The sequence below is a fragment of the Oricola indica genome (assembly GCF_019966595.1).
GTDB classification, from domain to species: Bacteria; Pseudomonadota; Alphaproteobacteria; order Rhizobiales; family Rhizobiaceae; genus Oricola; species Oricola indica.
The window spans coordinates 224,775-280,237 of record NZ_JAINFJ010000004.1; the positions used below are offsets into that span (position 1 = coordinate 224,775).

The window sequence follows — 55,463 nt, forward strand, 5'->3', positions numbered from 1 at the left end:
GGTGGCAGCCGGTTCACGGCGCTAGGCTTTGTCACCGAAGGACCGGTTCGGTTGAGGTATTGGAAACCTCTAGCCCCCCAGCCCCCCGATGCCACACCGCACCGGTCCGTACCTTGCTTTCGCGATCTGCCGATATTCGCTCAAAAAGCGTCAGGATGATTGGCGGGGAAGGATGGCTGCGCCTATGATCGCACCGGGACGGCCGCCTTTCGTGGTTTTCTGGAGCAGGACGGCGCAGCCATCGGCATTCTTGGCGGCAAGTTCCGACCGCGGAATATCCACCGTCATTGCCTCGCCCTCCCACATTCCAATGGTCTGGTAGTCGGTGACGGCATTGACGTAGGAAATCGTCTTGCCGGCATTCTCGCCGCGATCGATCGCGACATCGGCCTGCCGGACGAAATAGACCAGAACGAGATGGATCTTGTCGCCGCCGGTCGGCGCGCCCTCGGCGCTCACCCGCATGCGGTCGCCCATATCCTCGAATTTCAGTCCGACGGTCAGGCCGAGCCCGCGGTCCTTGTCGCGGGCCATCATCTCGGAAATTTCCCGGTAATGCCCGCCATTGGTATGCGACCGGCCATTGATGACCGCCTGCGGCGTGTAGACGCCACGACGGTTCAGCCCTTCGGCATATTCGTATTGTCGCCGTGTATTGGCGTCCGAACCCAGCGTGTCCTGCCAGCCGAGATAATCCCAATAGTCGACATGGTAGCCCAGGGCGACCACATCATCGCGCGCCGCGAACTTGGCGAGCGCCAAATCGGCGGGCGGACAGGAATTGCAGCCCTGGCTGGTGAAGAGCTCGACGACGCCGAGCGGCTTCTGCACGCTTTCATCCGCCTGCGGCGCGGCCGCCGGAGACAGTGCCAGAAGACTTGCGGCAATTGCCGTTATCGCGAAAGTCCGTTTCACCGAATGCCACCCATTCCCTTCATGACCCCGAGAATAGGCGCTCACCGGTTCAACAGAAAGTCACGTTAGGGTGACAAATGCCCGCCGAACGGTGTCCGGCGGGCTGAAATGCGGCTTTGCGCTATTCGGCGGCGACCAGAACCGGACGGAAGAACGGCGCGCGGCCTTCGCTCGGAAGGTCGTTTCCGATGACGTCCGCCACCGCCTCGGCGGTCGCGGCCGACAAGGTCCATCCGAGATGGCCGTGACCGGTGTTGTAGAACACGCGCGGCGCACGGCCACGTCCGAAACGCGGCATCATGTTCGGCATCATCGGCCGCAAGCCGGCCCACGGCACGACATTTTCCGTGCTCACGCCGGGAAACATCGTTTCGCACCACTGCGTCAGCGGGCGAATCCGGTCAGCGCGAATGTCGCGGTTCTCGCCCGTGAATTCGGCGGTTCCGGCGATGCGAAGGCGGTTGGCGCCGAGCCGGCTGGTGACGATCTTGGCGTCGTCGTCGAGCAGGCTGATCCACGGCGCGGCGGCGCGGCTCTCGGCCTCGTCGAGATTGACGGTGATCGAGTATCCCTTGACCGGATAGATGTTGACGCGGTCGCCCAGTTGCGCGGCGAATGCCCGGCTGGCGATGCCGGCGGCGATCACGATGCCGTCGAAGCGTTCCTCATGACGTTCACCGCCCTGTTCGAACCACACGGTCACGCCGTCGGGATCGCGCTGGAGACGCGTCACCGACGCCCCACCGACGAAACGCCCGCCGGACCGTCCGACCGCGTCCGAGAGACCCGTCGCGAATTTGTGGATATCGCCGGTCGAATCGGTCTCGGTGTAGAAGCCGCCATGGAAATCGCCGGTCAGCGCCGGTTCCATCCGCCGCATCTCGTTCGGCGAAACGGGAAGCCGATCGAGACCCGCCTGCGCGTAGAGCTGCGAGACCTTGGCCGCGTGATCGAAACCCTTGCGATCGCGATAGACATGCAGGATGCCGCGCTTTTCGCGGTCGAACTCGATGCCGGCCTCCTGCGCCATCCGCTCCATATGGCCACGCGCGGCCAGGGCGAGACGCACCGTTTCCATCGTGTTGCGCTCATAGTGCGGAATGCTGGCGATGAATTCGGCGACCCACGACAGTTTGTGCCAGCCGGGCTTCGGGTCGAACAGAAGCGGCGCATCCTTGCGCATCATCCACTTCAGACCCTTGAGCACCGTCGACCAGTGGGTCCACACTTCGGCATTGGACGCCGAAAGCTGGCCGCCATTGGCGAAGCTTGTTTCCATCGCCGCGTAACGCTGGCGGTCGAACAGGGTAACGTCGTAGCCGCGGCGGATCAGCGACCATGCGGAAGTCGTTCCGGCAATGCCGGCGCCAATGACTGCTATTCGGGTCATGTCGGTTCCTCTCAGATGACCATGGCGAACCGGCGCTTCGCGCGCTTTTTCGGTTCACACCCCATCTGTCAGGAACCTGAGAGCTTTGCCCGGGGCTCCGCCATATTTGGCTGGATGCCGCTGGCCGGACCGTCCGGCTCGGGCTTTCTCCTTCGGTGGGCGGCAAGCCGCCACTCTCCAGATTGTTGCCGATCGCACGGTCCTTCTGCCTGAGAGTTTCCGGGGCGGTTGCTCCTTCGGCGCCGGCTCCTGTGTGGACCCGGTCTCTCCCGTGCGATACTTGGTCGCCGCATATCCCAAAACACGCGCCTTCGCAACGAAATCCTGTTAAAGGCGGAGAAATGTGACAGCCGCTTTTCATTTCTGTCACAAAACGCTTTTATCAGGCATCAACGACGTCAGGAATCAGGAAGATACCCATGAAAATCGCAGTTCTCGGCGGCGACGGCTTCGTCGGCTGGCCGACCGCGCTCCATCTCAGCGACCAGGGCCATGAAGTCCATATCGTCGATAACCTGTCGCGTCGCTGGATCGATACCGAACTGGGCGTTCAGTCCCTGACGCCGATGGACTCCATCCAGGAGCGCACGCGCATCTGGCATGAAGAAACCGGCCGCAAGATCCATTTCCACCTGATCGACCTCGCCCGCGACTACGAGGTGTTCAAGCAGTGGCTCGTCGAACACAAGCCCGACGCGATCATCCATTTCGCCGAACAGCGCGCCGCGCCCTATTCGATGAAATCCGACCGCCACAAGAACTACACGGTCAACAACAACGTCAACGCGACGCACAACGTGCTGAACGCGCTGGTCGAGACCGGCGTTGACGCGCATCTCGTCCATCTCGGCACGATGGGCGTCTATGGCTACTCGACCATCGGGGCCGCGATTCCGGAAGGCTACCTGCCGGTCGGCATCGAGACGCTGGAAGGCGACACGGTCTCCCAGGAGATCCTCTACCCGTCCAATCCGGGTTCGATCTACCACATGACGAAGTGCCTCGATCAATTGCTGTTCCAGTTCTACGCCAAGAATGACGGGCTGCGCATCACCGACCTGCACCAGGGCATCGTCTGGGGCACCCATACCGAGCAGACCCGCAAGCACCCGCAGCTCATTAACCGCTTCGACTATGACGGCGACTACGGCACGGTGCTCAACCGCTTCCTCATCCAGGCCGCCATCGACTATCCGCTGACGGTGCACGGGACCGGCGGCCAGACCCGCGCCTTCATCCACATCCAGGATTCGGTGCGTTGCATCGAGATCGCGCTGAACAATCCGCCGAAGGCCGGCGAAAAGGTGGAAATCTTCAACCAGATGACAGAGACCCACCGGGTCCGCGACCTGGCCGAGATGATCTCCAAGATGACCGGTGCGAAAGTCGCCTACCTGCCCAACCCGCGCAAGGAGGCCGCCGAGAACGACCTGATCGTGAAGAACGACAAGTTCCTCGGTCTCGGCCTCGACCCGATCACGCTGGAGGAAGGGCTGCTCGACGAAGTCGTCGACGTCGCCAAAAAATTCGCCTACCGCGTCGACCGCAGCCGCGTACCCGCCGTGTCCGCATGGACCAAGGATATCGCCAAGACGGTCGAGAAGGATCCCGAAGGCAAGCGCCTCAAGTCGGTTTCCTGATTGCGGCCCAGTTCCTCGCGATATCCCTGATATGCGGACCTCCGGGCCATAGGCCCGGAGGTCTTTTTCGTGTTAGCCTTCCGTAGCGTGACCAGTCGCGCACCGGGAGGGGACAGACATGAAAACGGTTTCAATCGCGCTCTTCGCGCTGGCAACGCTGGGAACTTTCGCCTTCGCGCTGAAGCTCCTGTTGGCGAAAACCTATTTTCCCTATCATCAGCAAGTTACCGGCAAGGCCTGGCAGGATCTCGACCCGGGCGTGCGCACTGTCATCGGTGCTTTCATGCGCCTGTTCGGCGGCGCGCTGATGGCGGCAGCCGGCACGACCGCATGGATGCTCTGGCTATATGCCACGGGTGTCGCCATTCCGGCCCCGCTCGTCGCGCTCCCGGGCCTCGTGATCGGGCTTGTAACACTCGGCGTGACGACCACGCTGTTCGCCAGTGGCGGCACGAAGGCGCCGCGCGGTCAGGTTGCGATTCTGGTCGGGATCACGATTGTTGCAGTCATCGCCGGATTGCTGGCGAACTGACCCGGATCAGAACACCTCAGGACGGCGCAACCGCAACGCCTGCAGCAGGAAAACGGTCTTCATGTCGCAGATTTCACCGCTGGCCGCCTGCCGGACGGCTTCGGCAGCCGGCATCTCGACGACCTCGATTTCCTCATGCTCGTCTTCCGCGCCGCCGCCCGCGGCCACCCTGTCGGCTGCGCCATATGGGGCGAGATAGAGATGCATCTTCTCTGTCGCGCAGCCCGGCATCGTCCACAGCGCGCCCGCCGGCTCAAGATCGGAGAGCCTGAGCCCCGTTTCCTCCATCGCCTCGCGCCGCGCGGCATCGGCGGGGTCCTCGCCATCGGTGACACCCGCTGGCGCTTCCAGCAGCAGCGCGTCCGCGCCGACGAAGAGCGGCCCGGCGCGGGGCTGGCGCACCAGCGTGACGACCCGGCGCTCCGGATCGTAGGGCAGCACGCAGGTCGCGTCGCCATGATCCTCGACCTGTCGGGGATGCTCGGATCCGTCCGGACTTTTCATCGTCACCAGATGAAACCGGCCCCAGCCGTCGTGAATGGTCTTGATATTGTCGATCACATGCACTGAAACGTCTCCCGGTAGCGGCCTTCATTGAACACATTCACCGCCACCCGCCAACAGGGACCGCCAGCAGGATCGTCATGACCGCCAACGCCGAACGAAACGCCTATGTCACGCTCGTCACCAATCGCGACTACGCCGATGCCGCGATCGCGCTGGTCCGCTCCATCGCGCTGACCGGCACAAAGGCGGATATCGTCGTGCTGCATACCGGCGCGGTCGATGCGAAGGGTCTCGAACCCCTGAAGGCGCTCGGCGCGCGCTGCATCGAGGCGGAACTGCTCGACACCTCGCCTGAGTTCAACGCCCGCCACCAGCGCGACCGGCTGCATGCGGACGCGCCCTTCACCAAGGGCAACAAGCCGGCCTTCCACACCCCGCTCGACAATTTCGCCAAGCTGCGGCTCTGGGAACTCGAACAATACGACAATTGCGTCTTCATCGACGCCGACGCCATCGTGGTCCGCAATATCGACCGGCTGTTCGCCTATCCGGAATTTTCCGCGGCGCCGAATGTCTACGAGGGGCTTGGCGACTTCCACCGGCTGAATTCCGGTGTTTTCACCGCAAAACCCTCGAAGGCAACCTTTGCCGCGATGATGCAGCGGCTCGACCGGCCGGACATCTTCTGGCGACGCACCGACCAGACCTTCCTGCAGGATTTCTTTCCGCAATGGCACGGCCTGCCGGTCTTCGACAACATGCTGCAATATGTCTGGTTCAACATGCCGGAATTGTGGGACTGGAAATCCGTCCATGTCGTCCACTACCAGTATGAAAAGCCCTGGCAGGCCGATCATCCGAAACGCGCGCAATTGCGGCCCCTGATCGATCTCTGGCAGGCATATCGCACCGGCGAGAACATCCCGGATATCGACACGCTCGCCAATCCGGCCTCGCCCGAATGAACGTCCTCGTCACCGGCGGAACCGGCTATGCCGGCCGTTTCATCGTCGAAGCCTTGCTGGCGGGTGGGCACACCGTCACCGTGATGGGCAGGACAAGACCCGACGATGGGTTCTTTTCGGCCCCTGTGGATTTCATCGCGGGCGATCTCGACCCTGAAAACGCCTCGCCCGGACTGTTCGAGGGCGCCGACGGTTTCGTCCACGCCGCTTTTCATCATGTGCCGGGGAAATTCCGTGGCGGCGAGGGAGACGATCCGGAGACCTTTCGTCGGCTCAATGTCGAGGGATCGCTGGCGCTTTTCGAGGCCGCGAGGCAGGCGGGGGTCGGCCGCGCCGTCTTCCTATCGAGCCGGGCGATCTACGGGACGCAGCCGCCCGGCGCGGGATTGACCGAGGAGACCGAACCGCATCCGGACACGCTCTACGGAGCGGTGAAACTGGATGTCGAGAACGCGCTGCGACAAATGGCGGATGATGATTTCCTGCCCGCCTCGCTGCGCGTCACCGGGATTTACGGCCCCGCCGGACCGGGCCGGGCACACAAATGGGCGGGGTTGTTTGCCGACTACGAAGCCGGCATCGACATCGCGCCGCGCGTCGGCACCGAGGTCCATGGCGATGACATGGCAAGAGCCGTACGGCTGATGCTGGAGGAGGACGGAAACGCGATCCGCGCCGCCTCGCCGAGCCTCGTCTTCAACGTCTCGGACCTCCTTCTGGACCGCAGAGAGTTGCTCGCCAGCTACTCGCAAGCTGCGGGCATCGACCGTCCGCTCCCTCGCCCCTCCGACGCCTCCGCCTACAACGCGATGGACTGCTCGCGGCTGAAAGCGCTCGGCTGGACGCCAAGACAGACGCTCGATCTCGGCGAATTGGTCTGAAGAGCGCCGGCTGCTCTTCCCGCACGCAGGCGAGAGAACTCACGCGTAGCTCACCACCTCGAACTCGATACCGTCCTCATCGTCGAAATAGAAGCGGCGGCCGGGCTCGTAGTCGGCATGGTTGTATGGCGCGTATCCCATCGCCTTGACCTTTGCCTCCACCGCGTCGAGATCGTCCACGGTAACGCCGATATGGTTGAGGCCGCCGCGTGTGAAATAGCTTTCCGCGGCCGGGTCTCCCGGCGTGCCCTTGGCGTAAACGGCGAGATAGCTGTCCTCCGCGCCGACATGCACGGTGAAGCCTTCATACTTGGCGCTCCCCTTCCAGCGGATTTTCCAGTCGAACAGCTCGCACAGGCGCTGCGCGGTTTTCTCCGGGTCGGAAACGGTAATGTTGACATGCTCGAGAGCCGCCTGGGCCATGATTTTCTCCATATCGGGATTTCGGATTTGCACTGTTTACGATCTCAAGTTAACTTGAGGTCAAGCTATTTTTCAGAGGAGTTATCATGACCCTGAAAGCGACCGACCGCCTGCCGATCGGCGAGCTGGCGCGACGCACCGGCATCGCGGTCTCCGCTATCCGTTACTACGAGGATCAGGGCCTTGTCGTATCGGAGCGCAATACCGGCGGACAGCGGCGCTTCCTGCGCTCCGACATCCGTCGCCTCTCCTTCATCCTGATCGCCCAGCAATTCGGTTTCACCTTGCCGCAGATCAGGGAGGTGCTGGACAGGCTGCCGAACGGCCGGACCCCCAACAAGGCGGATTGGACCCGGATCGGCGAGACATTCCGCGCTGAACTCGACCGCAAGATCGAGACGTTGACCGAGCTGCGCAAACGGCTCGACAAATGCGTCGGATGCGGTTGCCTCTCGCTGACCGACTGCACGCTCTACAATCCGCAGGACCGCGCCGCGAACAAAGGCGCCGGCCCGAGATACCTGATAGGAGACAAGCCCGAGGATCTGTGAAGCGGCGGGCCGGGTGGGACAAGGGTGGGAGCCGTTCCCTGGGCCCGGCGGGAAACCGGGAAAACCTGACCGGTGCCCTGTACCACCACGCCCGGTTGACGCGGCCCGCCGCTCTCTTTCGAAAACGCGGACGGGCATGCATCGTTCCGCGCATGCCTTGTCCGCTTGAAACCCATGCATCACAATCGCGGTTGCGCGCTTGGCTGAGGGAAAATCCAACCGGCGACATCACGGGGAAACCATGGCCGAAAAGGACTATCATCCGATTCGCGAGACACCGATTCCGGTGCTGCCGCTCTCTGTCGGGCTCGTGTTCTTCGCGGCTGCCCTGACCCCTTCCCTCATTCCCCGCGAATGGCTCCTCGAAGGTGTGCTTGCGGGCCTGGTCGCGGGCATCGGCTATATGGTCGGGCGCCTGTCGCTGACGGTGTGGCGTCTGATGGAACTGCCGCTGCCCCGAGGCCGGTTGGCCACGGCCGGCGATGCGATCGTTCTTCTCCCCGCTGCGAGCCTTGCGCTCTGGAATCTGCTCCGCGCCGCCGACTGGCAAAATTCGGTGCGCGTCCGCGTCGGCATGGAAGCAACCGATGAGGCTCATACGCTGCGCCTGTTCCTTCTCGCGACGGCGGTTTTCCTTCTCTGCCTGTTGATCGGGTTTCTTGTGCGCCGTCTCTACGACCTGGTCCGCAACCGGCTGGACAGGGTGATGCGCAGGCGCACGGCCAATGTTCTTGGCCTCGTCGCAGTCGCCCTGATCCTGATCGTGGTGACCCGCGACGGCATCACCCCCGCGCTGATGAATTTCGCCGACGATTCCTACGAGGCCGCGCAGGACCTCTTCGACCCGCAGCGCCCGCCGCCCTCCGATCCGCGCATCGCCGGCAGTGTCGCCTCGCTCGTCGATTGGGGCGCGATGGGCAAGCCGGGCCGCGACTTCGTGTTGAACGGTCCCGACGCCGGCGACATCGGCGCCTTCACCGGCGAGGCGGCGAAAATGCCGATCCGCGTCTATGTCGGACGCGCCCAGGCGGACACGCCGGAGGAACGGGCCCGCATCGCGCTTGACGAGATGAAACGCGTCGGCGCGTTCGAACGCGAAATCCTGGTGGTTTCCAGCCCGACCGGCACGGGCTGGCTCGACCCGGGCGCGCATGACACGATCGAATATATGCATGGCGGCGATGTCGCGACGGTCGCCGTGCAGTATTCCTACCTGCAATCGCCACTCGCCCTGGTCTTCGACACCGCCTCCGGCCTCGATCAGGCCACTGCGACGATGGACGCGATCTACCGCTACTGGACAACGCTCCCTGCCGAAACCCGGCCGAAATTCTACATCCACGGCATCAGCCTCGGTGCATGGAGCTCCATGTACGCCTTCGACATCTTCCAGATGGTCAACGACCCGATCGACGGCGCGCTGTGGTCCGGCCCGCCCTTCACCTCGGACCTGTGGCGGCGCGCGGTCGCGCGGCGCGATCCCGGTTCGCCCTTCGTCCTTCCTCGGGTCGGGAACGGCGAACTGTTCCGCTTCGCCTCGCAATATGCGCAACCCGGCGAGAACGGCGACCAATGGGGGCGCATGCGCATCGTCTTCCTGCAATACGCCTCCGACCCGATCGTTTTCTTCGACCGGAACGCCTTGTTGAACCGGCCCGTCTGGATGCGTGAACCGCCGGCACCGGATGTTTCTCCGGAGCTGAGCTTCATGCCCGTCGTGACGCAGTTCCAGTTGGCCTTCGACATGGCCGTCTCGAAACATCTGCCGCTGGGCTATGGGCACAACTACGTGGTGGACGACTATATCGACAGTTGGGCCGAGGTTGCGCCGCCGGATGGCTGGTCGCCGGCGCAGTCGGCGCGGCTGAAGGCGTGGTGCGGCCCGCCTTCGAAATTTGGCTGCCGCGCCGCCGAAAAGGCGCTGCCCGCCGGGAGCTAGGCCATTTCCAGCGCCGCCAGTTCTTCTTGCGTAAAGACCCGCGCACGGGCGAGGAAACGCTTCTCGCGCCCATTGTCGAGCGAGAACATGCCGCCGCGTCCTGGCACCACGTCGAGGATCAGCTGCGTGTGTTTCCAGGCAGCGAATTGCGGACCGGATATATAGACCGCGACGCCGTCGATCTCGCCAAGCTTCACGTCGCTCGCGCCGACACGAAAATCGGCCGCCGGGTAACACATTGGCGAGGAACCGTCGCAGCATCCGCCGGACTGGTGGAAAATGATCTCCGGGTGTTCCTGCCGGATGTCCGCAATCAGCTGCCGAGCCGCGTCCGTCGCCTCGACCCGGTTGGGGTGTTTCGTCATGTCCGCCGCCTCCTGCTGACGAAAAGGGGCCCCCGCAGGGGCCCCGGGCTTCTTTGGGAGGAGAAGGTCAGAAGAAGCCGAGCTTGTTCGGATTGTAGCTGACCAGCATGTTCTTGGTCTGCTGATAGTGGTCGAGCATCATCTTGTGGGTCTCGCGGCCGATACCCGACTGCTTGTAACCGCCGAAGGCCGCATGCGCCGGGTAGGAATGATAGTTGTTGACCCAGACCCGGCCCGCCTGGATGTGGCGGCCGAAGCGGTAGCAGGTGTTCTGGTCGCGCGACCAGACGCCAGCCCCGAGGCCGTAAAGCGTGTCATTGGCGATTTCGAGCGCCTCGTTCTCGTCCTTGAAGGTCGTGACCGAAACCACCGGCCCGAAGATCTCCTCCTGGAAGACGCGCATCTTGTTGTGGCCGCGCAGGATCGTCGGCTTGATGTAATAGCCACCCGACAGGTCGCCGCCGAGATCCGCCGCCTCGCCGCCGATCAGGACTTCGGCGCCTTCCTGACGACCGATGTCGAAATAGGAGAGAATCTTTTCCTTCTGCTCGGAGCTCGCCTGCGCGCCGATCATCGTCTCGGCAATGCGCGGATCGCCCTGGATGATCGCCGCGGTGCGGGCGATGGCGCGCTCCATGAAGGCGTCGTAGATATCCTCGTGAATGAGCGCGCGCGACGGGCAGGTGCAGACCTCGCCCTGATTGAGCGCAAAGAGGACGAAACCCTCGATCGCCTTGTCGAAAAAGGCGTCATCCTCCGCCATCACGTCCTTGAAGAAGATGTTCGGTGACTTGCCGCCCAGTTCCAGCGTGACCGGGATGATGTTCTCGGTGGCGTATTGCATGATCAGCCGGCCCGTCGAGGTCTCGCCGGTAAAGGCGATCTTGGCGATGCGCGGCGACGACGCCAGCGGCTTGCCCGCCTCGAGGCCGAAGCCGTTGACGATATTGAGCACGCCCGCCGGCAGGATATCCGCGATCAGCTCGGCCAGGACCATGATGGTGGCCGGCGTCTGCTCGGCCGGCTTCATGACGACGCAATTGCCGGCAGCGATCGCCGGCGCCAGCTTCCAGGCGGCCATCAGAACCGGGAAGTTCCACGGAATGATCTGCCCGACCACACCGAGCGGTTCGTGAAAATGATAGGCGACCGTATCATTGTCGATCTCGCCCATCGTGCCTTCCTGCACGCGCACGGCGGAAGCGAAATAGCGAAAATGATCGATCGCCAGCGGGATGTCGGCGGCCATGGTCTCGCGGATCGGCTTGCCATTGTCCCAGGTCTCGCAGGTGGCGAGCAGTTCGGCGTTCTCTTCCATCACGTCGGCAATCTTGAGAAGCGCCTGGGCACGGTTGGCGGGCGAAGTGCGACCCCAAGCATCCTTGGCGGCATGCGCCGCGTCGAGCGCCAAATCGATATCGGCGGCGTCGGAGCGCGCGATCTCGCAGATCACCTGACCGGTGACCGGCGTGGTGTTTTCGAAATACCGGCCGTTGACCGGGGCGACAAACCTGCCGCCGATGAAATTGTCGTAGCGCTGCTTGAAGGGCGAGACGTGCTGGCCCGCTTCGGGTTTGGTCATGACATTCATGGATTTTCTCCTCCTGGGCCGGACCGTTCCGGCATGCGGAACCGTTAGAACGGAAAAGGCCGGGCGGTCAGCCCGGCCGGAGACGGAGAAGAAGGAGACTGTCTCACCGTTGAGACAGTTCGCGCAGGTCAGTCGAGATCGAGGCGGTTCAGGCGGCGATAGAGGGTGGCCCGGCTGATGCCGAGCGCCTTGGCTGCCTGCGAGTGATTGCCGCCGGCACGCGCCAGCGCACGTTTCAAAGCCGCGCGCTCCGCCCGCTCGAAACCGGTAGCCTCGCCGGTCCGGCCGAGAAGATCGGATGCGGGCTGCTGCCGGATCGTCTCCTCGGACCCGAGCCCGAAGGCGCGCCGTGCCGCATGGGTCGCGCCAATGACGATGTCGTCCTCATCGACCGCCAGAAGCAGCGCATCGCTCGCATTCGCCTCGGAGGTCACGATGATGCGGGCGCCGGGAAAGGCGGCCCGGAAATTGTCCTGCTCGATCTGGCGCGCGGTCTGGGCGACCTGCGCCGCGATCAGCCGCGAGAAAGCCTCGGTCTGGTCGGCGCGGCAGGACGACACGTCGAGCGCACCGATCAGCCGTCCATCGGCGCCATAGATCGGCGCATCCATGCAGCTCATCGCGGTGTTGCGCGCGAAGAAATGATCGGAACGGTGGATCACAACCTGCCGGCGCTCCGTGAGGCAGGTGCCGATGCCGTTCGTGCCCTCGGCCGCCTCGCTCCACACCGCACCGGCGCAAAGACCCCAGTCGTCGAAGGTCTCCGCATCGCCGGAACCGGCGCGCTGGTCGAGCACGACCCCATCGACATCGGTGAGCAGGACGCAGCAGCCGGAATTGCCGACGAGACCGAACAGCTGGTCGAGCCGGGGCGCGGCGATGGTCATCAGCCGGTCCACCGCGGACCGGCGCATATTGAGCGCTGATTCATCGACCCGGTCCGGCGCGCGTTGATTGGATGGATCGAGCCCGTGATTGACGAGCGATCGCCGCCATGACGCGGCCAGCGGCGAGACGGCCGCTGCGGATGAAGACCGCGCTGCCTCGATGACCATGTCAATATGATTTGCCTGCGCCACTGGGGCTCCTCCCGAACCAATAGCCCGAAAAGAGTAGCACCGGGCGCCACCGCGTCAAACCAGCCAATGGTCGGAGAAGACGGCGATACGCCGCGACCGGCGAAACTGTCTCACCCATGAGACAGTTTCCGGGAAAATTCCTCCAGCGGCCCGATCGAACGAAACGTCGATGCGACCAAGATGCGATCTCGGCTTCCCCTAAGCGCGAAAGCCGAAGTCGGGCACGACATCGAGGACGCCAAGCGCTTTCGTGGCGTCCTTGTCCAGTTTCCCCGCGAGGAGAAGCTGCGCGAAGCCGTGAACGAGGCTCCACGACATGATCTGCGCGCGCAATTCGGCGTCGGGCGCGCCAGCCTTGTCCCAGTCGAGATTCATTGACGCCTCGCGCAGGATCTCGAAACATGCGCCGACCCCGGCCTTGAGCGCCGGATCATCACGGGTCGTCCGGCCGCTCGAATACATCAGTTCGAAAAGGGCCGGCTGCGCCCTGGCGAAATCGACATAGCCTTCAAAGGCGGCGTTGCGCACCTCATGCCGGGTCGGGTTCTCCGGAAGCCCCCGCCGCATATGCTCGGCGAGCTGTTCGTAACCGCGCGCGGCAATGGCGGTCAGAAGCCCGTTCATGTTGCCGAAATGGTTTTTCGGCGCGGTATGGCTGACGCCCACGCGCGCCGCGCATGTGCGAAGCGACAGATCGGAGAGCCCGGACTCCGACAGGATTTCCAGCCCCGCCTCGATCAGCGCCTCTTTCAGATTGCCATGATGGTATTTTTTATCGCGCAATATCAGTGCCTTAAATGTTGATTGTTTCCGCTGTAAATATAGCCTTGACTCACGGCCACGTCCACGGCAGATAATATATACACTGGAAACATTTGATCGGACCGGACGATGCCCGCGCATGAAACGCCTCCCACGCGATACTACCACGATCTCGTCCGCGGCTTCCCGCCGATGACCGGCAAGACGGTATTCATCACCGGCTGCACATCGGGCACCGGGCTGGTTTTGGCGAAGACCTGCGGCAAACTGGGCGCGCGCGTCGTCATGCTGAACCGCCCGTCCGAACGCGCCGACAGGGCGTTGAATCAGCTCGTCGACGCCGGCGCGGACGCCGTCCTCGTCCCCTGTGACCTGACCAGTTTCGACAGCGTGCGTGCCGCCGGCGCGATGTTGCGCGAGCGCTTCGCGGACAGCGGCTGCGACGTGCTGTGCAACAATGCCGGCGTGATGGGCCTGCCGGATCAGGCGACCGGCGACGGGTTCGACGTGCAGATGCAGGCCAACCATCTGTCGCATTTCCTGCTGACGCACGAGGTCTGGCCGCTTCTGGAGAAAGCCGCCGAATTGCACGGTGAGGCGCGAGTCGTCAATCACAGTTCCGGCGCGCGCGGCAAACCGGGCCAGGAGCTGTTCGCGAAGTATCTGCAAAAGAACGGCGGCAGTCTCGGCGGTGACGGCTTTCCGGGCCTGGCGAAATGGGCGCGCTACCGACAGACCAAGCTCGCCAATCTTCTGTTCACCTATGCGCTGCACGAGCGCGCCAATGCGCGCTCCGGCAACCGGGTAAAGAGCCTCTGCGCCCATCCCGGCCCCACCGACAGCGGCTTGCAGGCCAAGACCACCAAGGCGGGCGGCACGGGACTGTTCGACCGCTACATTCTCGCCCGAACGCTGAAGGCGGCGCATTCCGTCGAGGACGGCGCGGCGGGCATCACCCGCTGCTGCTGCGAACAAGGCGTCGAAAGCGGCGCCTTCTACGGCCCCGAAGGCCGCGGCCAAGGCGGCCCGGCGAAGCTGTTGCCGCCGGAGCGGAACCCGGAGAGCGAGGCGCTGCTTTGGAAGGAGAGCCTTGCGGCAACGGGGATCGTCGATTTTTTCGGGTAAGGCCACTCGATACGCTTCGCGCTAGCTTCGTCTTCCTGAGCGCGTTCGAAAGACGTGCGTGATCGTCTCCGCGCTTCGCTTCCAAAGCGGGATCGGGGCAGTCTGGCCGTGCCCCCGGTCTCATGAGGAATTCGGCGCCTTGAGCGCGCTGAGCGCCAGCGAATGACACTCGCGCAGCACGTCATCGATCTCTTGATTCGCCCGCTTGCAATAACCGGGCGGTCGGCCGGCGCGGAGTATTTTCCGGTGGTACAGCCCTGAAGCCAAGCGCGCCTGCCGGCGGGCAAGGCGCAGGGCCTGTCCGTCGAGATCGTCGAGCGCATGTTTCAGCGCCACGAGGCGGCGGCAAAGCGGGCGGGCATCCACTTCCTCGTCTGCGTCCGCAAGCTCGAACCCGTCCTGCGGGAAGGGACGCAGGCCCTCCCAGCGCAGCTTGTCGAAGCGGCGCGGCGGATCGGCAAGGGGAAATGCGGGAGGTTGCGGTTTGGCGACTTTCGGGGCGGCGGCTGTCGGCTTTCGTCCGGCGCGGGGTTTCGGGAGATCGACGGCGATGCCCCGCGCGGCGATGACGATCAGCCGCCGGACGGCGGCTTCGGCCGGGCGCAACAGACGCACGATCCGCCGCCAGACCCGGCGCGGCACCGCATCCGCACCGCCCTCGTCCAGCCCCGCCATGAAGAACAGCGCCACGACGATGCGCAGGAGGGCATCGCGGTTGCGGATGATTGCAAGAGTCCAGTCGAAGGTGTTTCCTTGCGCGGTCATCATTCGGCAAGGGTAGAAGAGACGGCGTCGCGGTGGATAAGTATGGTGGCAGAAGAATTGCGCATCTCTGCGATGATACTCCGCACGGCATCTCACCCTCCGTCATCCTCGGGCTTGACCCGAGGACCCATTCCGTGAAGCTCGAACCATGGGCGGCTACGTCTATATTCTCGCGAGCAAGAAGGGCGGCACGATCGATATCAGTGTGACCGCCGACCTGTCGCAACGCGTCTTCGATCACAAGGACCGCATCAACAAAAAGAGCTTCACCTCGACCTACGGCGCGGTGCGTCTCGCCTGGTACGAGCTTTATCGCGGAATGGGGTGGTGATCGTTCTTCGATGCCATGCGCGATGGCGGCATCACGGAATGGGTCCTCGGATCAAGTCCGAGGATGACGTTCTATGATTTGACATCGCGGCTAATCGCCGAGACCGAGCGAAATGCCGCCAGTAGCACTCTAATTCATCGCCTCACGTGAGACACGTGCGGCGTATAAGACACTGAATACAAAGCTAAAATATTGATTCTCCCAGTAATGCAAACCCGCCGGACCTCTCGGCCCGGCGGGTTCGTCATGTCCAGCAATGCGCCTTACGGCTTACGCCGCCAGATCGCGCAGCACCGTCTGCAGGATGCCGCCATTGTTGAGGTAGCCGATCTCGTCCGCCGTATCGACGCGGCAGATCAGCGGGACGTCCTTGGTCTCGCCGTCGGCATAGGTGATCTTGGCGATCACTTTCTGGCGCGGCTTGACGGTTTCGAGGCCCTCGATGGTGACCGTCTCGTCGCCCTTGAGGCCGAGCGACTGCCACGACGTGCCTTCCTCGAGGACGAAGGGAACGACGCCCATGCCGACGAGGTTGGAGCGGTGGATGCGCTCGTAGGACTGCGCGATGACCGCCTTGACGCCGAGCAGGTTGGTGCCCTTTGCCGCCCAGTCGCGCGACGAGCCGTTGCCGTATTCGCCGCCGGCGAAGATGACCAGCGGACGGCCTTCTTCCTTGTACTTCATGGCGGCGTCGTAGATCGGCATTTCCTCCTTGGAGGGATAATGGATCGTGTAGCCGCCCTCGCGCCCGTTTTCGCCCAGCATGTGGTTGCGGATACGGATATTGGCGAAGGTGCCGCGCATCATCACCTCATGGTTGCCGCGCCGCGTGCCGTACTGGTTGAAGTCGGCGACGCCGACGCCGTGATCCATCAGATAGGCGCCCGCCGGGGACTGCGCCTTGATCGACCCGGCCGGAGAGATGTGGTCGGTGGTGATCTTGTCGCCGAAGAGACCGAGGATGCGGGCATCCTTGATGTCCGAGATCTCGCCGGCGGACTTGCCCATGCCGACGAAGTAGGGCGGGTTCTGCACATAGGTCGAATCGTCGTCCCAGGTGTAGGTCTGGCCGGTCGGCGCCTGCACCGCCTGCCAGTTCTCGTCGCCCTTGAACACGTCGGCGTATTTCTTCTCGAAGATTTCGCGCGTGACGTATTTGGCGATGAACTCCTGGATCTCGACATTGGAGGGCCAGATGTCCTTCAGGAAGACGTCGTTGCCGTCTTTGTCCTGGCCGATCGGCTCCTTGGAGAGGTCGATATTGACCGTGCCGGCCAGCGCATAGGCGACGACCAGCGGCGGCGAGGCGAGGTAGTTCGCCTGCACGTCGGGCGAAATGCGGCCCTCGAAGTTGCGGTTGCCGGAAAGAACGCCGGCGGCAATCAGGCCCTTGTCGTTGATGGTCTTGGAGATCGGCGCGTTGAGCGGGCCGGAATTGCCGATGCAGGTCGTGCAGCCGAAGCCGACGAGGTTGAAGCCGATCTGGTCGAGCTCCTTCTGCAGGCCGGAATTCTCCAGATACTCCGCGACGACCTGCGAGCCGGGCGCCAGCGAGGTCTTGACCCACGGCTTCTGCTTGAGGCCGAGCTCATTGGCCTTCTTGGCGAGAAGCCCGGCGCCGATCAGCACCGACGGGTTCGACGTGTTGGTGCAGGACGTGATGGCCGCGATGGCGACATCGCCATTGCCCAGATCGTAGTCCTCGCCCTCGACGGCGTAACGCTTGTCGAGTTCGGCCGGGTTCTTCTTGTATTCGGCCTCGAAGGCTTCGCGGAATTTCGCGCCAACGGTTTCCAGCGCCTGGCGGCCTTCCGGACGCTTCGGACCGGCCATCGACGGCACGACGTCGCCGAGATCGAGTTCCAGCGTGTCGGTGAAGACCGGATGCTCGGAACCGGTTTCGCGGAACATGCCCTGCTCTTTCGCGTAAGCCTCGACCAGCTCGATGCGGTCAGCCTTGCGGCCGGTCATGTTCAGGTAGTTCAGCGTTTCCGAATCGATCGGGAAGAAGCCGCAGGTCGCGCCATATTCCGGACCCATATTGCCGATGGTCGCGGCGTCGGCCAGCGTCAGGTGATCGAGACCGTCGCCGAAGAACTCGACGAACTTGCCGACCACGCCCTTCTGGCGCAGCATCTGCACGACAGTCAGCACGAGGTCGGTGGCGGTGACACCTTCCTTCATCTTGCCGGTCAGCTTGAAGCCGATGACTTCCGGCAACAGCATGGAGATCGGCTGGCCGAGCATCGCGGCCTCGGCCTCGATGCCGCCCACACCCCAGCCGAGAACGCCGAGGCCGTTGATCATCGTGGTGTGCGAATCGGTGCCGACGCAGGTGTCCGGATAGGCGACCGTCTCGCCGCCGTCTTCCTTGGTCCAGACGGTCTGGCCGAGATATTCGAGGTTCACCTGGTGGCAGATGCCGGTGCCGGGCGGCACGACGCGGAAGTTCTCGAAGGCCTGCTGGCCCCATTTGAGGAAGCGGTAGCGTTCCCCGTTGCGCTCATATTCCTTCTCCACATTGTGGGCGAAGGCGAGCGGCGTGCCGAATTCGTCGACGATCACCGAGTGGTCGATGACGAGATCGACGGGCACCAGCGGGTTGATCTTCTTCGGGTCGCCGCCGAGCGACACCATCGCGTCGCGCATCGCGGCCAGATCGACGACGGCGGGAACGCCGGTGAAGTCCTGCATCAGCACGCGCGCCGGGCGATAGGCGATTTCGTAGCCGGCAGAGCCCTTGTCGTTCAGCCAGTTGGCGACGGCCTGGATATCGGCCTTCTTGACCGAATTGCCGTCCTCGTTGCGCAGCAGGTTCTCAAGCAGAACCTTCATCGAATAGGGCAAACGGGAAATGCCTTCGAGGCCGTTCTTCTCGGCTTCGGCGAGGCTGTAATAAACGTATTCCTTGCCGCCGACATTCAGGGTCTTGCGGCATTTGAAGCTGTCGATATTGGACACGGGAATTCACCTTTCGAGTTCGGGTTGCCTTGCAAGGGACGAACTCTTCCGCATGCGCATGATAACGCCACCCGAGAAGATGCGGGTGCGGCCATTTCCGCTGTCCGTCCCTGCCAGACCACACGAAGAGGCCCGACAATCAGGTCGGCTCAATAAGTTTCAACACCGGCCGCTGGTGCACTGCGAAATCGATATAGATCAGTTTTTTGAACGATTCCAGAGCGGCGGGGGGCAAAAAAGCGCGGGTTATTGCCTGTGTGGCGCAAACCATGCGACATGCCCGGCGAAACAGGGGAAACCATGAAGCTCGTCGTCACCGATCTTGCCGCGGATCGCGGTTCCGGACCGATCTTCGAAGCGATAACCTTCGCGTTGCAGGACGGCGAGGGGCTGCTGGTGACCGGGCCGAACGGCGCGGGCAAATCGACGCTGATCCGCGCCATTGCCGGCCTGTTGCGTCCCTCCGCGGGAACGGCCGAGATCGAGGGCGCTACGGAGGACTGGCCGGACGTGCCGTCGGCCTCGCATTATCTCGGACCGATCAACGCGATGAAGCCGGCGCTCACCGTCTTCGAGAATCTCTCCTTCTGGCAAACCTTCTGCGGCCGGCCGGCGCTCGGTGTCGACGAGGCGCTGGAGCGAATCGGGCTGGAGCACACGCGTGACCTGCCGTTTTCCTATCTCTCGACCGGCCAGCGTCGCCGGGTCTCCATCGCCAAGCTGCTGATCAGCCACAGGCCCGTCTGGCTGCTCGACGAACCAACCTCCGGCCTCGACGCGGCATCCGAACTGCATTTCGCCGAACTGGTGCGCGAGCACATGGAAACGGGCGGCATCGTTGCGGCGGCCACGCATCTGCCGATCCGGGTCGAGGGCATGAAGGAACTGAAATTCGGCGGGGTGGCGGCATGACCGCTCTCATCCTGCGCGATATCCGGCTCGGCTTGCGTGCCGGCGGCGGAATGCTGATCGGCATCCTGTTCTTTCTCGCGGTCATCGCCGTGGTGCCGTTCGGCGTCGGGCCGGACCTGAACCTGCTCGGACGCATCGGCCCGGCGATCCTGTGGATCGGGGCGCTGCTTGCCTCGCTGCTCGGTCTCGACCGGCTGTTTCAGGCCGACCGCGAGGACGGATCGCTCGACATTCTGATCCTGCAAGGCCACGAACACCCGCTGGCGCTGACCGTCTTCGCCAAATGCGTCGCCCACTGGCTGACGACAGGACTGCCGCTCGTGATCGTCTCGCCCGCGCTCGGCCTGCTGATGAACATGCAGCCGGCAGCGATCCTGGCGACCTCCGCGACGCTGCTCGCCGGCACGCCGGCCATCACCTTCATCGGCGCGACCGGCGCTGCGCTGGCCGTCGCCCTGCCGCGCGGTGGATTGCTCGTCTCGGTGATGGTCCTGCCCTTCGTCATCCCCGTCCTTATTTTCGGCGTGATGGCCGCCTACGGAGCGGTGGAAAACCCGGCGCCCTTCACGCAGCCCTTCCTGCTGATGTGCGCCCTGACCCTGTTCTTTTCGGTTCTGGGGCCCTTCGCGGCCGGCGCCGCGCTGAAGGCAAGCTCGGATTGATCGGGTCAATTGCACAGCAGGCCCGTTCACATTAAGTAACGCGCATGAATGACACGACCGCACAGGCCCGCTTCAGTTTCACCGCCCTCGCCAATCCGACGCGGTATCTTTCCTATTCCGGGAAGATCCTGCCGTGGCTCGGCGGGTTGAGCGCGTTGTTGCTCATTGTCGGCCTCTACATGGCCTTCACCGCGCCCGAGGATTACCAGCAGGGCATTACGGTGCGCATCATGTATGTGCATGTGCCCGCCGCATGGCTGGCGATGATGGGCTATATGGTGATGGCCGTTTCGGCGCTCGGAACGCTGATCTGGCGTCATCCGCTGGCCGATGTCTCGATCAAGGCCGCCGCGCCGATCGGCGCTGCCTTCACCTTCCTGGCGCTTGCCACCGGCTCGCTCTGGGGCAAACCGATGTGGGGCACATGGTGGGTCTGGGATGCGCGGCTGACGTCGATGTTCGTGCTGTTCCTGATGTATCTCGGCGTCATCGCGCTGCAGCGCGCCATGGACGATCCGGTCAAGGCGGCGCGTCCGGTGGCGATCCTCGTCCTGATCGGCACGGTCAACATTCCGATCATCAAGTTCTCGGTCGACTGGTGGAACACGCTGCACCAGCCCGCCGCCGTCTTCCGCATGGATGGCCCGACGATCGACCCGAGCCTGCTGTGGCCGCTGCTGATCATGGCGGTCGGCTTCACGGCCTTGTTCTTCTTCCTGCACATGGTGGCGATGCGCACGGAGATCTGGCGCCGCCGTATAGCCTCGATGCGCCGCGCCAGCGCGCGCGAACAACGGTCGACAGCCCGGCCTGTGCTGGCGGAGTAGTCCATGACTCACGAGCAATATGTTTTCGTCTCCTATGCCCTGACCGCCGTCGTTCTCGGCGGCATCGGACTGTGGCTCTGGATGGACCGCCGCGGCCGCCTCGCCGAACTCAAGCGGCTGGAAGAGGCCGGCGTGCGCCGCCGCTCCGAAGGCTGACAGCCGGGCCGCCAAGCGCCCCGCCGGCACAGGAACCGACATGACGATCACGCAAGAAGACGAACTCATCGGCCTGAAGGAAATCGGCCGCATCGTTGCCAATGCCGTCGAGGCGATGAGCACCGCGCTCGAGCCGGGCATGACGACCGCCGAACTCGACGCGATCGGCCGCAAGGTCATGGAAGACGAAGGCGCGCAGCCCGCGCCGGAACTCTGCTACGGATTTCCCGGCGCCACCTGCATCAGCGTGAACGAGGAAATCGCCCACGGCATTCCCGGGGACCGGACGATCCGCAAGGGCGACCTCGTCAATTTCGACGTCTCGGCGGAAAAGGACGGCTTCTTCGCCGATACCGGCGCGTCATTCGCGGTCCCGCCCGTGTCGAAGGCGGTTCTGAAACTGTGCCGGGACGGAAAGCGCGCCATGTGGGCGGGCATCCGGACGGTGGCGACCGACAGGCCGCTCGCCGATATCGGCAATGCGGTCGGCGATTTCGCGCGCAAGAATCGCTATACCCTCGTGAAGAATCTCGCGAGCCATGGCGTTGGCCGATCCCTGCACGAGGAACCGGGTGAAATCGCCACATGGCCCGACCGGTCCGAACGCCGGCGGATGACCGAGGGGCTGGTCTTCACGATCGAGCCCTTCCTGTCCATGGGCGCGGAATGGGCGGACGATACCGATGACGACCCGTGGACGCTGTTCAGCGCACCGCGCGCGCCGACCGTGCAATATGAACACACCATCGTCACCACCAGGAACGGACCGATCGTCGTGACGCTTCCGGGCTGACGCGACAACGGCCGAACCCTATATGAGGCGCGGACGACAATTTCGGAAAAAGCCATGAGCGAGACGACAAGCGACACCAAGGCAAGGAAAAAGACCAATCTTGCCGTCTTCATTCCCTTCGCCGCCTTCGCGGCGCTGGCCGTGGTCTTCGCTGTTTTGATGTTCCGGCCCGGCCGCGACATCACGGAAGTGCCGTCCATGCTGATCGGCAAGACCGCGCCCGAAATCGCCCTGCCCGCAATCGAAGGACTGACCGGGCCCGACGGCGCGCCAACGCCCGCATTCGATCCGGCGCAGTTCGGCGGAAAGCCGGTGCTGGTCAATGTGTGGGCCTCGTGGTGCGTGCCTTGCCGGCAGGAGCATCCGCTGCTGATGGCGCTGGCCGAGCAGGCAGGCGTCACCGTCGCCGGGCTGAACTACAAGGACAAGACCGAGAACGCGCTCGGTTTCCTGGGCAGGCTCGGCAATCCATACGCGTTTGCCGGCGCCGACAATTCCGGACGCGCTGCAATCGAATGGGGCGTCTACGGCGTACCGGAAAGCTTTGTCGTCGGCACGGACGGCACCATCCTCTACAAGCACACGGGCCCGCTCACGCCAGAGGCGATCGAGACCGAAATCCTGCCGCGCATGACCGGCGAATGACTCGCTCAACGGCGCTCGCGAATGCCGTCCCCATGCGAATTCCTGCCGTCTGAAACGCAACGTTAGTGGATAACCGGATCAGGGTGTGAATAGACGGTAACATTCGCCGTTTGCGACTTGCCGCCCAGAATCCGTTAACGCATTCTTGCGCGGCCATGTCCCAATTAACCGTTGAAATCCGGCCCGCCTCGGAACGTGACGCCGCCCAGATCGCCGATGTCCATGCGATCGCGTGGCGTGGCGCCTATGCCGGCCTCATACCGCACAAATCGTTGCAGACGATGATCGCGCGGCGCCATGCCGGCTGGTGGAAACGGGCGATCGGTCGCGGCACATCGGTCATGGTGGTCGATTTCGGCGGAGCCATCGCCGGCTACTGCACTTTCGGGCTGAACCGTGCCCGCGCCCTGCCGCAGGATGGCGAGGTCTACGAACTCTACATACTGCCCGAATACCAAGGGATCGGCATCGGCACCCGGCTGTTTTCCGCCGCCCGCGCCAGCCTCCGGGATCTGGGATGCGACGGCCTCGTCGTCTGGGCGCTGGAAGACAACGCCATGGCGGTGAACTTCTATCTCGGCCATGACGGCAAGGATGTCGCCCAGGGTTACGAGACCTTCGAGGGCAAGGCGCTGCGCAAGCTTGCCTTCGTCTGGAAGTAAGTCACTTCTTTCCAAAAAGCCGAAATTTCTTCCCTGACGTCAAGTACTTTGACGCCTGTCAATGTCGGGAATCTTTTACTTCCTAGGCTTTCCCTACCCAAGGGTCACCGACGCTAGAGGACCGCGCGCGAGAACCACGGGGCATGGCGGTCCGGGAGGAATTATCGATGTCCGTCAAAGCCGTTTTGAGTTTCGTAAAGGCGAGGCGCACGCTTTTCGTGGCGTCGCTGGCCACCGCACTTTTCACACCATCGGCGAATGCCGAGGTCAGCGCCGGGATGAGCCGCGATCTAGATGCCTACAGGGCGCCGTATGACTCTTCGGCACCGCAGGGCTATTCGCTGTGCGACATAGTCGGTATCGGCATCGCCGGATCAAATGACCATGTCTATGTCTGGTACCGAAACGGGATGGTAAGTTCCGGATCGACTGGCGATCTTGCCCGTTACCGGTCGCCGCAACCTTACAGCATGCCGCAGGGCCGGTCGCCCGCCGACATCGTGGCGATGGCCGTCGCGGGATCGAACGATTGGGTCTACACGTGGTACCGGGACGGATCGATGAGCGCCGGATCGAGCACGGACCTTGCCAGCTATCGCCCGCCACGACCATACAGCCTGCCACCTGGCAAGACACCTCAATCGGTGGTCGGAATCGGCATCGCCGGATCAAACGATCGCGTCTTCGTCTGGTATGACAACGGGACGGTCAGTTCGGGAACATCGACCGATCTGGACGCCGCGACACCGCCGCAGGCGGTCGACAATGCGCAAGGATTCACGACCCCGCAGATCATCGATATCGCAATCGCCGGGTCCAACGATCACGTCTACACATGGTACGGCAACTGCGCTCTGCCGGGCGGCGTGGTCGCCAAGACGCTACCGCAGGTCGGTCAACCCTCGCCCGAAGAGACCTCCAAACCGCATTTCGACGTGATTCCGGATGCGGTCATCGTTCCGCAAGCCGGACAATCAGGACCCGCAAAGCCCGATCTGACGCTGATTCCGAAGGCGCTCGAGGCATTGAGGAAGCCACAATTCCAGATCATTCCCGACGCCGTGATCGCGCCGGAGGCGCAGCAGGCGGAAAAGAAACCGAAATTCGAGATCATTCCTGATGCCGCGATAACCAAACCGAGCGCGCCCCAGATCGATGTATCGCAGTGGAAGAACCGACTGGCGGACGTTACGCAAAGCGGATTGTCCGTGCTCAACGACAGCATGGATCAACTCGATGCGCTGACCGGACAAAGCGCGACACTGCGCATCAAGGAAGCGCCAGGCGGATTGCGTCCTCCGATTCTGGATGGACCAGACCTGATCGACAATCTGCAAAAGAACAAGGCGCTTGCGATCAGCGAGGATTTCCTGGCCTCGGCCGCCCCCGGCCTCGGTCAGGCCAAGCCCGACATGAACGCGGTCAGCGCCAAGCCGCAGGTCACCGACCTTCTCGTTTTTCCGGAAGCCGAGGCGCTGCAACCCGGCGGTTATGTCGTGATAAAGGGAACCGGCTTCGGGGATGAAGCGGGCCGGGTCTTTATGCGCTACGAGTCGGGCTCGGGAGAACTGACAGAGTCGCGCCTGTCTCACGATGTCGAACTCGAACCGGTCAACGACTCCTGGGCCGCAGCCTGGCACGATACGGTGATTGTGGTTCGCGTGCCGGACGATCTGCCAGGCCAGATGCTCGGCGGCGCTCGCAATGCGGAACTGGCGCTCGTAAAGCCAAACGGCGCACAGGTTAAACTGTCCGTCCTGCTGCATGCCAGCAGCGCCCCGGTCATCGCGTCCGTGACAAGCAGCGGCGGAGAAATCGGCTGCTGCTGCCCGATCGGCACGGAAACGTGGTCGCGACTTCCAGAAAGTCACAACTATGTCTACTGGCCGGCCCCCGGCCGCCTCGACACGCCGCATTGCGGCCTCGACAAGAAACCCTGGCTGCAGCCGGGCAGTAAAATCGTGATCGCGGGCAAGCGGTTCGGGGAGATACTGAACGGCAAGCTGCCAGGTACGCTGGCGCTTGAATTCCCCGACGAGTCGCGTCCGGCCGGCATCAGCGTGAAACTCGATGTGACGAAATGGTCATCCACTTCCATAGAGGCACGAGTCGTCAGTTCCTCGATCAAGGGGTATTTCGCGACCCATCCGGCCTGGATCAACCTGCATGTCGGAGACGACTATGCCAATGCCGAACCCGTCGCATTCGGTCCCGAGATGTCCTACAAATGGGTCTCCGGCTACGAATGGCTCAAACTCGATTGGGACAGTCTGGGCGAGAAGATCGAGACGCCGAACGGCAAGGCCATGCTGGTGACGCATGTGCCCGATTGTGGAACATTCGATGATGACGGCGAGAAGGGCTACGACCAGTTCTTCGACGATGCGGCGCATGCCTATCCCGACGACGCACAGGTGACATGGTTCCGCTTCGAGCAGATCGACCCGACCCACCCCGTCGATGAATGGGACGTGTTCGGGATCGGCGTCGACGACCTCGCCTCGGTCATTCTCGACCCGTCGAGTCTGATAAGATTGGGCGCGGAACTGCTTATCAAGGCGTTTACCCTTGCGGGAGAAGGCGGATATCACGCCTACCCGTTCTTCTTCGGCAACCAAGGCATGCTGATGGGTCCGGAGAACTCCTTCTCGATCCGCTGGGAAACATCCTGCGAGATCGGCGATGGCAAGCCGATCGTCTATACGACCTCCTTCCTTTTGGAAGGTCCTCCCGCTGCGCTCGCCAAATACTAGGTGGAAAGGAGACCGGTCCATGAAGCTCAACCCGTCCATCCGGTTCGCGTTCCTGGCCACGCTGGCATTCTCGATACCGGGCGCTGCGGCGCAGGCGCAAGACGATACCGTCTCGGTTGCGGACCGCGGGTGCCACGCCGATAACGCCACGGCTTCAGGCGCGCGCGACCTGGATGGCGGCTTCACGGAAGACACCGCCATGACCGTCACCATGTGTCTCGAATACTGCTTTGCGGAGGGGTATCGCTTCGCCGGCCTGCAGGCCGGGACCGAGTGTCACTGCGGGACCGACTACGGGCGTTTCGACGGGAACGCCGTATGCGACACGCCATGCGCGGGAGACGCCTCGCAGCAATGCGGCGGTTCGGCCGCGAACCATGTCTACGAGTTCCTGACAGGCAACGCACCTGACGCGGCCTCGCAGTCTCCAGCGGTGCCCAAGACGCCAACGGGCGCACCCGACCGCATAGAGCGGACAGCGGCAGTTATTGCGGTCGGCAAGTGGCCGGAGGGCCTTGCGCATGATGGCGAAAGCCTGTGGGTGGCCGAAAGCGGCGCGCGCCGGGTCGCCCGTCTCGACACCGAGACACGGACGGTCGCAGAGCGTATCCGGGTCGGCCGCTTGCCCGTCGGCATGGCCGCCTCGCCAGATGGAGAGATCTTCGCCGCGGTCGCGACCGACAAGACCATCTGGCGCTCCGGCAATGGTGGCGGTACGCTCGCGCAGCTGCAGGACTATCCGCAGGCAATTGCCGCCAGCCCGAACGCAATCCACGTCCTCACCTGGATCGGCGGGTCATCGAGCAAAACTGCGGTCGTGCGCATCGATCGTACAACAGGTGAAAAGACGCGCTCCCCGGTGTTGCCGAAGAACGGTTTCGATATCGCCGCCACGGACGCGACGATCTGGACACTGCATCGGCTGGACGGGGAAAACCGGTCGCAGCTTGTCGGCCTGGACGCCGACACGCTCATCGTCACGCATCAGACCACGTTCGACGGCTACGCCTACATGCTGTCCACGAGCGAAGACGGCCTGTTCGCCGCAGGCGGGGAGTACGGCGTATCGGGACTGATCGTGGCGTTCGATCCCGCAACTGGCGTGGAACGACGCCGAAACAGCGACATCGGTTTCCTCGCCGCCCTGACGGCGGATTCCGGCCATGTCGTCGCCATCGATCGCGCCGGCGAAATAGCTGTCTTTTCCGCGGATCTCGGCCTGCTGCGGACGATCTCCACATCCTTCGGCGGTTTTGAGCCGCGGAGCGTTCTCCTTGTCGAGAACGACATCTATGTCTCGACGCATCGCGGTGCGGGAGAAAACGGTTCCGTCCTCGCGATCGATGACTGGACGCCGTGACAGAAACCCGTCAGGGGTTGTCGAGTATTCCGAAATAACGGCTCGGAAAACCCGTAAAAGGGCCGGGATCGCCGTGATACTGCGGCTCGTCCGTGCGGCAGGTAAAGCTCTCCACGAGCGTATCGGCGATGCGGCGTGCCATCTCGTTGGCATCGGCATTCTGCAAGGCATCGACATAGCCGACGATGCAGGCATCTCCGACGCGCGGCTGGCCTACCTTCGAAACCACCAGCACCTGTCCCTGATGGCGAACATCCGGCGCGCCGGTCTCGGGATTGGGATTATCGACGAACCATCGCAGGATCGTGGCGAAGGGAATACCGTCGCGCAACCGCCATTCGACCGTGTCGTTGACGTGGTTGAAGCTCGTGAAGCTCTCCCAGGCACCGGACGCGTACCAGTCGCCGACATAGCCGAAGAACAGCGACTGGCGCAGATCGCCTTCCGAATAGAGAATGCCGTAGCCGCCATGGCCGGCGCAGGACAGCCACGCTTCCGCCTCCTCGACCGGCAGTTCGACGCATCGATTGTCGAAGTCGAGCGCCGTGTAGATGCTAACGATCTCACCGTCCGCGCGCACCGCCTGTGGCATTGAAGTGCAGAGGCAGATCGCAAGGGCAAGGGCGGAAATCCGGTGTCGCATTGCCTAAAGTCTCCATTGCGGCGCAGAATGCCATCGGCGAAGGAAACGGGCAATGTGGCGCAGGCGATCCGGCGCCGGTGATGTTGCACCGCACACAAAAAGCCGGTATCAGCCGCGGAAATCGAAGGAGTAGAATCGGATGCGTATCGAAGCCATCGCCATCGGCAGCAATCCGCCCGAGGATGTCAATGTCATCATCGAGGTTCCGGTCGGCGGCCAGCCGATCAAGTACGAAATGGACAAGGATGCCGGTGTGCTGGTCGTCGACCGCTTTCTCTACACGCCGATGACCTATCCGGGAAATTACGGTTTCGTGCCGCACACCCTGTCCGACGACGGCGATCCGATCGACGTGCTCGTCTGCAACACGCGGCCGCTGATTCCCGGCTGCGTCATCAATGTGCGCCCCATCGGCGTCATGCTGATGGAGGACAATTCCGGTCAGGACGAGAAGATCATCGCCGTGCCGACGCATGCACTGACCAAGCGCTACGACAGCGTGAAGGACTATGACGACATGCCGGATATCACGCTCAAGCAGATCGAACACTTCTTCGAGCACTACAAGGATCTGGAACCCGGCAAGTGGGTGAAGATCGGCGGCTGGCAGAATGCCGAGGTCGCAAAGCGCCTGATCATGGAAGCCGTCGACCGCGCGAAGTCGGCGAAAGCCTGAACAGGCGTCAGCTTTCGGGCGCCGGCACGAATTCGGCCAGCGCCTGCTCCATATCCCGGGCTTCGACACGGATCGTCTTGTCGCGTGCCGTTTCGCCGGCGATGACGGTGAATGCCGATTTCGGTTGACCGAGCGCCTTCGCGAGCAGAGCCGTCACCGCCTTGTTCGCCTTGCCTTTCTCGGGTTGCGCCGCGACGCGCACGCGCAAGCGCGCCTGCCCGTCATCGCGCATTTCGATGCCCTCGACAGCGTTGCGCGAGGCATTCGGCGTCACCCGCAGGAAGAGATCGTAATGGCTCTCGCCCCGGCGAACGAACCCCGGAAGCGCCATCAGATGATGGCGGGGGCAAGCACGTTGATGATGATGCGTTCGATGAAGAAGATCGCCACGAACAGCACGATCGGCGAAATATCGATACCGCCGAGATCCGGGATGATGTTGCGGATCGGCCTCAGCAAGGGCTCCGTCGCCTTGTAGAGGAACTCGCCAATCATCGCGACGAACCGGTTGGAGTTGTTCACGACGTTGAACGCGTACAGCCACGAAAAGATGACCATGGCGATCACGATCCATTTGTATATGCCGATCGCGAAGAGAAGCGTTTGAATGATCGTCAGGCCCACGCGCGGTCTCCCTTGTCTAGCCGAAGGTTCACTTAGGCGTTCGCACACGCCGCTGCAAGGCAAAGCGGATGCGGCCAATGTCCCGAAGGGGTACATTTTCTCCTTTGCCAAAGCGCGGCAAAGCCAATAACGGTGGCTGGCCATGTCCGCAGACTCCCCCGAAACGATCAGTCACCGCAGATTCGCCGCTTTCGCGCATCCGGCATTCGTGCGCTACTGGTCGGCGCGTTTCCTCACCACCTTTGCGGTGCAGATCGTCGCCGTATCGGTTGGCTGGCAGGTCTACGACCTGACCCGCGATCCGATGGATCTCGGCATTATCGGTCTCGTCCAGTTCCTGCCGCTGCTGCTTCTCGTGCTCGTGACCGGCACTGTCGCCGATCGTTACGGCCGCCGGCTCGTGATGGGCGCGGCGACAGGCCTCGAGCTTTTATGTGCCGGCGCGATTCTGTTCTTTTCGATTCGCGGCCTGACAAACCCGCTGCCGGTCTTCATCGCCCTGGTGGGCATGGGTACGGCGCGCGCATTTTACGGGCCGGCTTCGCAGTCGCTGGTCGTCAATCTCGTGCCGAAGGTGGATTTCGCAAACGCCGTGGCCTGGAACGCCTCTTCATGGCAGGTGGCGAGCATCGTCGGCCCGGTGGCGGGCGGCCTGCTTTACGGCGTCGGCGCCAATGTCGCCTATTCGGTGGCCGTCTGCCTGTTCGCCGCGTCGGCGATTCTTGTCGCGCTGATCCCGAAGCCTCCGGCGCGCGACGAGGTGAAGAAAGTCACGTTCTCGTCGCTGTTCGACGGGCTGCGTTTCATCCGCAAGGAAAAGGTCGTGCTCGGCGCGATCTCGCTCGATCTGTTCGCCGTTCTTCTCGGCGGCGCGGTGGCGTTGTTGCCGGCCTATGCACGCGACATCCTGCATCTCGGGCCGTGGGGACTTGGCCTGCTGCGCGCCGCGCCGGGGATCGGCGCGATCGCCATGGCCGCCTATCTGGCCGCGTCGCCGATCAACAATCATGCCGGCCGCATTCTGCTCGTCTTCGTCGCCCTGTTCGGCCTTTTTACCGCGATCTTCGGCATGTCGACCATCGCCTGGCTGTCCATTGTCGCGCTGATACTGGTCGGCGCGACCGACATGGTGAGCGTCTACATCCGCGAGACCCTGCTGCAGCTTTGGACGCCGGACGACGTGCGCGGCCGCGTCAACGCGGTCAACATGGTGTTTCTCGGCGCTTCGAACGAGTTGGGGGAATTCCGCGCCGGCTTCATGGCCGCATGGATCGGCATCGTGCCGGCAGTGGTTCTGGGTGGTTTCGGCGCCATCGCGATTGCCGGCACCTGGGCGATCCTGTTCCCGAAATTGCGCGACGCGCGCTACCTGCACCGACAGGGCTAGAGCATTTCAGATTGCAATGGAATCACAATGCGCGGCCTCTCGCCTCTGGCGCGAACGGGCACTCCGATGCTGATGTTTCAATCCAAACCCGAATTGCACTAAGCGGAGCGCTTGCGTATCGCGCCGGCCCCTTCTCCCCCCTGCACGAAGACAAGATCGAGAAAAGACTGCAGCCATGCGAGGACCGGTCGGTCATAGAGAAGCCGCCCCTGCAAATGGTCTCGCCCGACCTGCGATCCCGGCAGCGTGAAACGATGCGCGCCGCGCGTCACCCAGCGCTGCATCATCACCTGCGTCAGTTCGGCGTGAAACTGCACGCCCCAGGCATTCTCGCCATATCGGAACGCCTGGTTCTCGTAGGTATCGCCCTCGGCGAGGCGGACCGCGCCCGACGGCAGTGAAAAGCCCTCGCGGTGAAACTGGTAGATCATGTCCGGCCAGTCCATCAGCGCCGCGCCCGCCTCGGTCGGGCGCAAGGGATACCAGCCGATCTCGACCAGGCCGTCCTGTCGGCCTTCGACGCGGCCGCCCAGATGATTGACCAGCATCTGCGCGCCGAGACAGATGCCGAGAAGCGGCTTGTTCTCTGCAAGCGGCACGGCCATCCAGTCCGTCTCGACGCGGACATGGTCGGCCTCGTCATTCGCGCTCATCGGGCCGCCGAACACCACCGCGCCGGAATGCGCTTCCATCGTGTCCGGCAACGGATCGCCGAGCGGCGGCCTGCGGATATCGAGCGGGAAACCCATGCGTTCAAGTTGCTGGCCGACGCGTCCCGGAGACGACGTCTCCTGGTGCAGGACGATCAGGATCGGCTTCGGGCCCGGAGCGGAGATCATGCCTGCGCGTCGCCCTCCCCGGTGGCGCGTGCCTGTACAGCCTGACGCAAAAGAACGCGGTCGCGCCCGTCGACGCCAAGCAGTTCCGAGACCCGCCAGACCAGATTGTCCTCCAGCTCGTGGTTCTCGCCGTCCGAATAGACGATTTCCCACAACAGCTCGATGAACCCGACCCGCTCCTCGGCGGACAGGCTGCGCATCAGGACGCTGGTAAACTGGTAGAGATCGACCGCCTCGCTGTCGGCGGCACGCGCTGCCGCGACCAGCTTCGAAAGCGTTTCTTCGTCCAGCGAATAGGTTTCGCTGAGCACTTCGCCCAGCCGGTCCATCTCCGCTTCCGTGTAAACCCCGTCGGCGCCGATCACGTGATACATAAGCGCTGCGGCGGCAAGCCTCGGATCGTCTTGGGAAAAGGCGTCACCGCCCTCATCGTCCGGCTGCAGGTTCAGCGTCTTCAGGAAAGTCGCGATCTTTTCAAACATGTCCATCCACCTTGTCCGGGGAAAGTGTCAGTTTGCCCCGTGCGGTGCAACATTCAAAAAAGTCGAAAACGCCGTGAAGGTTCCTCCGATTGGGCATCGGGATCGATTCCCGGATCGTCCGGGATCGGCGGACGGGTCTCTTCCGTGTCGGATTCAGGCTCCACGTTACCGGCCGGTTCCGGCTTCTCGGATACGGACGCTTCTTCCTTTTCGGGCTCTTCCTGGTCCACCGGCTCGGTCTCTTTCGTCTCGGCGGGCTCCTCGTCCGGTGTTTCCGTTTCGGGTTCTTCCTTTGTCACCGGCGCTTCGACGGCTTCGGCCTCGATAACGGGCCCCGGTTCCTCGGCGACCGCCGCCTCGTCGACCAAGTCCCCCTCACCCGCGGTCTCGGCGATTTCGGCGTCCTCCGCTTGATCGGGTGCTTCCGTCGGCGGCGCGACGGGGATGCCGCGCACCATCGGGTCGAGGTCGTTCTCGACAACGGGGCCGAGGCGTTCCACCGGCACCTTCCATTCGAAGGCGTCGAGCCGGCCACTGATCGGGGAAACGGGGGCCCATTCCTCCGAAACATAGCCGTCTGCCGTCCATGCCGGGTCGCGCGGGGCGCGAACCGCCCGCGCAAGCCATTCGCGCACCTTGCCCTGGTCGCCGGTGTCGGCGTCCTCGATATCGGCCATCAGCATGAAGGCGCCCTCGCGCGGTTCGTTGCGCAGCACGAGAGCGATGGCCTTGCGGGCGTCTTCATATTCGCCGGCTTCCAGCGCCATCTGCGCCAGGATCAGGCTGGAATCGGTATTGTTCGGTTTCAACTTCTGCAGCCGCTGAGCCCGCTTGTAGCGGTCGAGCGACGAATCGCCCGGGCGCGCATTGACATGGGCGAGTGCGATTTCGGGATGCGGCGCCTTGCGCCACGTTGCCTCGAGGATATGGACGCCCCGGCGCAGCTCGTTGAGCCGGAAGCAGGCCTGCGCGGCGGCAACTGCGGCCGGAGCGAATTCCGGCGCGAGGCGATGCGCCTCCATCGCGGCCGTCTTGGCCTTCGCGGAGTCCTTCTCGATATTGTCGCGGGCAAGCGCGGTCAGCAGGACGGCGCGCTTGCGCTTGGCCTCATCCGTCTCGACCTGTTTGGCCTTCTTCTGGCTTTCCAGCAGCGCGATCGCGCCATCCCAGTCGCCGGCGGCGGTCTTGAGTTCGAGGGCCGCCGTCCCAGCCCATCGAAGATGCGGCGCGAGTTCGGCGGCTTTCTCGGCGTAATGCTTCGCCGCTGCGCGGTCACCGAGGCGCTTGGCCTCCATGTAGAGGCCGCGCAGGCCGAGAATGCGAACCTCGGGATCCTCCAGCATCGCCTCGAACTTGCCGCGCGCCTCGTCGTGATGCCCTTCGGCGATACTGGCCTGGGCGTCGAGGAGCTGAAGCAGCGGCTCGGTCGTCGAACTGAGAAGACCGTTCGCCTGCTTGAGCATCTTGCGCGCGGTCACGGCATCGCCCGCGCCCGCGGCGATGATCCCCGTCGAGAGCGATTGATACCCCCGGTCACGGCGGCGCGCACGGAAGAATCGCTGCATGCGCTGCGGCGACGTCAATACGATCTTGAAAACCCACCAGACGAGCATGACAGCGACAATCGCGGCTGCAACCGCCACGGCGGCGACCATCAGCGACAGCGTGATTTCGCGTCCGGCAACGGTCACCATGATGGTGCCGGGCGTATCCGCGATCACGGCGAAACCGAGCCCCAGAACGGCGACGGCGGCGATGAAGAAAAGTACACGCAACATGGTTCGCGGCTCCTATTCGCTCGCCGGCGCTTCGCCGGCCTTCATCGCGCCGCTCAGCACCCGGCTGATCAGCGTGTCGAGTTCGCGCCGCGCCTTCACGTCGGCGATGAAGTCCGCCGAGGCTTGCTGCGAGGCTTCCGGCAGGCTGTCCCATTCGGTCACCACCCGATCGAAATTCCCCTGCTGCAGGGCGACCTCCATGCGTGCGGCGATTTCGCCCGGCTTGTCGCCCGCGACTTCGCCAACCGGACGGATCTGCACGAGGGATCGCGCGCTGGCGGATAGCCGGTCGAGTATGCCCGCATTGGACCCGACCCCGCTCTGCGCCGCGACGATGGCATTCGCGACCGCCGGGAAACGCTCCGTCAGCTGCGCCTGTGTCGGCACGCCGGAGGCCGCATAATCGCGCAGCGCCGCGATGCTTTGCGCATCGTCACTCACGGCCGCATAGGCCTCCAGTTCATTCATGAAGCCGCCGCCGCGATCCGCGGCCGATTTCAGCGCCGAAGCGGCGATGGCCGCGGCGACACGGCTGCCGGCGCCCGCCTCGATATCGGTCTCGACGCCGGAAATCCGGTCTCCCAATGCCGCCAACGACGACCGCGCCTCGGCAAGTCCGGCCGAAAGCGTTTCGATTTCGCTGCGAAGATCCGCGACGCCATCGGAGGCGGATTGGGCCGCCTGCATCGCGTCCGCCACCTCTCCGCGAAGTGCCGTATCGGCTTCACCGGCGGTATCATCCGAAGGTGCGGCATCGAGCGTGGCGACTTTCCCGGAGAGATCCGACAGGGTTGCCTCGATTGCGTCGGCGCGTTCGGACAACGCTTCAAGCCCGGCATTCTCGCCCGCGCCGCCGGAAGAGACGGCCTGGTTGAGCGATGCGACCCGATCGCCAAGCGAAGCAAATTGTTCCTGCAATCCGGCGAGCGCCTCTCCATTGGCCGTCGCGGCCGTTTCCGCGGATTCGACCCGTTCTTCAAGATCGGCAGGCACAGCAGGCGCCGCGCCTTTCACGGCTTCCAGTTCGGACGACAGGGCATCGATTTGGCCCTGCAGAGGCGTAAGATCGACCGGCTCGGCGCTGCGCATGGACGGCAGGACGCCGGCCCATTGCAATCCGCCCGCAAGCAGAAGCGCAACCAGTCCGCCGATCACACCGCCGCCGATCGCCCTGAAACGTCCACCACCACCTGATGGCGATGACGGCAGGGGCTCCGGATCGGGCGACGGACCTTCTCCGCCTTCGATCGCCTCGCGTGCGGCTTCATCGGCCTTCGATTTCGGCATAACGGTCTCGGGCGAAGCTTCAGCGGGTTTCCCGTCCCCGGACATCTGCCTGTCGGTCGTTCCGGTCGCGTTCTCGAAAGCGACCGGCTCCGCCGGCGGCGCTTCTCCGCCGGTTTCGGACTCGGTTTTGACTTCGCTTGCTTCGAGATCGATCGTCACGGGCTTGCGGGTCGGTTTGCTGCGCCGGCTCTTCGGCTTTTGAACCATCGGAGGTCTCCTGCGGGGCTGCTGACGACTGTCTTAGCATGCCTTTCGCAAAGCAAAAGCGCCTGATTGAAATTCAGGCGCCCGACGACGGCACTGTCGCACGCAAGGCTTCCAATAGAGCGTGTTCGTTAGGCGCGGTAGCAACCATCACGCGGGGCCTGAAAGTGTCAGGCAAGGCATCAGCGACACGCGCCGAAATCGCGATAAATCGAGTATTTTCAAATAGATCTTCGGTTTTTGTCGAAACCGCATCGGCGAATGCGCGTGCCGATAGCGCGGAATGAAACAGGATGGCGTCCGGCCTGCGGTGCGACAAGGCGTCGGTCAATAAATAAGTCATACGACTGACTATTTTGCTCGAATAGACGATCGCGAGCCCCCCCTCGAAGCCGCTCCCGACCAGCTTGTGCTCAAGGTCGCCGGTACGCACCTTTCCGCAAAGATAGACAAAGCGGGCGCTGACTGGCTCCGCCCTGGAAACGAGCGACACGAGGTCGTCCACCGCGCCGTCGGCGGAGCGGACGTGAACGAAACCCCGCGCCAAGGCTTCGGCGCGCGTGGCGTCGCCGACCGCATAGACCGGCTTGTCCGCAAGGGCCGCAAGAAGCGGCTCGGGTAGAAAACGAAACGCGTTGGCGCTGGTCGCAACGACGAAATCCGCACGCTCGATATCGCCCGGATCGATTTCCGGATCGAACGCGACGATCTCGGTCAACGGAAGAACGAGGAAATTGTATCCCGCATCAGCCAGCGCGGCGGCGGTCTTGTCCGCGCCCGGCTGCGGGCGGGTGATCCAGACGAGGGGAGCGCCGGATCCGCTCACGACCACGAGGCGAAGAAACCGTCGCCCGCTTCAAGGCGCAGATGCCGCCCCGCAGCGCGGCCGATATCGGCGGCCTGGCTCATCGGGCCGTCCTTCGCGATCTCGTGCGCCTGCGTACCGTCGGGGGTCAGGATCATGCCGCGAAAGGCGATCCCGCTTTCGGTCACGAGGGCGAGCCCTGCGATCGGCGTTCGGCAGGAACCATCGAGTTCCGCGAGAAACGCCCGCTCGCAGGCAAGCGCTGTCGCCGTCGGTTCATGGTTGAGAGGCTCGACCAGCGCGTCGGTGCGAGGATCGCCTGCGCGAGCCTCTATGCAGATCGCACCCTGCCCCGGTGCGGGCAGGAAGACATCGGGGTGCATCAGATCGGTGATGATGTGTTCCATGCCGAGCCGGCGCAGCCCGGCATTGGCGAGCAGCGTCGCATCCGCGACGCCTTCCTCGAGCTTGCGCAGCCGCGTTTGCACATTGCCGCGAAACTGAACAACCGAAAGATCTGGCCGAATCCGCCGGATCATCGCCTGCCGGCGCAATGACGAGGAACCGACCACCGCGCCCTCCGGCATATCCGCCAGCGATTTCGCCTTGTTCGAGATAAAGGCGTCGCGCGGGTCCTCACGGTCGAGAAAAGCGGTAATGGCGAGCCCTTCGGGCAGCACGGTCGGCATGTCCTTCGAGGAATGCACGGCGAGATCGATCCGACCGTCGCGAAGCTGTTCCTCCAGTTCCAGGGTAAAAAGCCCCTTGCCGCCGACTTCCGAGAGAGGTCTGTCCTGAATGCGGTCGCCAGCCGTCGAGATGACGCAGACCTCGATCATGTCGGGCGCGATGGCGTGCGCGTCGACCAGTCGGTCACGAACCTCGTGCGCCTGCGCGAGCGCGAGCGGGCTGCCGCGCGTGCCGATCCTGATTTTTTCCGCTGCCGCCATGATTGTTTGCAAGCCCGCCGTTCCGTGATACCCGAAGCCGGACAGGTAACCCCAATTCCGCGCATCGGCAACCGCACCCAATGACGCGGCGTTTCAGAAAGCGGCGCCGACCTCCATGACCACTGTGCTTGGCATCGAAACGAGCTGCGACGAGACCGCCGCTGCGGTGGTGCGCCGCGCCGCGCCGGACGCACCGGCGGAAATCCTCTCCAACACGGTCTACAGCCAGATCGCCGACCATGCCGCCTATGGCGGGGTTGTGCCGGAGATCGCGGCGCGGGCCCATGTCGAGGGACTGGACGCGATCATCGCGCGCGCCATGGCAGAAGCGGGAACTGGTTTCGACGAGATCGACGCCGTCGCGGTGACCGCGGGTCCCGGCTTGATCGGCGGGCTGATGGTCGGCGTCATGACGGCGCGGGCGATCTGCTCGGCACGCAACCTGCCGCTGATCGGCATCAACCATCTCGAAGGCCACGCCCTCACGCCGCGCCTGACCGACGACCTCGATTTTCCTTATCTCCTGCTGCTCGTTTCGGGCGGGCACACGCAGATCCTGCTGGTCAATGCGCTGGGAGATTATCGCCGCTGGGGCACGACCATCGACGATGCGCTGGGCGAAGCCTTCGACAAGACCGCCAAGCTTCTGGGCCTGCCCTATCCCGGTGGACCGGCGGTCGAACGCGAAGCCGCGAAAGGCGATCCGAAACGCTTCGCCTTCCCGCGGCCGATGAAGGGCGAGGAGCGGCTCGATTTTTCCTTTTCCGGCCTCAAGACAGCCGTACGGCGCGAAGCAACCGCGCTTGCACCATTGACCGAGACGGATATCGCCGATCTCTGCGCCTCGTTCCAGACCGCCGTCACCGATACGCTCGCCGATCGGATCGGACGGGCATTCGCGCTCTACCGCGCAGAGTTCGGCGACGGACCGGCGGCGCTGGTCGTCGCGGGCGGGGTTGCCGCCAATGCCGCGATCCGGACAAGGCTGGGCGATCTCTGTGCCACCAATGATTTCAAACTGCACGCGCCGCCGCTCAATCTCTGTTCCGACAACGCCGTGATGATCGCCTGGGCCGGTCTCGAACGGTTCGAGGCCGGCGAAACCGGCAATCGTGATGTCGCGCCGCGTTCGCGCTGGCCACTGGACCCGTCGGCGGAAGCGCTCATCGGCGGCGGTCGCCGGGGAGCGAAGGCATGAAAAGCGCTCCGACGGAAAGCCGCATCGCCGTGCTCGGCGCGGGCGCATGGGGCACCGCGCTTGCCGCTTCCTTCGCCCGCGCGGGACGCGACTGCCTGCTCTGGGCGCGCGCTGACGACTCCGTCGCCGCAATCAACAGCCAACATCGCAATCCACGCTATCTGGGCGATATCGCCTTGCCGGAAACTCTGCGCGCAACAGGAAACATGGCCGAAGCGCTGGACGGCGCGGGCGTGATCCTACTCGCCGTGCCAGCGCAGACGCTTCGCGATTTCCTTGCGGACACGCTCGGATCGACGGCCCCCCGATCGGTTTTCGTGTCGACCGCAAAGGGGATCGACCGCGAGACCAGTCACACCATGTCGGAGATCATCGACGATGTCGCGGGACGGGACCGCTCCGCCGTATTGTCCGGCCCCAGTTTCGCCGCCGACGTCGCGGCGGGCCTACCCACTGCGGTAACGGTCGCCGCCCACGATCTCGAAACGGCGAAGGCACTGGCGGAAGTCTTGTCGAGCAAAACGCTGCGTTGTTACGCCTCCGACGACCTGATGGGGGTCGAACTGGGCGGTGCGCTGAAGAACGTGCTGGCGATCGCCGCCGGCATCGTCCACGGCGCCAATCTGGGCGCCAGCGCCGTCGCCGCCCTGACGACGCGGGGATTCGCTGAATTGCAGCGCGTCGCGGATGCGCTCGGCGCGAAACCCGACACGCTGGCCGGCCTGTCGGGCCTCGGCGACCTGATCCTTTCCTGCGGATCCGAGAAGTCGCGCAACTTCGCCTATGGCGCGGCGCTTGCCCGCGGCGAGGATCTATCGAACCGGCCGCTTGCCGAAGGCGTCTTTACCGCGTCGGTGGCGGCGAGGTTGGCGCACGGACACGACCTCGACGCGCCGATCATCTCGGCCATCGACGCCATTCTCGCCGGCAATCTGACCGTCGAAGCGGCCATGTCCGAACTGATGTCACGGCCGCTCAAGACCGAGACTTGACCGCGCCGCCGTGTTCGCTAGCAAGGGCGCAGCACAAATTCCGGTCCGGAGACGTTTCATGGCGAATTACTGGTTGTTCAAATCCGAGCCCTTCAAGTTTTCCTGGCAGATGCTGAAAGACAAGGGCGAGGCCGGCGAGGAGTGGGACGGCATCCGCAACTACCAGGCGCGCAACAACATGCGCGCCATGAAACTCGGCGACAAGGGCTTCTTCTACCACTCGAACGAGGGGCTTGAGGTGGTCGGCATCGCCGAGGTCTGTAACGAGATCCACCCGGATTCGACCACCGACGACCCGCGATGGGAGTGCGTCGACCTCAAGGCGGTGTGCGACATGCCGAAGCCGGTGACGCTGAAGGACGTGAAAGCCAACCCGAAACTCGCGGAGATGTCGCTGGTGACCTCGATGCGCCTGTCCGTCCAGCCCGTGACCGAGGCCGAGTGGATCGAGGTCTGCCGCATGGGCGGGCTCGACAATCCGCCGAAATAGCGGGCTGATCCGATGAACGGCGACAAGGCCGGCTTCATCCGCGCCAACACCGCCATCATGACGCCGCCGCATGTGCCGGAAATCCACCTGCACATCGCCGACGAGGCGCACGACCTTTGGCACAAGACGGAGGAGGAACTGGCGCAGATCGGCCTGCCGCCGCCCTTCTGGGCTTTCGCATGGGCCGGCGGGCAGGGCCTGGCGCGCTATGTTCTCGACAATCCCGCATGCGTGCAAAACCGTCGGGTGCTCGACTTCGCGACCGGCTCCGGCCTCGTCGCCATCGCGGCGGCGTTGGCCGGCGCGAAATCCGTGACCGCCGCCGACATCGACCCGTTCTGCGAAACCGCCGTAACGCTCAATACGGCGCTGAACGGTGTCGATATCGCCTGTGAGGACCGCGATCTCGTTGGCAGCCCATTGCCGCAGATCGAGACAGTGCTCGCCGGTGACGTGTTCTTCGACCGGGAGATGAGCTCCCTCCTCATCCCGTGGTTTTCAACGCTCGCCGACAGCGGCACGGAGATCCTGATCGGCGATCCCGGCCGCGCCTACCTGCCGCGCGAAAATCTCACCCTTCTCGCCGACTATGCCGTACCGGTGACGCGGGCGCTGGAGGATGCAGAGGTGAAGCGCACATGTGTATGGCGATTCGGAACCGTAGCGCGCCCGGCTGCTTGAGTTTTCCCGTGCCGCGGTGTTTCCTCTCCACGGGAGTGATTTAGGGGAGGGAAAACTCATGTCATTTGGCGGCGCGAACTACATCGCGATCCTCGTCGCGGCGGTCGCGGCCTATCTGGCCGGCGCGATCTATTATGGCTGGATGGGCAAGACGTGGATGAAAGCGGCGCGAATCGATCCGGCCGACGCCAAGATGTCGCTGCCGCTCATGGTCGTCGGCTTCGTCTGTGAATTGATCATGGCGTGGGTCATGGCCGGCGTCATCGGCCATTTCGGTGACGTCAGCATAAAAACCGGCCTGATTTCCGGATTCCTGCTGTGGCTTGGATTCATGGCCACCACACTGACCGTCAACCAGCGTTATCAGGGTTTTGGATGGGATCTCAGCCTGATCGACGGCCTGCACTGGCTGATCGTTGCGCTGCTGATGGGCGGCATTCTCGGCGCCTTCGGCGTCTAGTGCAATTCAGGTCTTTGTTAAACAACCAGAATCGGAATGCGCGTTCGAGCCAAAGGCGAGAGGCAATGCATTCTGATTCCGTTGCAACCTGAAAAGCACTAGGCCAGCGTTCGAACCATCGTCGACGAGCCGATGCGCGGCAGCAGCCGGCGCATCGTTTCCGGCGCGACTGCGATACAGCCTTCCGTCGGCGGGAAACCCGGCTTGGCGACATGCAGGAAGATCGCCGAACCGCCATTTCGCATGCATCCGAAGGGCGGAAGGTTCCAATCGAGCACGAGGCAGACGTCGTAGAGCCGGTCGGCGCGCATCATCGCCTCATGACTTGGCCCGAACGGCAGGCGCACCGGCCGGTTGTAATTGGGGTCCGTCGGCGCATCACACCAGCCGTCGCGCGGCCCGATCGGTTCCAGCTCCAGCGCCGTTCGCGGCCGTGGCATCCTGTCGGCTCGAAACCAGCCGGAAACGATACGCATCGCCGCAATCGGTGTTGCGCCGTCGCCTTCGCGCTTGATCGGTCGCAGGCCGCTTCGCCCGAGCGCGCAATCGAAGCTCCAGCCGCCGGCAACCAGCACGCCCCTGCGCCCATCGCGCGCCGCCCGTCGAACAAAGATGGTTGAAATCACGCTGTTTTTCCGCCTGCCCTTTTTCGCTCACGTTTATGACCGATCAGTCACAACTTGGTGCAATGCTGCGTGAAGCGCTTTCGCCGTTCACATTTTCATGACAGGAAATGTGTAAACAGCGTGAAAACGCAAGAAAACTGACGATCGAGGCAAGACAGCCGATGAATCCACGGACAATTCTCCTTGTCGATGACGACGAGGACCTGCGCGAGATGCTGGTCGAACAGCTCTCACTCTACGAGGAATTCGTGGTCATGGAGGAGGCCACCGCGACGAAGGGCATCCAGGCCGCCCGCGGCAGCGTGATCGACCTCCTGATCATCGATGTGGGCCTGCCCGACATGGACGGGCGCGAGGCGGTGAAACTGCTGCGCAAATCCGGGTTCAAGGCCCCCGTCATCATGCTGACCGGCCACGACACGGATTCCGACACGATTCTCGGACTGGAAGCCGGTGCCAACGACTATGTCACCAAGCCGTTCAAGTTCGCCGTGCTGCTGGCCCGCATCCGCGCGCAGCTTCGCCAGCACGAGCAGAGCGAGGATGCCACTTTCGTCGTCGGGCCCTACACGTTCAAGCCGAGCCAGAAGCTGCTGATCGACGGAAACGGGTCGAAAATCCGGCTGACCGAGAAGGAAGCGGCGATCATCAAGTATCTCTACCGCGCCGACCGCAAGGTGGTGACGCGCGATACGCTGCTCGAGGAAGTCTGGGGCTACAATTCCGGCGTGACGACCCACACGCTGGAGACCCATGTCTACCGGCTTCGCCAGAAGATCGAGAAGGACCCGTCCAACGCGGCAATCCTCGTGACGGAGAGCGGCGGCTACAAGCTGAACCCGTGATCCGCCAGATTACGGTATTGAAGCGCATTGTGTCCGGATAAACCGGGCGTTCCGCCCGCCCGGACTTTTCATTCGCGAATCGGTCATATAACAGCGGCTTTACTGAGTTTTTGCGCGGCGGGTCCAGCTTTTGTCTCTTGAAGACGACATCCGCATCATCTCCGGTGTTTCACTGTTCGAGGAATTGTCCAGCGAGCAGTTGCGTCTGCTTGCCTTCGGCGCGGAGAGCAAGTCGCTTGCCGAGGGCACGGACCTCTATCGTGACGGCGACAGCGCCGATTGCGGCTACATCGTCGTGTCCGGCGCGATCGACCTTTTCCGCGACTCGCAGAACGGCCGCCGTGTTCTCAAGCGCATCGAACCAGGCATGATCCTCGGCGAACTGGCGCTGATTACCGAGACCACGCGTCTCACGGGTGCGGTGGCCGCCGAGGACACGAAACTACTGCGCATCAATCGCAGCCTGTTCAAGCGGATGCTGGAGGAATATCCGGAAAGCGCCGCCTATCTGCATGCGAAGCTGAGCAAGCAACTTCGCGCGCTGCTGCGCAGCATCGGCGAACTGGACGTTCATTTCAACGACAGCTGAAAGCCGCTTTTAGCCCTCAGATTGCGAAGCGGGCGATGACCGGCACGTGATCCGACGGCTTTTCCCAGCCGCGCGCCTCGCGCAATACGGTAATGTCCTCGACCAGGCTTTCGAGATCCGGCGATCCCCAGACGTGGTCGAGGCGCCGGCCCCTGTCCGTTACATCCCAGTCGCGAGCCCGGTAACTCCACCACGTGAAGATCTTCTCTTCCGGCGGGATGAACACCCGCATCAGGTCCGACCATCCGCCTTTCATCCGCAGATCTTCGAGCGTCTCCGTCTCCAACGGCGTGTGGCTGACGACTTTCAGCAATTGTTTGTGCGACCAGACGTCGGTCTCCAGCGGCGCGATGTTGAGATCGCCGACGAGAATCGCGGAATCCGCCTTGCCCGGATCGGCCGGAATCGATCGCATCTCGTCCAGGAAATCCAGCTTGTGGCGGAACTTCGGGTTGATTGCCGGGTCAGGCTCGTCGCCGCCCGCGGGCACGTAGAAATTGTGAACCCTGATGCTGCGGCCCGGCGCCCTCACGATGCTGTCGAGATGACGCGTATCGCCCATGCCGCAGAAATCGCGCGATACGACCTCCTCCAGCGGATGTTTCGAGATCGTGGCAACGCCGTGATAGCCCTTCTGCCCGTGGATCTCGACATTCGTATATCCGAGCTTGTGGAAGGCCTTTGTCGGAAACTGATCGTTCGGACACTTCGTTTCCTGCAGGCACAGCACATCGGGCTGATATGTCTGCAGGAACGACTCGACGATCGGCAGACGCAGGCGAACGGAGTTGATGTTCCACGTGGCGACGGAAAATGTCATGGGAGGCCCTCGGTGCGTTCGATTGCTTGTCTCAACGCACCGGGTCTATGGCAAGCGCCAGCCGGCGCCTTCGCGCCGGCAACCCACAATTTAGAGACGGATACGGGCGTCAGTCGGAGCGGAAACGATCTTCGTTGATCTTCTGATAGGGAATGTCGAACGTCCCCTTGCCGAAGCGCACACCCTGCTGGACGTTGTAGACCATGACAGTCGTGTCCTTGCCCTGCGCGTCCCGGATCGTCCACTGACGCAGATCGAAGCTCTTCGGGTCGAACATCATCGTGATCTGGCTGTCGCCGAAGATCTGCTTGTCGCCGATGACGATCGTGGTCAGGTCATCCGCTTCGCTCACATTGCGCACCCGATCGCCGCTCAGGTCGATCCGGTCGCCGAGCAGCACATTGAGCGGTGTCTTGCCGAGGGGATAAATGCTCCAGGTGTCCAGCTTCTTGTTGTTGACCACGAGTGACTTGCCGTCGGCCACGACGCGGATCGGCGACGGATTCTCATAGAGGAAAAGAAGCTTGCCCGGCCGCTCGATATAGAACTTTCCGCCGGTCTGCTCGCCGGACGGACCGAACTGCACGAATTCGCCGGCCATGGACCGGACATTCGAGAAGTGATTGGCGATTCGCTGCGCCGTCTCGGGCGCCGCGAAGGCGGGTTGCAGCGCCGTGATTGCAATTGCCGTGGCCATGGCGCCGGCAACAAGGCCGCGCCGCGTGATCGCCATCGGTTTTGCGAAAGTGTGATCCGTCATGAACCGCTCCAGCCGGTTTTCCGATTTGTTGTTTGTACGCGATAGATAATCATACAGTTGGGCGGCTCTGTGGCGTCGGCCACAGTGCGCCGACTACATCTCGTCGTTTTCGGTTGGCACCAGGATCTCGCGTTTGCCGGCATGATTCGCGGGTCCGATAATACCCTCATCCTCCATCCGCTCGATGATCGAGGCCGCCCGGTTGTAACCGATTCCCAGCCTGCGCTGCACATAGGAGGTCGATGCCTTTCCGTCACGCAGCACGACCGCCACCGCTTGGTCGTAGGGGTCCTCGGAATCGCCCATATCGCCGCTGTTGCCGCCGCCACCACCATCGCCGCCGTCCTCGTCGTCGTCCTCGGTGATCGCTTCCAGATATTCCGGCACGCCCTGCATCTTGAGATGTGCCACGACATCCTCGACCTCGCGGTCGGAGACGAACGGGCCGTGCACGCGCTGGATGCGCCCGCCGCCGGCCATGTAGAGCATGTCGCCCATGCCGAGCAGCTGTTCGGCGCCCTGTTCGCCAAGAATGGTGCGGCTGTCGATCTTCGACGTGACCTGGAAGGAGATGCGCGTCGGGAAGTTCGCCTTGATCGTGCCGGTGATGACATCGACCGACGGACGTTGCGTCGCCATGATGACATGGATGCCGGCAGCACGCGCCATCTGGGCAAGCCGCTGTACCGCGCCTTCGATGTCCTTGCCGGCGACCATCATCAGGTCGGCCATTTCGTCGATGATGACGACGATATAGGGCATCGCCTCCAGATCGAGCGTCTCGGTTTCGTAGATCGCCTCGCCGGTCTCGCGGTCGAACCCGGTCTGCACCGTGCGGCTGATCTCCTTGCCCTTCTTCTGGGCCTCGCGCACCTTGGCGTTGAAGCCGTCGATGTTGCGCACGCCGATCTTCGACATGTTCTTGTAGCGCTGTTCCATCTCGCGGACGGTCCATTTCAGCGCCACGACCGCCTTTTTCGGGTCGGTCACCACTGGCGTCAGCAGATGCGGAATGCCGTCATAGACGGACAGTTCCAGCATTTTCGGGTCGATCATGATGAGGCGGCATTCCTCGGGCGACATCTTGTAGAGGATCGAGAGGATCATCGTGTTGATGGCAACCGACTTGCCGGAGCCGGTCGTGCCGGCGACGAGCAGGTGCGGCATCTTGGCGAGATCGGCGATGACCGCCTCGCCATTGATCGTCTTGCCGAGCGTCAGCGCCAGCTTGGCCTTGGAATTGTCGTAGGCTTGCGCGGAAATGAGCTCGCGCAGGAAAACCGTCTCGCGCCGCGCATTCGGCAATTCGATACCGATCGCGTTACGGCCGGGAACGACGGCGACGCGCGCGGCGATCGCGCTCATCGACCGCGCGATGTCCTCGGCCAGTCCGATGACGCGCGAGGACTTGATGCCCGGCGCGGGCTCGAGTTCGTAAAGCGTGACGACCGGACCCGGACGCACATGGATGATCTCGCCGCGCACGCCGAAATCCTCCAGCACGCCTTCGAGCAGTCGCGCATTCTGTTCCAGCGCTTCCGGCGAGAGGCCCGGATCCTTGCTCTGGTTCTTCGGCTCGGCGAGCATATGGATGGCCGGCAATTCGAAACCGGCGTCCTGGATGAAGCTCGCCTGGGCTTCGCGCTGAACCCGAACGCTGGGTTTCGGCTTTGGCGCGGCGGACGCCACGCGCGAAGACGGACCTGCATCGGCATGATCCGATGTCGCAGGCGCGGCTCGCGGCGCCCAGTCGTCCTGCGGTTCGGTGTCGATATCGTCGTCTGGGCCAAGGTCGAAATCGGGATCGAACGGTGCTTCGTCACCGAAGCCCGGTTCCCGGCGCTCGCCGACGTCCGGAGGCGCGACATCGCGAACATGGGCACGGCGCGACCGGAACATCCGCCGCACCGCCGCACGCGCCGTATAGTAGCCATGGATCAGCGCACCGATCGTGACGAAGCGGCCGTTTCCGTCGGCGTCCTCGTCCTCGTCGTCTTCGATATCGGTTTCCGCTTCACGGACCGGAATCGCGTCGGCAGCGCCCCAAAGGAAGCCGCAGGAAACCGCCAGCGCGTAGAAGGCGAGCGGCGCGAAGACGATGAACGACAGGACCCGCATCCATCCCGCGGGATAGCCGCCACTCAGCATGCCCGGAAGCCTGAGGACCATGTCGCCGAACACGCCGCCGAGGCCTGTCGGTAGCGGCCAGGTGCCGGTCATCGGGAAACAGCCGGCGACGGCCGCGGCCAGGATGGCCGCAATTGGCCACATCGCCAGCCGGCGGGCGGCATGCGGCCAGTAGCGGCCGCGAATGCGCGCATAGCCCCAGAACACGGTCGGCAGCAGGGCGGGAAGCGCGGCGAGGCCGAAGAACTGCATGAAGATGTCGGAAACGATCGCGCCGGGATAGCCCATCGCGTTGCTGACCGGCGCGTCGGCGGCATAGCTCCAGCTTGGATCGCCGGCGTTCCAGGTGGCCAGCGCAAAAAGCGCGAAGGCACTCAGCACCCAGAGAAGGATGCCGGCCATGAACTCCACCTGGCGGCGAACGAGATCGGCCATGCCCGCGGTCAGTGATCGGTCGCGGCGATGGCTCCTCCCCATCGTCCGGTCGGCGTGAAGTGATATGGCGTGATCGGCGTGCATCCGAAATTCCCGTCTTCCCTCCGCCACGGCGGCGGACACAATTTCCCGGCCGCAGCCTAGTAAAGCTTGGTTAAACAGGCATTAACCATGCAATCGCGTCCGGCAGGAGATCGCGCGCGGGCACAAAAAAGGCCCGGTCACGAAGACCGGGCCAGTTGGTGTGATGTCAAACATCACGACGGGATCAAGTCACGGAGACGGGCGATGGGAGGAGGTATCGCCCGTCTCCGGGTTTCACGCGCGACGTCAGCCGCGAGAGAATTCCGGGTAAGCCTCGACGCCGGTTTCGGCTTTGTCGAGACCGATCATCTCGTCCTCGGCGGAGACGCGGATGCCCATGATCGCCTTCAGGATGAACCAGACGACGAAGGAGACAACCAGCGTGAAGACACCGTAGGCGACGATACCGACCAGCTGCGTGCTGTAGCTCGTGTCGGCGTTGGAGAACGGAACGATCAGCGTGCCCCAGATACCCGCAAACAGGTGGACCGGGATTGCGCCGACGACGTCGTCGATCTTCAGCTTGTCGAGCAGCGGAACCGTGAACACCACGATGGCACCGCCGACTGCGCCGATCAGAAGCGCCTGCCATACGGCCGGAGCCAGCGGCTCGGCAGTGATGGAGACGAGACCGGCAAGAGCGCCGTTGAGCACCATCGTCACGTCGACCTTCTTGTAGAGGACCTGCAGAAGGATGGTGGTGGCGACCACGCCGGCCGCGGCGGCCAGGTTGGTGTTGGCGAAGATGCGCGAGACGTCCGTGACATCGGCGATCGTGCCCATGGCGAGCTGAGACGCGCCGTTGAAGCCGAACCAGCCGAGCCACAGGATGAACGTACCGAGCGTGGCGAGCGGGATCGAAGAGCCGACCATCGGGTTGATCTTGCCGCCTTCATACTTGCCGGCACGCGCGCCGACCAGCAATGCACCGGCGAGAGCAGCCCAGCCACCGACCGAGTGAACCAGCGTCGAACCGGCGAAGTCGGAGAAGCCCATCTCTGAGAGCCAGCCGCCGCCCCACTGCCAGGAACCGGCGATCGGGTAGATGAAGCCGGTCAGGACGACGACGAAGATCAGGAAGGGCCAGAGCTTCATGCGCTCGGCGACCGTACCGGACACGATCGAGGCAGCTGTTGCGACGAACACCATCTGGAAGAACCAGTCGGAAGCCGTCGAATAGCCGACGTCGAGAGCGTCACCGCCAACCGGATCGAAGGCGTAGGTGCCGAAGGACCCCATGTAGCCGCCGTCAACGCCGGTATACATGAGGTTGTAGCCCACCAGCCAGTACATGATGCCGGCGATGGAATAGAGCGCGATGTTCTTGAGGGACTGCATCGACACGTTCTTGGAACGCACGAGGCCGGCCTCGAGCATGGCGAAGCCCGCGGCCATCCACATCACGAGGAAGCCGCCGATAAGGAACAGCAACGTGTTGAAGATATACTGCACGTCGGGCGAAGCCACGGTGGACGCGGCCTCTGCCGCCGCTTCGGTGTCCTGCGCGAATGCGGGTCCCGCACTCAACGCCACCGCTGCGGCAAGGCCGGCGAGGCCGTATCGAAAACCTTTGGACATGGTCATTGTGATTGAACTCCTGAAGTAACTTGCACCGGCGCCTTAAAGCGCTTCGGAATCGGTTTCGCCCGTACGGATACGAACGGCCTGATCGATCGTGTAGGTGAAGATCTTGCCGTCGCCGATCTGGCCGGTCTTGGCCGCTCCGGAGATGGTTTCGATCACCTTCTCGACCATGTCGTCGTCGACCGCGAGCTCGATCTTCAGCTTCGGGAGGAAGCTGATGGCGTATTCCGCTCCGCGATAAATCTCGGTGTGCCCCTTCTGACGCCCATACCCCTTCACCTCGGTGACGGTCAGGCCCTGGACGCCAAGCCCGGTGAGAGCTTCGCGCACCTCATCCAGTTTGAAGGGCTTGATGATGGCCATGACTATTTTCATGCGCTGTAGTTCCCTATGTTTACTCATTTTCGCCGGCTGGCCGGCGATACTGGGTGCAGCGCGACATCGATGCCGAACGCTGTCGGGAAACACCATTCAAGACCCGTGCCAAATTGTCGAAAACCGTGCAACGCGTTGAAAAAAAAGCATATTTACGTGATGCTTTTTGTCGCACCGATTCATATGCAGTGCAACATGCCTAATTATTAGGCATTTCTGAAATCTTGATGATTTCTTAATCTTTACGCTTCGGAAACCAAAAACCCGGGCCGAAACCCGGGTTTCCTGTCGGGAGAATTATCCCTGTTTTCAGGCGTGATAGGCCGATTCACCGTGGGAGGCGAGGTCGAGGCCCTCGCGCTCCGCATCGCTGCTGGCGCGAATTCCGGTGATCGCCTTCGTGATCAGGATCAGCACCGCGGAACCGACGCCCGACCACACCACGGTAAGCAGCACGGCCTGGACCTGCGCGAGGACCTGCGCGCCCATCGTGCCGGCCTCCACGACATAGCCCGTTCCGCCGAGGAACGGCGCGCACAGGATGCCGGTGCCGATCGCGCCGACGATACCGCCGACGCCGTGGACGCCGAAAACGTCCAGGCTGTCGTCATAGCCGAATTTCGATTTTATCGTCGTCACGAAGAAGTAGCAGATCGGCGAGACGGCGAGACCGAGCACGAGTGCGCCCATTGGACCGGAGGTACCGCAGGCCGGCGTGACGGCGACGAGACCCGCCACCATGCCCGATGCAGCGCCAAGGCCGGAGGACTTGCCGCGCATGAAGCCTTCCACCACCGACCAGGAAACAACCGCGGCGGCCGTCGCGATGAAGGTGTTCATCATCGCCAGTGTCGCGTTGGAGGTCGCCTCGAGATTGGAGCCGGCATTGAAGCCGAACCAGCCAACCCACAGCATCGCCGCGCCGACCATGGTCAGCGTCATCGAGTGCGGGGCCATGTTGTCCTTGCCGAAGCCGATGCGCTTGCCAAGCATGATGGCCCAGACAAGCCCCGCGATGCCGGCATTGATATGCACCACGGTGCCGCCGGCGAAATCGATCGCGCCCCAGTTGAAGATCAGGCCCGATCCATCCCAGACCATGTGGGCGATCGGGAAATAGATGAAAGTGACCCACAACACGGTGAACAGCATCACGCCGGAGAACTTGGCGCGCTCAGCAAACGCACCGACGATCAGCGCCGGGGTGATGGCGGCGAATGTCATCTGGAAGCAGATGAAGACATATTCGGGGATCATGACGCCGTCGGTGAAGGTCGCAGCCTCGCTGTCCATCGTCACGTCGGCGAGGAACATCTTTCCAAGACCGCCCCAGAACGGACTGGTCGATCCCCCGAAGGCGAAGGAGTAACCCCACAGGACCCAGATGATCATGACCACCGAGGTGATCAGCGTGCACTGCATCAGCACGGAGAGCATGTTCTTGGCCCGCACGAGACCGCCGTAGAAAAGTGCAAGGCCCGGAATGACCATGAACAGGACGAGCAGCGACGACATCATCATCCAGGCGGTATCGCCCTTGTCGATGGTCGTCGTCGCGGCATCCTGGGCGAAGACCGCCCCGGTCGAAACGAGGAGTGAGAAAAGCGCCGCCGCGCCGGAGAGATATTTGCTTTTCATGGAAAGCCCCTGTGCAATCCCGCGTCAGAGCGCGCTGGAGTCGGTTTCACCGGTGCGAATGCGCACCGCGTTTTCTATGCTGTAGACGAAGATTTTCCCGTCGCCGATCTGGCCGGTCTTGGCGGCTCCGGAAACGGCGTCGATCACCTTGTCGGCCATGTCGTCATCGACGACGATCTCGATCTTGATCTTCGGCAGGAAACTGATCGCGTATTCCGCGCCGCGATAGATCTCGGTGTGGCCCTTCTGGCGGCCATATCCCTTGACCTCGGATACGGTCAGCCCCTCGACACCGACGTCGGTCAGCGCCTCGCGCACCTCGTCCAGCTTGAACGGCTTGATGATGGCCATGATGAGTTTCATGACGGCTCCTCCCTGACAAATGAGCGGTTTCGCCCGCGCCGGACCGATCCCGGCGCAGTTCTATAATCAAAAGCCATGCCAGTTCACGCTTCGCCCGAATCGCCGCAAATTGGGGAGTTATCTTCTGGATGACCGGAAATTCACCAGAATGCCGCCTGACAAATTGGCAAAATACGAGGAAATGATGAATTTTTAGGCGTTTTTGGTCCGCAACCGGATCAGGCCTTCCTGTGCCACCGATGCGACCAATGTCCCGTCGGTCGCGTAGATCGAGCCGCGGGTAAAGCCCCGCGCGCCGGACGCGTTCGGGCTGTCCTGGGTGTAGAGAAGCCAGTCATCGAGCTTGTGCGGGCGGTGAAACCACATCGCATGATCGAGGCTCGCCGCCTGGATCTCCGGATCGAAGACGGACCGGCCATGCGCGAAAAGCGACGTGTCGAGCAATGTCATGTCCGACAGATAGGCCAGGACCGCCGACTGCAGCGCCCTGTCATCGGGTATCTCGCCGGTGGCGCGTACCCAGATATGCTGTTTCGGCGGCAGCTTCTCGCGCGTGATGTAGTGGGTCAGCGAGACCGGGCGCAACTCGATCGGCCGCTCGCTTAGCCAGTATCGCTTGATGTGCTCGGGCAACTGGTCGAAGAACTGGGCGATCAGGTCCTTCTCCCGCAGCAGCGTTTCCGGACCCGGAATACCCTCAGGCATCTCGATGGCATGTTCGAGGCCGGGTTCGTCGATCTGGAACGAGGCCGACAGCGAGAAGATCGCGTGGCCATGCTGGATCGCCACGACACGGCGCGTCGTGAAACTGCCGCCATCGCGGATCCTGTCGACCTCGTAGATGATCGGAACCGCCGGATCGCCCGGCCGCATGAAATAGCAATGCAGCGAATGCACGGCCCGGTCCGGCTCGACCGTGCGCTGCGCGGCGACCAGCGCCTGCGCGATCACCTGGCCGCCGAAGACGCGCTGCCACCCTGTTTGCGGGCTGCGACCACGGAACAGATTGCGCTCCAGATCCTCCAGGTCGAGAATGGAGATCAGTTCCTCGATGGCAGATGACATGACGGTGATCCGGTTTGGATATGTGACCGCGCTTTGCTACAGGGGAAGCCGGACAAGTCAAGTTTACGGCGCGACAGGTTCCGCGCCACGGAGAACACTATGGCCACCACCGCCAAGCGCAAGACCACGGCAAAAGGCTCAGCCAAAGCGCCCGAAAATCCGGATATCCTGATCGCGGGAGCCGGTTATGTCGGGCTTGCGACCGCCGCGGCGATCGCGCATGCCGCGCCGCATCTCGTCATCCGTGTGGTCGATCCTGCGCCCGAAGGCGTCTGGAAAAAGGATGCGCGTGCCTCCGCGATCGCGGCGGCCGCTTCGCGCATGCTCGCCGAACTTGGTTGCTGGGATGCACTGCTGGAAGATGCCGAGCCGATCAGGGAAATGATCGTCACCGATTCGAAGACCGGCGACCCGACGAGGCCTGTCTTCCTCACATTCGACGGCGAGGTGCAGCAAGGAGAACCCTTCGCCCACATGCTGCCCAATGCCGCACTCAACGGCGCGCTGCGCGCGAAATGCGAGGCCTCGGGCGTCACCATCTCGCAGGGCGTGGCCGTTTCCGGCTTTTCCGAGGAGGCGCCAGGCGCGCCACTGACCGTCACTCTGACCAACGGCGAGGAGGTCAAGGCGCGGCTGCTGGTCGCAGCCGATGGCGTCAAATCGGCGCTGCGCGGCCTCGCGGGCATAAAGACCGTGCATTGGGACTATGGCCAGATGGGCATTGTCGCCACGATCGCGCATGAGCGGCCGCATGAAGGGCGCGCCGAGGAGCATTTCCTGCCCGCCGGCCCCTTCGCGATCCTGCCCCTGAAGGGAAACAGGTCTTCCATCGTCTGGTCCGAGACCAAGGAAACCGCCGAAAGGCTGCTCGCCGGCGACGATTTCACCTTCGATGTCGAACTGGAACAGCGCTTCGGCCTGAAGCTTGGCGAAATCCGGGTCGAAGGTCCGAAACGGGCCTATCCGCTCGGTCTCACCCTGGCGCGGGACTTCGTCAAGCCGCGCGTGGCGCTGGTCGGCGATGCGGCGCATGGCATCCATCCGATCGCCGGCCAGGGTCTCAATCTCGGCTTCAAGGATGCCGCCGCGCTCGCCGAGACGGTGGTGGAGGCCGACCGGCTGGGCCTCGACCTCGGGGCGCTCGACGTCTTGCAGCGCTACGAGCGCTGGCGGCGTTTCGACACCTGGCAGATGGGCGTGACCACGGACGTGCTCAACCGGCTCTTTTCCAACGACTTCACGCCGCTCAGGGCCGTCCGCGATATTGGCCTTGGCCTGGTCGACCGCATGCCGGGCGTGAAGAATTTTTTCATCGGACAGGCAGCCGGGCTTTCCGGTCCGGCCCCGCGTCTTTTGCGCGGCGAGCCGATCTGACAGATTTCGCGGCCTTCTCACCGGGGAGTGCCGCGACAGAAAAATCGACGAACGCATCGGCAATCAGTTCACAAGCGGATCATTCGGTTGAAACCGGAGGCGAAAGTCAGGCGGAAGCGAGACCGAGCGTGCGTTCCATGCGGGCAAAGCACTCGGCCAGAACCGGCGGCTCGCCGAGCGCATGGGCAAGCGCGATCGAGCCCTGCCAGTCCGCGATGACCGCACGCGCGCGCTGCAATGCAATGGACGGTCTGAGGCCCGTGCGCCCGAGTTCCGTCGCCACGAACCCGGTCAGGAGGGAAAAGCTCTCGGCCGCGCGTGCGCCATGTTCAGGCAGCGTGTGGCGGAACTCGCGCGCACCCGCGAGGATCGGACAGCCATGCTGCACCCGGCTCTGCTGGCCCGCCTGCAATCGTGCGACCAGCAGTTTCAGCCGGCGGCGCGGCTCCGGCGTCTCCGTGCGCACATCCTCGATCAGCGTTTCGGTCTGGTGGACGAAGAGATCGGCGACCGCGCCGGCGAGATCGCCCTTTGTCTTGAAATAGTAATAAACATTGCCGAGCGGCACATCGGCGGCGCCAGCGATATCGGCGAGGCTCGATGCCTCGAAACCGCGTGTCCAGAACAGCTCCGCCGCCGCCTGGACCAGCGCCTCGCGACGGGCCTCTCCGCGTTTTCGTTTCGGCTTTTCTTCCACCTGCCGCGTTCCCCGATTCGGTTCCCGCCAGCCTATCCGCCATTCAGGCTTTGTCGAGCGAACGCGCTTCCGACGGCAGCATGATCGGCACGCCGCCGCGCACCGGATAAGCGAGCTTCGCCGCGTCCGACACCAGTTCGCAGCGCTCGCGATCGAATGTCAGACGCGTCTTGGTCAGCGGGCAGACGAGCAGATCGAGCAGCTTCGGATCGATCCCCTCGCTCTTCTCGGCGCGCCCTTCTTCGGGCAGGTCTGCAGTGGTCTTGGACATGTCGCGCTCCGCCTTCGAAGCGACCCTATTGCAGCGTCGGCGCGGAGTCATCCGTGTCGCGCGCCAGAGCCATCTCGGTGATCGCGATCAGCGTGTCGGCGCGGTTCTTCAGGTCGGGCGCTTCGAGCAGCGCCTGCTTTTCCGCCGGTCCGTAGGGCGACATCATAGACAGCGCGTTGACCAGCGTATCATTGCCGGCACGCTTGACACTTTCCCAGTCGGCCTCGAGTTCATTGGCTTCCAGATAGGCCCGAAACACGCGCAAAAGCGCCTCTCGATCGACGCAGGACCCATCCGCATCCTCGTCGAGATCGGAAATGAAAGGGCTGATGCGGCACTGCCTGAACGGTGTGCGCACGGCCAGTTCCTCCGCGACGCGGAAACGGCATATCCCCTGCAACGAAATCAGATAGCGCCCGTCTCCGCTTTCGGCGAAGGAGGCGATGCGGCCGAGACAACCGACTGCGCACAGATGCGGCCTGTCGGCGGAACCGGTGTCACCGGAGAATTTCGGCTGGATCATGCCAATCGTGCGATCGCCGCGAAGCGCGGTGTCGATCATTTCGAGGTAGCGCGGTTCGAAGATGTTCAGGGGCATCTGCCCGCCGGGCAAAAGCAGCGCGCCCGACAGGGGAAACACCGGCACGCAAGCCGGGATGTCCTTTTCGGTGCTGTATGTCTTGTTGCCGGCCTGCATTTTCGAAAGCGCTCCTCCCCGGGTTCACCATTTCGAATCTGTGTCGGACGCCGCCAAACTCAAGGGGCGGGACGCCCCCTTAGCGAAACAGCAGCGCCGAAAGCTTGCGCCGCGCCTTCAAGGTC

Annotated in this window: 59 protein-coding genes and 1 riboswitch (1 of these 60 only partly in view); of the genes, 27 read left to right on the forward strand and 32 right to left on the reverse strand. The window is 63.4% G+C overall.

Annotated elements, in window-relative coordinates:
* Positions 1–150 precede the first annotated feature (150 nt).
* A complete protein-coding gene (locus LC343_RS12715) occupies positions 151–915 on the reverse strand; it encodes a DUF1223 domain-containing protein (protein WP_223477514.1) in 765 nt (254 codons plus the stop codon).
* Positions 916–1,036: 121 nt separating this feature from the next.
* Complete coding sequence (locus LC343_RS12720) at positions 1,037–2,305, reverse strand: D-amino acid dehydrogenase (RefSeq protein ID WP_223477515.1); 1,269 nt, start codon at positions 2,303–2,305, stop codon at positions 1,037–1,039.
* Between the two features lie 187 nt (positions 2,306–2,492).
* Positions 2,493–2,587: riboswitch (glycine riboswitch) on the reverse strand.
* A 137-nt stretch (positions 2,588–2,724) separates the two neighbouring features.
* Here LC343_RS12720 and LC343_RS12725 point away from each other — a divergent pair.
* Positions 2,725–3,945, forward strand: coding sequence for an NAD-dependent epimerase/dehydratase family protein (locus LC343_RS12725; protein WP_223477516.1), 1,221 nt, complete (start codon positions 2,725–2,727; stop codon positions 3,943–3,945).
* 118 nt (positions 3,946–4,063) lie between these two features.
* Positions 4,064–4,477, forward strand: a complete 414-nt coding sequence (locus tag LC343_RS12730; protein WP_223477517.1) for a hypothetical protein — start codon at positions 4,064–4,066, stop codon at positions 4,475–4,477.
* A 6-nt stretch (positions 4,478–4,483) separates the two neighbouring features.
* Here LC343_RS12730 and LC343_RS12735 read toward each other — a convergent pair whose 3' ends face one another.
* Positions 4,484–5,044: an NUDIX domain-containing protein gene (locus LC343_RS12735; RefSeq protein WP_223477518.1), complete on the reverse strand. Its 561-nt coding sequence runs from the start codon at positions 5,042–5,044 to the stop codon at positions 4,484–4,486.
* A 77-nt stretch (positions 5,045–5,121) separates the two neighbouring features.
* Here LC343_RS12735 and LC343_RS12740 point away from each other — a divergent pair, with 77 nt between their 5' ends.
* Both LC343_RS12740 and LC343_RS12745 read left to right on the forward strand, forming a co-directional pair.
* On the forward strand, positions 5,122–5,949 hold the full coding sequence (locus tag LC343_RS12740; protein WP_223477519.1) for a glycosyltransferase: 828 nt from the start codon (positions 5,122–5,124) through the stop codon (positions 5,947–5,949).
* Positions 5,946–6,830 carry an NAD-dependent epimerase/dehydratase family protein gene (locus tag LC343_RS12745; protein ID WP_223477520.1) on the forward strand — a complete coding sequence of 295 codons (885 nt, stop codon included), beginning with the start codon at positions 5,946–5,948 and terminating at the stop codon, positions 6,828–6,830. Before LC343_RS12740 ends, LC343_RS12745 begins: the two co-directional genes overlap by 4 nt.
* Before the next feature lie 39 nt (positions 6,831–6,869).
* Here LC343_RS12745 and LC343_RS12750 read toward each other — a convergent pair whose 3' ends face one another.
* Entirely contained in the window at positions 6,870–7,253 is a 384-nt protein-coding gene (locus LC343_RS12750; RefSeq protein ID WP_223477521.1) for a VOC family protein, read from the reverse strand.
* Positions 7,254–7,339: 86 nt separating this feature from the next.
* Here LC343_RS12750 and soxR point away from each other — a divergent pair, with 86 nt between their 5' ends.
* Positions 7,340–7,804, forward strand: coding sequence for a redox-sensitive transcriptional activator SoxR (gene soxR / locus LC343_RS12755; RefSeq protein WP_338018586.1), 465 nt, complete (start codon positions 7,340–7,342; stop codon positions 7,802–7,804).
* A gap of 241 nt (positions 7,805–8,045) precedes the next feature.
* On the forward strand, positions 8,046–9,743 hold the full coding sequence (locus LC343_RS12760) for an alpha/beta hydrolase (RefSeq protein WP_223477522.1): 1,698 nt from the start codon (positions 8,046–8,048) through the stop codon (positions 9,741–9,743).
* Here LC343_RS12760 and LC343_RS12765 read toward each other — a convergent pair.
* The 4 genes from LC343_RS12765 to LC343_RS12780 form a co-directional block, all read right to left on the reverse strand.
* Positions 9,740–10,108 carry a DUF779 domain-containing protein gene (locus LC343_RS12765; RefSeq protein WP_223477523.1) on the reverse strand — a complete coding sequence of 123 codons (369 nt, stop codon included), beginning with the start codon at positions 10,106–10,108 and terminating at the stop codon, positions 9,740–9,742. The genes LC343_RS12760 and LC343_RS12765 overlap by 4 nt on opposite strands.
* Before the next feature lie 67 nt (positions 10,109–10,175).
* Positions 10,176–11,690 carry an aldehyde dehydrogenase gene (gene adh, locus LC343_RS12770; RefSeq protein ID WP_274384788.1) on the reverse strand — a complete coding sequence of 505 codons (1,515 nt, stop codon included), beginning with the start codon at positions 11,688–11,690 and terminating at the stop codon, positions 10,176–10,178.
* Positions 11,691–11,827: 137 nt separating this feature from the next.
* A complete protein-coding gene (locus LC343_RS12775) occupies positions 11,828–12,778 on the reverse strand; it encodes a GAF domain-containing protein (protein ID WP_223477525.1) in 951 nt (316 codons plus the stop codon).
* A 198-nt stretch (positions 12,779–12,976) separates the two neighbouring features.
* Positions 12,977–13,561, reverse strand: a complete 585-nt coding sequence (locus tag LC343_RS12780; protein WP_223477526.1) for a TetR/AcrR family transcriptional regulator — start codon at positions 13,559–13,561, stop codon at positions 12,977–12,979.
* Between the two features lie 108 nt (positions 13,562–13,669).
* Between LC343_RS12780 and LC343_RS12785 the strand changes: the two genes are divergently transcribed.
* Positions 13,670–14,665 (forward strand): SDR family NAD(P)-dependent oxidoreductase, encoded by a 996-nt coding sequence (locus tag LC343_RS12785; RefSeq protein ID WP_223477527.1) that lies wholly within the window; start codon positions 13,670–13,672, stop codon positions 14,663–14,665.
* Between the two features lie 120 nt (positions 14,666–14,785).
* Here LC343_RS12785 and LC343_RS12790 read toward each other — a convergent pair whose 3' ends face one another.
* Positions 14,786–15,433, reverse strand: a complete 648-nt coding sequence (locus LC343_RS12790; protein ID WP_223477528.1) for a hypothetical protein — start codon at positions 15,431–15,433, stop codon at positions 14,786–14,788.
* A 145-nt stretch (positions 15,434–15,578) separates the two neighbouring features.
* On the opposite strand from LC343_RS12790, the gene LC343_RS12795 reads away from it, so the two are divergent.
* Positions 15,579–15,761 (forward strand): GIY-YIG nuclease family protein, encoded by a 183-nt coding sequence (locus LC343_RS12795; RefSeq protein ID WP_223477529.1) that lies wholly within the window; start codon positions 15,579–15,581, stop codon positions 15,759–15,761.
* Between the two features lie 270 nt (positions 15,762–16,031).
* Here the strand turns inward: LC343_RS12795 and acnA are convergent, their stop codons facing one another.
* Complete coding sequence (gene acnA, locus LC343_RS12800) at positions 16,032–18,722, reverse strand: aconitate hydratase AcnA (protein WP_223477530.1); 2,691 nt, start codon at positions 18,720–18,722, stop codon at positions 16,032–16,034.
* Between the two features lie 276 nt (positions 18,723–18,998).
* Between acnA and ccmA the strand changes: the two genes are divergently transcribed.
* The 9 genes from ccmA to LC343_RS12845 all read left to right on the forward strand — a co-directional run bounded on the left by ccmA (position 18,999) and on the right by LC343_RS12845 (position 27,492).
* The gene (gene ccmA, locus LC343_RS12805; RefSeq protein ID WP_338018587.1) at positions 18,999–19,634 is read left to right on the forward strand and encodes a heme ABC exporter ATP-binding protein CcmA; all 636 of its coding nucleotides are present in this window, start codon (positions 18,999–19,001) and stop codon (positions 19,632–19,634) included.
* Entirely contained in the window at positions 19,631–20,296 is a 666-nt protein-coding gene (ccmB, locus tag LC343_RS12810) for a heme exporter protein CcmB (protein ID WP_223477531.1), read from the forward strand. Before ccmA ends, ccmB begins: the two co-directional genes overlap by 4 nt.
* Before the next feature lie 44 nt (positions 20,297–20,340).
* Positions 20,341–21,123 (forward strand): heme ABC transporter permease, encoded by a 783-nt coding sequence (locus LC343_RS12815; protein ID WP_223477532.1) that lies wholly within the window; start codon positions 20,341–20,343, stop codon positions 21,121–21,123.
* Between the two features lie 3 nt (positions 21,124–21,126).
* Entirely contained in the window at positions 21,127–21,279 is a 153-nt protein-coding gene (gene ccmD / locus LC343_RS12820; RefSeq protein WP_223477533.1) for a heme exporter protein CcmD, read from the forward strand.
* Positions 21,280–21,319: 40 nt separating this feature from the next.
* Entirely contained in the window at positions 21,320–22,072 is a 753-nt protein-coding gene (map, locus tag LC343_RS12825) for a type I methionyl aminopeptidase (protein WP_223477534.1), read from the forward strand.
* Between the two features lie 54 nt (positions 22,073–22,126).
* Complete coding sequence (locus tag LC343_RS12830; RefSeq protein WP_223477535.1) at positions 22,127–22,717, forward strand: DsbE family thiol:disulfide interchange protein; 591 nt, start codon at positions 22,127–22,129, stop codon at positions 22,715–22,717.
* 155 nt (positions 22,718–22,872) lie between these two features.
* Entirely contained in the window at positions 22,873–23,379 is a 507-nt protein-coding gene (locus LC343_RS12835) for a GNAT family N-acetyltransferase (RefSeq protein ID WP_223477536.1), read from the forward strand.
* Positions 23,380–23,546: 167 nt separating this feature from the next.
* On the forward strand, positions 23,547–26,132 hold the full coding sequence (locus LC343_RS12840) for a hypothetical protein (protein ID WP_223477537.1): 2,586 nt from the start codon (positions 23,547–23,549) through the stop codon (positions 26,130–26,132).
* A 19-nt stretch (positions 26,133–26,151) separates the two neighbouring features.
* Positions 26,152–27,492 carry a WSC domain-containing protein gene (locus LC343_RS12845; RefSeq protein ID WP_223477538.1) on the forward strand — a complete coding sequence of 447 codons (1,341 nt, stop codon included), beginning with the start codon at positions 26,152–26,154 and terminating at the stop codon, positions 27,490–27,492.
* Between the two features lie 10 nt (positions 27,493–27,502).
* Here LC343_RS12845 and LC343_RS12850 read toward each other — a convergent pair whose 3' ends face one another.
* Positions 27,503–28,135, reverse strand: a complete 633-nt coding sequence (locus tag LC343_RS12850; protein ID WP_223477539.1) for a hypothetical protein — start codon at positions 28,133–28,135, stop codon at positions 27,503–27,505.
* Between the two features lie 139 nt (positions 28,136–28,274).
* On the opposite strand from LC343_RS12850, the gene ppa reads away from it, so the two are divergent.
* Positions 28,275–28,811 (forward strand): inorganic diphosphatase, encoded by a 537-nt coding sequence (ppa, locus tag LC343_RS12855; protein ID WP_223477540.1) that lies wholly within the window; start codon positions 28,275–28,277, stop codon positions 28,809–28,811.
* Positions 28,812–28,818: 7 nt separating this feature from the next.
* Here the strand turns inward: ppa and LC343_RS12860 are convergent, their stop codons facing one another.
* Entirely contained in the window at positions 28,819–29,142 is a 324-nt protein-coding gene (locus LC343_RS12860) for a DUF167 family protein (protein WP_223477541.1), read from the reverse strand.
* A complete protein-coding gene (locus LC343_RS12865; protein WP_223477542.1) occupies positions 29,142–29,435 on the reverse strand; it encodes a YggT family protein in 294 nt (97 codons plus the stop codon). The genes LC343_RS12860 and LC343_RS12865 overlap by 1 nt, the downstream gene beginning before the upstream one ends.
* A 142-nt stretch (positions 29,436–29,577) precedes the next feature.
* Here LC343_RS12865 and LC343_RS12870 point away from each other — a divergent pair, with 142 nt between their 5' ends.
* On the forward strand, positions 29,578–30,822 hold the full coding sequence (locus tag LC343_RS12870; protein ID WP_223477543.1) for an MFS transporter: 1,245 nt from the start codon (positions 29,578–29,580) through the stop codon (positions 30,820–30,822).
* Positions 30,823–30,920: 98 nt separating this feature from the next.
* Here LC343_RS12870 and LC343_RS12875 read toward each other — a convergent pair whose 3' ends face one another.
* From LC343_RS12875 to hemC, 6 genes are all read right to left on the reverse strand, one after another.
* Positions 30,921–31,661: a glutamine amidotransferase gene (locus tag LC343_RS12875; protein WP_223477544.1), complete on the reverse strand. Its 741-nt coding sequence runs from the start codon at positions 31,659–31,661 to the stop codon at positions 30,921–30,923.
* On the reverse strand, positions 31,658–32,143 hold the full coding sequence (locus LC343_RS12880; RefSeq protein WP_223477711.1) for a tellurite resistance TerB family protein: 486 nt from the start codon (positions 32,141–32,143) through the stop codon (positions 31,658–31,660). Before LC343_RS12880 ends, LC343_RS12875 begins: the two co-directional genes overlap by 4 nt.
* A 53-nt stretch (positions 32,144–32,196) precedes the next feature.
* Complete coding sequence (locus LC343_RS12885; protein ID WP_223477545.1) at positions 32,197–33,921, reverse strand: heme biosynthesis protein HemY; 1,725 nt, start codon at positions 33,919–33,921, stop codon at positions 32,197–32,199.
* Positions 33,922–33,933: 12 nt separating this feature from the next.
* Positions 33,934–35,415, reverse strand: a complete 1,482-nt coding sequence (locus LC343_RS12890; RefSeq protein ID WP_223477546.1) for a COG4223 family protein — start codon at positions 35,413–35,415, stop codon at positions 33,934–33,936.
* Between the two features lie 73 nt (positions 35,416–35,488).
* Entirely contained in the window at positions 35,489–36,244 is a 756-nt protein-coding gene (locus LC343_RS12895; RefSeq protein ID WP_338018588.1) for a uroporphyrinogen-III synthase, read from the reverse strand.
* Positions 36,235–37,179, reverse strand: a complete 945-nt coding sequence (gene hemC / locus LC343_RS12900; RefSeq protein WP_428982550.1) for a hydroxymethylbilane synthase — start codon at positions 37,177–37,179, stop codon at positions 36,235–36,237. The genes LC343_RS12895 and hemC overlap by 10 nt, the downstream gene beginning before the upstream one ends.
* A 103-nt stretch (positions 37,180–37,282) precedes the next feature.
* On the opposite strand from hemC, the gene tsaD reads away from it, so the two are divergent.
* Genes tsaD through LC343_RS12925 form a run of 5 tightly spaced genes read left to right on the forward strand, consistent with a single transcriptional unit; the run spans position 37,283 to position 40,988 of the window.
* A complete protein-coding gene (gene tsaD / locus LC343_RS12905; RefSeq protein ID WP_223477549.1) occupies positions 37,283–38,365 on the forward strand; it encodes a tRNA (adenosine(37)-N6)-threonylcarbamoyltransferase complex transferase subunit TsaD in 1,083 nt (360 codons plus the stop codon).
* On the forward strand, positions 38,362–39,357 hold the full coding sequence (locus tag LC343_RS12910) for an NAD(P)H-dependent glycerol-3-phosphate dehydrogenase (RefSeq protein ID WP_223477550.1): 996 nt from the start codon (positions 38,362–38,364) through the stop codon (positions 39,355–39,357). The genes tsaD and LC343_RS12910 overlap by 4 nt, the downstream gene beginning before the upstream one ends.
* Before the next feature lie 58 nt (positions 39,358–39,415).
* Positions 39,416–39,847: an EVE domain-containing protein gene (locus LC343_RS12915; protein ID WP_223477551.1), complete on the forward strand. Its 432-nt coding sequence runs from the start codon at positions 39,416–39,418 to the stop codon at positions 39,845–39,847.
* A gap of 12 nt (positions 39,848–39,859) precedes the next feature.
* On the forward strand, positions 39,860–40,528 hold the full coding sequence (locus tag LC343_RS12920) for a class I SAM-dependent methyltransferase (protein WP_223477552.1): 669 nt from the start codon (positions 39,860–39,862) through the stop codon (positions 40,526–40,528).
* Positions 40,529–40,586: 58 nt separating this feature from the next.
* On the forward strand, positions 40,587–40,988 hold the full coding sequence (locus LC343_RS12925; protein ID WP_223477553.1) for a DUF1761 domain-containing protein: 402 nt from the start codon (positions 40,587–40,589) through the stop codon (positions 40,986–40,988).
* A gap of 98 nt (positions 40,989–41,086) precedes the next feature.
* On the opposite strand, the gene LC343_RS12930 is transcribed toward LC343_RS12925, so the two are convergent.
* On the reverse strand, positions 41,087–41,614 hold the full coding sequence (locus tag LC343_RS12930) for a L,D-transpeptidase family protein (protein ID WP_223477554.1): 528 nt from the start codon (positions 41,612–41,614) through the stop codon (positions 41,087–41,089).
* Between the two features lie 161 nt (positions 41,615–41,775).
* On the opposite strand from LC343_RS12930, the gene LC343_RS12935 reads away from it, so the two are divergent.
* Together LC343_RS12935 and LC343_RS12940 are read left to right on the forward strand one after the other, a co-directional pair.
* On the forward strand, positions 41,776–42,459 hold the full coding sequence (locus tag LC343_RS12935) for a response regulator transcription factor (RefSeq protein WP_223477555.1): 684 nt from the start codon (positions 41,776–41,778) through the stop codon (positions 42,457–42,459).
* A gap of 130 nt (positions 42,460–42,589) precedes the next feature.
* Positions 42,590–43,048 (forward strand): cyclic nucleotide-binding domain-containing protein, encoded by a 459-nt coding sequence (locus LC343_RS12940; protein ID WP_223477556.1) that lies wholly within the window; start codon positions 42,590–42,592, stop codon positions 43,046–43,048.
* 16 nt (positions 43,049–43,064) lie between these two features.
* Here the strand turns inward: LC343_RS12940 and xth are convergent, their stop codons facing one another.
* The 8 genes from xth to tesB form a co-directional block, all read right to left on the reverse strand.
* Positions 43,065–43,868 (reverse strand): exodeoxyribonuclease III, encoded by an 804-nt coding sequence (xth, locus tag LC343_RS12945; RefSeq protein WP_223477557.1) that lies wholly within the window; start codon positions 43,866–43,868, stop codon positions 43,065–43,067.
* Between the two features lie 109 nt (positions 43,869–43,977).
* Positions 43,978–44,628: an outer membrane lipoprotein carrier protein LolA gene (locus LC343_RS12950; protein ID WP_223477558.1), complete on the reverse strand. Its 651-nt coding sequence runs from the start codon at positions 44,626–44,628 to the stop codon at positions 43,978–43,980.
* A 93-nt stretch (positions 44,629–44,721) separates the two neighbouring features.
* Positions 44,722–47,232 carry a DNA translocase FtsK gene (locus LC343_RS12955; protein WP_223477712.1) on the reverse strand — a complete coding sequence of 837 codons (2,511 nt, stop codon included), beginning with the start codon at positions 47,230–47,232 and terminating at the stop codon, positions 44,722–44,724.
* Between the two features lie 288 nt (positions 47,233–47,520).
* Complete coding sequence (locus tag LC343_RS12960) at positions 47,521–48,858, reverse strand: ammonium transporter (protein ID WP_223477559.1); 1,338 nt, start codon at positions 48,856–48,858, stop codon at positions 47,521–47,523.
* Positions 48,859–48,894: 36 nt separating this feature from the next.
* Positions 48,895–49,233, reverse strand: a complete 339-nt coding sequence (locus tag LC343_RS12965; RefSeq protein WP_223477560.1) for a P-II family nitrogen regulator — start codon at positions 49,231–49,233, stop codon at positions 48,895–48,897.
* Positions 49,234–49,542: 309 nt separating this feature from the next.
* Positions 49,543–50,871 carry an ammonium transporter gene (locus LC343_RS12970; RefSeq protein ID WP_223477561.1) on the reverse strand — a complete coding sequence of 443 codons (1,329 nt, stop codon included), beginning with the start codon at positions 50,869–50,871 and terminating at the stop codon, positions 49,543–49,545.
* 24 nt (positions 50,872–50,895) lie between these two features.
* Entirely contained in the window at positions 50,896–51,234 is a 339-nt protein-coding gene (locus LC343_RS12975) for a P-II family nitrogen regulator (RefSeq protein WP_223477562.1), read from the reverse strand.
* 192 nt (positions 51,235–51,426) lie between these two features.
* A complete protein-coding gene (tesB, locus tag LC343_RS12980) occupies positions 51,427–52,299 on the reverse strand; it encodes an acyl-CoA thioesterase II (protein WP_223477563.1) in 873 nt (290 codons plus the stop codon).
* A gap of 99 nt (positions 52,300–52,398) precedes the next feature.
* Between tesB and LC343_RS12985 the strand changes: the two genes are divergently transcribed.
* Complete coding sequence (locus LC343_RS12985) at positions 52,399–53,673, forward strand: ubiquinone biosynthesis hydroxylase (RefSeq protein ID WP_223477564.1); 1,275 nt, start codon at positions 52,399–52,401, stop codon at positions 53,671–53,673.
* Between the two features lie 106 nt (positions 53,674–53,779).
* Here the strand turns inward: LC343_RS12985 and LC343_RS12990 are convergent, their stop codons facing one another.
* The 4 genes from LC343_RS12990 to trxA all read right to left on the reverse strand — a co-directional run.
* The gene (locus tag LC343_RS12990) at positions 53,780–54,370 is read right to left on the reverse strand and encodes a TetR/AcrR family transcriptional regulator (RefSeq protein WP_223477565.1); all 591 of its coding nucleotides are present in this window, start codon (positions 54,368–54,370) and stop codon (positions 53,780–53,782) included.
* A gap of 43 nt (positions 54,371–54,413) precedes the next feature.
* Positions 54,414–54,641 (reverse strand): Trm112 family protein, encoded by a 228-nt coding sequence (locus LC343_RS12995; RefSeq protein WP_223477566.1) that lies wholly within the window; start codon positions 54,639–54,641, stop codon positions 54,414–54,416.
* A gap of 25 nt (positions 54,642–54,666) precedes the next feature.
* Complete coding sequence (locus tag LC343_RS13000; RefSeq protein ID WP_223477567.1) at positions 54,667–55,338, reverse strand: LON peptidase substrate-binding domain-containing protein; 672 nt, start codon at positions 55,336–55,338, stop codon at positions 54,667–54,669.
* A gap of 79 nt (positions 55,339–55,417) precedes the next feature.
* A protein-coding gene (gene trxA, locus LC343_RS13005) for a thioredoxin (RefSeq protein WP_223477568.1) crosses the window boundary here: on the reverse strand, positions 55,418–55,463 show its end. It continues 959 nt past the right edge of the window; only the last 46 of its 1,005 coding nucleotides appear in the window; its start codon lies off the right edge, out of view — the gene reads right to left on this strand; it ends in the stop codon at positions 55,418–55,420.

What these genes read in the sequence shown, in the direction of transcription:
- LC343_RS12720 (WP_223477515.1), bottom strand. Translation starts at nt 2,305, where the DNA reads ATGACCCGAATAGCAGTCATTGGCGCCGGCATTGCCGGAACGACTTCC.
- LC343_RS12725 (WP_223477516.1), top strand. Translation starts at nt 2,725, where the DNA reads ATGAAAATCGCAGTTCTCGGCGGCGACGGCTTCGTCGGCTGGCCGACC.
- LC343_RS12730 (WP_223477517.1), top strand. Translation starts at nt 4,064, where the DNA reads ATGAAAACGGTTTCAATCGCGCTCTTCGCGCTGGCAACGCTGGGAACT.
- LC343_RS12740 (WP_223477519.1), top strand. Translation starts at nt 5,122, where the DNA reads ATGACCGCCAACGCCGAACGAAACGCCTATGTCACGCTCGTCACCAAT.
- LC343_RS12745 (WP_223477520.1), top strand. Translation starts at nt 5,946, where the DNA reads ATGAACGTCCTCGTCACCGGCGGAACCGGCTATGCCGGCCGTTTCATC.
- LC343_RS12750 (WP_223477521.1), bottom strand. Translation starts at nt 7,253, where the DNA reads ATGGCCCAGGCGGCTCTCGAGCATGTCAACATTACCGTTTCCGACCCG.
- soxR (WP_338018586.1), top strand. Translation starts at nt 7,340, where the DNA reads ATGACCCTGAAAGCGACCGACCGCCTGCCGATCGGCGAGCTGGCGCGA.
- LC343_RS12760 (WP_223477522.1), top strand. Translation starts at nt 8,046, where the DNA reads ATGGCCGAAAAGGACTATCATCCGATTCGCGAGACACCGATTCCGGTG.
- LC343_RS12765 (WP_223477523.1), bottom strand. Translation starts at nt 10,108, where the DNA reads ATGACGAAACACCCCAACCGGGTCGAGGCGACGGACGCGGCTCGGCAG.
- adh (WP_274384788.1), bottom strand. Translation starts at nt 11,690, where the DNA reads ATGACCAAACCCGAAGCGGGCCAGCACGTCTCGCCCTTCAAGCAGCGC.
- LC343_RS12785 (WP_223477527.1), top strand. Translation starts at nt 13,670, where the DNA reads ATGCCCGCGCATGAAACGCCTCCCACGCGATACTACCACGATCTCGTC.
- LC343_RS12790 (WP_223477528.1), bottom strand. Translation starts at nt 15,433, where the DNA reads ATGATGACCGCGCAAGGAAACACCTTCGACTGGACTCTTGCAATCATC.
- LC343_RS12795 (WP_223477529.1), top strand. Translation starts at nt 15,579, where the DNA reads ATGGGCGGCTACGTCTATATTCTCGCGAGCAAGAAGGGCGGCACGATC.
- ccmA (WP_338018587.1), top strand. Translation starts at nt 18,999, where the DNA reads ATGCCCGGCGAAACAGGGGAAACCATGAAGCTCGTCGTCACCGATCTT.
- ccmB (WP_223477531.1), top strand. Translation starts at nt 19,631, where the DNA reads ATGACCGCTCTCATCCTGCGCGATATCCGGCTCGGCTTGCGTGCCGGC.
- LC343_RS12815 (WP_223477532.1), top strand. Translation starts at nt 20,341, where the DNA reads ATGAATGACACGACCGCACAGGCCCGCTTCAGTTTCACCGCCCTCGCC.
- ccmD (WP_223477533.1), top strand. Translation starts at nt 21,127, where the DNA reads ATGACTCACGAGCAATATGTTTTCGTCTCCTATGCCCTGACCGCCGTC.
- map (WP_223477534.1), top strand. Translation starts at nt 21,320, where the DNA reads ATGACGATCACGCAAGAAGACGAACTCATCGGCCTGAAGGAAATCGGC.
- LC343_RS12830 (WP_223477535.1), top strand. Translation starts at nt 22,127, where the DNA reads ATGAGCGAGACGACAAGCGACACCAAGGCAAGGAAAAAGACCAATCTT.
- LC343_RS12835 (WP_223477536.1), top strand. Translation starts at nt 22,873, where the DNA reads ATGTCCCAATTAACCGTTGAAATCCGGCCCGCCTCGGAACGTGACGCC.
- LC343_RS12840 (WP_223477537.1), top strand. Translation starts at nt 23,547, where the DNA reads ATGTCCGTCAAAGCCGTTTTGAGTTTCGTAAAGGCGAGGCGCACGCTT.
- LC343_RS12845 (WP_223477538.1), top strand. Translation starts at nt 26,152, where the DNA reads ATGAAGCTCAACCCGTCCATCCGGTTCGCGTTCCTGGCCACGCTGGCA.
- LC343_RS12850 (WP_223477539.1), bottom strand. Translation starts at nt 28,135, where the DNA reads ATGCGACACCGGATTTCCGCCCTTGCCCTTGCGATCTGCCTCTGCACT.
- ppa (WP_223477540.1), top strand. Translation starts at nt 28,275, where the DNA reads ATGCGTATCGAAGCCATCGCCATCGGCAGCAATCCGCCCGAGGATGTC.
- LC343_RS12860 (WP_223477541.1), bottom strand. Translation starts at nt 29,142, where the DNA reads ATGGCGCTTCCGGGGTTCGTTCGCCGGGGCGAGAGCCATTACGATCTC.
- LC343_RS12870 (WP_223477543.1), top strand. Translation starts at nt 29,578, where the DNA reads ATGTCCGCAGACTCCCCCGAAACGATCAGTCACCGCAGATTCGCCGCT.
- LC343_RS12875 (WP_223477544.1), bottom strand. Translation starts at nt 31,661, where the DNA reads ATGATCTCCGCTCCGGGCCCGAAGCCGATCCTGATCGTCCTGCACCAG.
- LC343_RS12880 (WP_223477711.1), bottom strand. Translation starts at nt 32,143, where the DNA reads ATGTTTGAAAAGATCGCGACTTTCCTGAAGACGCTGAACCTGCAGCCG.
- LC343_RS12885 (WP_223477545.1), bottom strand. Translation starts at nt 33,921, where the DNA reads ATGTTGCGTGTACTTTTCTTCATCGCCGCCGTCGCCGTTCTGGGGCTC.
- LC343_RS12890 (WP_223477546.1), bottom strand. Translation starts at nt 35,415, where the DNA reads ATGGTTCAAAAGCCGAAGAGCCGGCGCAGCAAACCGACCCGCAAGCCC.
- tsaD (WP_223477549.1), top strand. Translation starts at nt 37,283, where the DNA reads ATGACCACTGTGCTTGGCATCGAAACGAGCTGCGACGAGACCGCCGCT.
- LC343_RS12910 (WP_223477550.1), top strand. Translation starts at nt 38,362, where the DNA reads ATGAAAAGCGCTCCGACGGAAAGCCGCATCGCCGTGCTCGGCGCGGGC.
- LC343_RS12915 (WP_223477551.1), top strand. Translation starts at nt 39,416, where the DNA reads ATGGCGAATTACTGGTTGTTCAAATCCGAGCCCTTCAAGTTTTCCTGG.
- LC343_RS12920 (WP_223477552.1), top strand. Translation starts at nt 39,860, where the DNA reads ATGAACGGCGACAAGGCCGGCTTCATCCGCGCCAACACCGCCATCATG.
- LC343_RS12925 (WP_223477553.1), top strand. Translation starts at nt 40,587, where the DNA reads ATGTCATTTGGCGGCGCGAACTACATCGCGATCCTCGTCGCGGCGGTC.
- LC343_RS12935 (WP_223477555.1), top strand. Translation starts at nt 41,776, where the DNA reads ATGAATCCACGGACAATTCTCCTTGTCGATGACGACGAGGACCTGCGC.
- xth (WP_223477557.1), bottom strand. Translation starts at nt 43,868, where the DNA reads ATGACATTTTCCGTCGCCACGTGGAACATCAACTCCGTTCGCCTGCGT.
- LC343_RS12950 (WP_223477558.1), bottom strand. Translation starts at nt 44,628, where the DNA reads ATGACGGATCACACTTTCGCAAAACCGATGGCGATCACGCGGCGCGGC.
- LC343_RS12955 (WP_223477712.1), bottom strand. Translation starts at nt 47,232, where the DNA reads ATGGGGAGGAGCCATCGCCGCGACCGATCACTGACCGCGGGCATGGCC.
- LC343_RS12960 (WP_223477559.1), bottom strand. Translation starts at nt 48,858, where the DNA reads ATGACCATGTCCAAAGGTTTTCGATACGGCCTCGCCGGCCTTGCCGCA.
- LC343_RS12965 (WP_223477560.1), bottom strand. Translation starts at nt 49,233, where the DNA reads ATGAAAATAGTCATGGCCATCATCAAGCCCTTCAAACTGGATGAGGTG.
- LC343_RS12970 (WP_223477561.1), bottom strand. Translation starts at nt 50,871, where the DNA reads ATGAAAAGCAAATATCTCTCCGGCGCGGCGGCGCTTTTCTCACTCCTC.
- LC343_RS12975 (WP_223477562.1), bottom strand. Translation starts at nt 51,234, where the DNA reads ATGAAACTCATCATGGCCATCATCAAGCCGTTCAAGCTGGACGAGGTG.
- tesB (WP_223477563.1), bottom strand. Translation starts at nt 52,299, where the DNA reads ATGTCATCTGCCATCGAGGAACTGATCTCCATTCTCGACCTGGAGGAT.
- LC343_RS12985 (WP_223477564.1), top strand. Translation starts at nt 52,399, where the DNA reads ATGGCCACCACCGCCAAGCGCAAGACCACGGCAAAAGGCTCAGCCAAA.
- LC343_RS12995 (WP_223477566.1), bottom strand. Translation starts at nt 54,641, where the DNA reads ATGTCCAAGACCACTGCAGACCTGCCCGAAGAAGGGCGCGCCGAGAAG.
- LC343_RS13000 (WP_223477567.1), bottom strand. Translation starts at nt 55,338, where the DNA reads ATGCAGGCCGGCAACAAGACATACAGCACCGAAAAGGACATCCCGGCT.